This window comes from Streptomyces sp. NPDC001904 (genome assembly GCF_040297005.1).
Lineage (GTDB): Bacteria > Actinomycetota > Actinomycetes > Streptomycetales > Streptomycetaceae > Streptomyces.
In genome coordinates this window covers 171,354-227,715 of record NZ_JBEOYI010000008.1, presented here as the reverse complement: position 1 = coordinate 227,715, position 56,362 = coordinate 171,354, and the positions used below count along the sequence as shown (strand labels likewise).

51 protein-coding genes and 4 tRNA genes (2 of these 55 only partly in view) are annotated in these 56,362 nt (G+C 72.0%); 24 read left to right on the top strand and 31 right to left on the bottom strand.

Annotated elements, in window-relative coordinates; genetic code table 11:
- The 3 genes from ABT127_RS16065 to ABT127_RS16055 form a co-directional block, all read left to right on the top strand.
- Positions 1-974, top strand: the end of a protein-coding gene (locus tag ABT127_RS16065) for an MFS transporter (protein ID WP_502971717.1). 1,501 nt of this gene lie to the left of the window's left edge; the window shows 974 of its 2,475 coding nt (coding positions 1,502-2,475); the start codon falls outside the window, past its left edge; its stop codon occupies positions 972-974.
- Positions 975-1,183: 209 nt separating this feature from the next.
- On the top strand, positions 1,184-2,002 hold the full coding sequence (locus tag ABT127_RS16060) for a YceI family protein (protein ID WP_351449595.1): 819 nt from the start codon (positions 1,184-1,186) through the stop codon (positions 2,000-2,002).
- Between the two features lie 25 nt (positions 2,003-2,027).
- Complete coding sequence (locus tag ABT127_RS16055; RefSeq protein ID WP_351449592.1) at positions 2,028-2,489, top strand: PPOX class F420-dependent oxidoreductase; 462 nt, start codon at positions 2,028-2,030, stop codon at positions 2,487-2,489.
- Here ABT127_RS16055 and ABT127_RS16050 read toward each other — a convergent pair.
- Together ABT127_RS16050 and ABT127_RS16045 are read right to left on the bottom strand one after the other, a co-directional pair.
- Entirely contained in the window at positions 2,486-3,256 is a 771-nt protein-coding gene (locus tag ABT127_RS16050) for a TetR/AcrR family transcriptional regulator (RefSeq protein WP_351449589.1), read from the bottom strand. The genes ABT127_RS16055 and ABT127_RS16050 overlap by 4 nt on opposite strands.
- Before the next feature lie 86 nt (positions 3,257-3,342).
- Entirely contained in the window at positions 3,343-4,896 is a 1,554-nt protein-coding gene (locus tag ABT127_RS16045; RefSeq protein ID WP_351449587.1) for an MFS transporter, read from the bottom strand.
- Between the two features lie 98 nt (positions 4,897-4,994).
- On the opposite strand from ABT127_RS16045, the gene ABT127_RS16040 reads away from it, so the two are divergent.
- Positions 4,995-5,861 carry an endonuclease/exonuclease/phosphatase family protein gene (locus tag ABT127_RS16040; RefSeq protein ID WP_351449585.1) on the top strand — a complete coding sequence of 289 codons (867 nt, stop codon included), beginning with the start codon at positions 4,995-4,997 and terminating at the stop codon, positions 5,859-5,861.
- Between the two features lie 171 nt (positions 5,862-6,032).
- On the opposite strand, the gene ABT127_RS16035 is transcribed toward ABT127_RS16040, so the two are convergent.
- From ABT127_RS16035 to ABT127_RS16005, 7 genes are all read right to left on the bottom strand, one after another.
- Positions 6,033-8,069 carry a mannosyltransferase YkcB-related protein gene (locus ABT127_RS16035; protein ID WP_351449583.1) on the bottom strand — a complete coding sequence of 679 codons (2,037 nt, stop codon included), beginning with the start codon at positions 8,067-8,069 and terminating at the stop codon, positions 6,033-6,035.
- Positions 8,066-9,430, bottom strand: coding sequence for a bifunctional glycosyltransferase family 2/GtrA family protein (locus ABT127_RS16030; protein WP_351449580.1), 1,365 nt, complete (start codon positions 9,428-9,430; stop codon positions 8,066-8,068). Before ABT127_RS16030 ends, ABT127_RS16035 begins: the two co-directional genes overlap by 4 nt.
- 26 nt (positions 9,431-9,456) lie before the next feature.
- Complete coding sequence (locus ABT127_RS16025) at positions 9,457-11,031, bottom strand: sensor histidine kinase (protein ID WP_351449578.1); 1,575 nt, start codon at positions 11,029-11,031, stop codon at positions 9,457-9,459.
- A complete protein-coding gene (locus tag ABT127_RS16020) occupies positions 11,028-11,777 on the bottom strand; it encodes a response regulator transcription factor (RefSeq protein WP_351449576.1) in 750 nt (249 codons plus the stop codon). The genes ABT127_RS16025 and ABT127_RS16020 overlap by 4 nt, the downstream gene beginning before the upstream one ends.
- Before the next feature lie 117 nt (positions 11,778-11,894).
- Positions 11,895-12,809, bottom strand: coding sequence for an amidohydrolase family protein (locus tag ABT127_RS16015; RefSeq protein WP_502971709.1), 915 nt, complete (start codon positions 12,807-12,809; stop codon positions 11,895-11,897).
- Positions 12,766-13,119: an antibiotic biosynthesis monooxygenase family protein gene (locus ABT127_RS16010; RefSeq protein ID WP_351449573.1), complete on the bottom strand. Its 354-nt coding sequence runs from the start codon at positions 13,117-13,119 to the stop codon at positions 12,766-12,768. The genes ABT127_RS16015 and ABT127_RS16010 overlap by 44 nt, the downstream gene beginning before the upstream one ends.
- Before the next feature lie 60 nt (positions 13,120-13,179).
- Positions 13,180-14,028 carry a DUF2797 domain-containing protein gene (locus ABT127_RS16005; RefSeq protein ID WP_351449572.1) on the bottom strand — a complete coding sequence of 283 codons (849 nt, stop codon included), beginning with the start codon at positions 14,026-14,028 and terminating at the stop codon, positions 13,180-13,182.
- 159 nt (positions 14,029-14,187) lie between these two features.
- On the opposite strand from ABT127_RS16005, the gene ABT127_RS16000 reads away from it, so the two are divergent.
- The 3 genes from ABT127_RS16000 (at position 14,188) to ABT127_RS15990 (ending at position 16,038) form a co-directional block, all read left to right on the top strand.
- Positions 14,188-14,574, top strand: a complete 387-nt coding sequence (locus tag ABT127_RS16000) for a hypothetical protein (protein ID WP_351449570.1) — start codon at positions 14,188-14,190, stop codon at positions 14,572-14,574.
- Between the two features lie 99 nt (positions 14,575-14,673).
- The gene (locus ABT127_RS15995) at positions 14,674-15,114 is read left to right on the top strand and encodes a VOC family protein (RefSeq protein ID WP_351449568.1); all 441 of its coding nucleotides are present in this window, start codon (positions 14,674-14,676) and stop codon (positions 15,112-15,114) included.
- A gap of 42 nt (positions 15,115-15,156) precedes the next feature.
- Positions 15,157-16,038, top strand: a complete 882-nt coding sequence (locus tag ABT127_RS15990) for an alpha/beta fold hydrolase (protein ID WP_351449565.1) — start codon at positions 15,157-15,159, stop codon at positions 16,036-16,038.
- A gap of 72 nt (positions 16,039-16,110) precedes the next feature.
- On the opposite strand, the gene ABT127_RS15985 is transcribed toward ABT127_RS15990, so the two are convergent.
- Both ABT127_RS15985 and ABT127_RS15980 read right to left on the bottom strand, forming a co-directional pair.
- A tRNA-Arg gene (locus tag ABT127_RS15985) sits at positions 16,111-16,183 on the bottom strand.
- A 195-nt stretch (positions 16,184-16,378) separates the two neighbouring features.
- Positions 16,379-16,469: transfer RNA gene (locus ABT127_RS15980), tRNA-Ser, on the bottom strand.
- A gap of 168 nt (positions 16,470-16,637) precedes the next feature.
- On the opposite strand from ABT127_RS15980, the gene ABT127_RS15975 reads away from it, so the two are divergent.
- Both ABT127_RS15975 and ABT127_RS15970 read left to right on the top strand, forming a co-directional pair.
- A complete protein-coding gene (locus ABT127_RS15975) occupies positions 16,638-17,123 on the top strand; it encodes an SSI family serine proteinase inhibitor (RefSeq protein ID WP_351449562.1) in 486 nt (161 codons plus the stop codon).
- A 203-nt stretch (positions 17,124-17,326) separates the two neighbouring features.
- Positions 17,327-21,226 carry a PAS domain-containing protein gene (locus ABT127_RS15970; protein WP_351449560.1) on the top strand — a complete coding sequence of 1,300 codons (3,900 nt, stop codon included), beginning with the start codon at positions 17,327-17,329 and terminating at the stop codon, positions 21,224-21,226.
- Positions 21,227-21,276: 50 nt separating this feature from the next.
- On the opposite strand, the gene ABT127_RS15965 is transcribed toward ABT127_RS15970, so the two are convergent.
- From ABT127_RS15965 to ABT127_RS15925, 9 genes are all read right to left on the bottom strand, one after another.
- Positions 21,277-22,917: a long-chain fatty acid--CoA ligase gene (locus tag ABT127_RS15965; protein WP_351449887.1), complete on the bottom strand. Its 1,641-nt coding sequence runs from the start codon at positions 22,915-22,917 to the stop codon at positions 21,277-21,279.
- Positions 22,918-23,026: 109 nt separating this feature from the next.
- Positions 23,027-23,608 (bottom strand): SigE family RNA polymerase sigma factor, encoded by a 582-nt coding sequence (locus ABT127_RS15960; protein ID WP_351449557.1) that lies wholly within the window; start codon positions 23,606-23,608, stop codon positions 23,027-23,029.
- Positions 23,609-23,824: 216 nt separating this feature from the next.
- Positions 23,825-24,685, bottom strand: coding sequence for a DUF1906 domain-containing protein (locus ABT127_RS15955; protein WP_351449554.1), 861 nt, complete (start codon positions 24,683-24,685; stop codon positions 23,825-23,827).
- 52 nt (positions 24,686-24,737) lie between these two features.
- Positions 24,738-25,904 carry a lipid-transfer protein gene (locus tag ABT127_RS15950; protein ID WP_351449551.1) on the bottom strand — a complete coding sequence of 389 codons (1,167 nt, stop codon included), beginning with the start codon at positions 25,902-25,904 and terminating at the stop codon, positions 24,738-24,740.
- Entirely contained in the window at positions 25,901-26,329 is a 429-nt protein-coding gene (locus ABT127_RS15945) for a MaoC family dehydratase (RefSeq protein WP_351449549.1), read from the bottom strand. Before ABT127_RS15945 ends, ABT127_RS15950 begins: the two co-directional genes overlap by 4 nt.
- Positions 26,326-27,396, bottom strand: coding sequence for an acyl-CoA dehydrogenase family protein (locus ABT127_RS15940; RefSeq protein ID WP_351449547.1), 1,071 nt, complete (start codon positions 27,394-27,396; stop codon positions 26,326-26,328). Before ABT127_RS15940 ends, ABT127_RS15945 begins: the two co-directional genes overlap by 4 nt.
- Before the next feature lies 1 nt (position 27,397).
- Complete coding sequence (locus ABT127_RS15935; RefSeq protein WP_351449544.1) at positions 27,398-28,339, bottom strand: bifunctional MaoC family dehydratase N-terminal/OB-fold nucleic acid binding domain-containing protein; 942 nt, start codon at positions 28,337-28,339, stop codon at positions 27,398-27,400.
- Positions 28,340-28,344: 5 nt separating this feature from the next.
- Positions 28,345-29,541 carry an acyl-CoA dehydrogenase family protein gene (locus ABT127_RS15930; RefSeq protein ID WP_351449541.1) on the bottom strand — a complete coding sequence of 399 codons (1,197 nt, stop codon included), beginning with the start codon at positions 29,539-29,541 and terminating at the stop codon, positions 28,345-28,347.
- A 197-nt stretch (positions 29,542-29,738) separates the two neighbouring features.
- Positions 29,739-30,050 carry a hypothetical protein gene (locus ABT127_RS15925; protein WP_111663148.1) on the bottom strand — a complete coding sequence of 104 codons (312 nt, stop codon included), beginning with the start codon at positions 30,048-30,050 and terminating at the stop codon, positions 29,739-29,741.
- A gap of 381 nt (positions 30,051-30,431) precedes the next feature.
- On the opposite strand from ABT127_RS15925, the gene ABT127_RS15920 reads away from it, so the two are divergent.
- The gene (locus tag ABT127_RS15920) at positions 30,432-31,343 is read left to right on the top strand and encodes a bifunctional DNA primase/polymerase (RefSeq protein ID WP_351449537.1); all 912 of its coding nucleotides are present in this window, start codon (positions 30,432-30,434) and stop codon (positions 31,341-31,343) included.
- A gap of 256 nt (positions 31,344-31,599) precedes the next feature.
- On the opposite strand, the gene ABT127_RS15915 is transcribed toward ABT127_RS15920, so the two are convergent.
- The 3 genes from ABT127_RS15915 to ABT127_RS15905 form a co-directional block, all read right to left on the bottom strand.
- On the bottom strand, positions 31,600-32,016 hold the full coding sequence (locus ABT127_RS15915) for an STAS domain-containing protein (RefSeq protein ID WP_351449535.1): 417 nt from the start codon (positions 32,014-32,016) through the stop codon (positions 31,600-31,602).
- Between the two features lie 369 nt (positions 32,017-32,385).
- Positions 32,386-32,470: transfer RNA gene (locus ABT127_RS15910), tRNA-Ser, on the bottom strand.
- 70 nt (positions 32,471-32,540) lie between these two features.
- A complete protein-coding gene (locus ABT127_RS15905; RefSeq protein ID WP_351449532.1) occupies positions 32,541-34,037 on the bottom strand; it encodes a S1C family serine protease in 1,497 nt (498 codons plus the stop codon).
- A 351-nt stretch (positions 34,038-34,388) separates the two neighbouring features.
- On the opposite strand from ABT127_RS15905, the gene ABT127_RS15900 reads away from it, so the two are divergent.
- The 3 genes from ABT127_RS15900 to ABT127_RS15890 all read left to right on the top strand — a co-directional run bounded on the left by ABT127_RS15900 (position 34,389) and on the right by ABT127_RS15890 (position 36,972).
- Positions 34,389-35,192 (top strand): glycerophosphodiester phosphodiesterase, encoded by an 804-nt coding sequence (locus tag ABT127_RS15900; protein ID WP_351449529.1) that lies wholly within the window; start codon positions 34,389-34,391, stop codon positions 35,190-35,192.
- Positions 35,193-35,263: 71 nt separating this feature from the next.
- Positions 35,264-35,902 carry an ATP-binding protein gene (locus tag ABT127_RS15895; RefSeq protein WP_351449527.1) on the top strand — a complete coding sequence of 213 codons (639 nt, stop codon included), beginning with the start codon at positions 35,264-35,266 and terminating at the stop codon, positions 35,900-35,902.
- A gap of 107 nt (positions 35,903-36,009) precedes the next feature.
- Entirely contained in the window at positions 36,010-36,972 is a 963-nt protein-coding gene (locus ABT127_RS15890) for a DUF5926 family protein (RefSeq protein WP_351449524.1), read from the top strand.
- A gap of 249 nt (positions 36,973-37,221) precedes the next feature.
- On the opposite strand, the gene ABT127_RS15885 is transcribed toward ABT127_RS15890, so the two are convergent.
- Positions 37,222-37,908: a hypothetical protein gene (locus ABT127_RS15885; protein ID WP_351449521.1), complete on the bottom strand. Its 687-nt coding sequence runs from the start codon at positions 37,906-37,908 to the stop codon at positions 37,222-37,224.
- 56 nt (positions 37,909-37,964) lie between these two features.
- The gene (locus ABT127_RS15880; RefSeq protein WP_351449518.1) at positions 37,965-38,657 is read right to left on the bottom strand and encodes a bifunctional DNA primase/polymerase; all 693 of its coding nucleotides are present in this window, start codon (positions 38,655-38,657) and stop codon (positions 37,965-37,967) included.
- 668 nt (positions 38,658-39,325) lie between these two features.
- Here ABT127_RS15880 and ABT127_RS15875 point away from each other — a divergent pair.
- Both ABT127_RS15875 and ABT127_RS15870 read left to right on the top strand, forming a co-directional pair.
- Positions 39,326-40,726 carry a PP2C family protein-serine/threonine phosphatase gene (locus ABT127_RS15875; protein ID WP_351449515.1) on the top strand — a complete coding sequence of 467 codons (1,401 nt, stop codon included), beginning with the start codon at positions 39,326-39,328 and terminating at the stop codon, positions 40,724-40,726.
- Between the two features lie 135 nt (positions 40,727-40,861).
- Positions 40,862-42,316 (top strand): aminopeptidase P family protein, encoded by a 1,455-nt coding sequence (locus ABT127_RS15870; RefSeq protein ID WP_351449513.1) that lies wholly within the window; start codon positions 40,862-40,864, stop codon positions 42,314-42,316.
- Positions 42,317-42,394: 78 nt separating this feature from the next.
- On the opposite strand, the gene ABT127_RS15865 is transcribed toward ABT127_RS15870, so the two are convergent.
- Positions 42,395-42,853 carry an ATP-binding protein gene (locus ABT127_RS15865; RefSeq protein ID WP_351449510.1) on the bottom strand — a complete coding sequence of 153 codons (459 nt, stop codon included), beginning with the start codon at positions 42,851-42,853 and terminating at the stop codon, positions 42,395-42,397.
- Positions 42,854-43,056: 203 nt separating this feature from the next.
- On the opposite strand from ABT127_RS15865, the gene ABT127_RS15860 reads away from it, so the two are divergent.
- The 9 genes from ABT127_RS15860 (at position 43,057) to ABT127_RS15820 (ending at position 53,115) form a co-directional block, all read left to right on the top strand.
- Positions 43,057-43,851, top strand: a complete 795-nt coding sequence (locus ABT127_RS15860) for a hypothetical protein (RefSeq protein WP_351449508.1) — start codon at positions 43,057-43,059, stop codon at positions 43,849-43,851.
- Positions 43,852-44,040: 189 nt separating this feature from the next.
- On the top strand, positions 44,041-44,778 hold the full coding sequence (locus tag ABT127_RS15855) for a YcnI family copper-binding membrane protein (RefSeq protein ID WP_351449505.1): 738 nt from the start codon (positions 44,041-44,043) through the stop codon (positions 44,776-44,778).
- Positions 44,779-44,874: 96 nt separating this feature from the next.
- Complete coding sequence (locus ABT127_RS15850) at positions 44,875-45,531, top strand: SCO family protein (protein ID WP_351449884.1); 657 nt, start codon at positions 44,875-44,877, stop codon at positions 45,529-45,531.
- The gene (locus ABT127_RS15845; protein WP_351449503.1) at positions 45,528-46,019 is read left to right on the top strand and encodes a copper chaperone PCu(A)C; all 492 of its coding nucleotides are present in this window, start codon (positions 45,528-45,530) and stop codon (positions 46,017-46,019) included. The genes ABT127_RS15850 and ABT127_RS15845 overlap by 4 nt, the downstream gene beginning before the upstream one ends.
- A 15-nt stretch (positions 46,020-46,034) precedes the next feature.
- The gene (locus ABT127_RS15840; RefSeq protein ID WP_351449500.1) at positions 46,035-47,978 is read left to right on the top strand and encodes a copper resistance protein CopC; all 1,944 of its coding nucleotides are present in this window, start codon (positions 46,035-46,037) and stop codon (positions 47,976-47,978) included.
- A gap of 6 nt (positions 47,979-47,984) precedes the next feature.
- On the top strand, positions 47,985-49,271 hold the full coding sequence (gene efeB, locus ABT127_RS15835; protein ID WP_351449498.1) for an iron uptake transporter deferrochelatase/peroxidase subunit: 1,287 nt from the start codon (positions 47,985-47,987) through the stop codon (positions 49,269-49,271).
- A gap of 103 nt (positions 49,272-49,374) precedes the next feature.
- A complete protein-coding gene (pheA, locus tag ABT127_RS15830) occupies positions 49,375-50,307 on the top strand; it encodes a prephenate dehydratase (protein WP_351449495.1) in 933 nt (310 codons plus the stop codon).
- A 641-nt stretch (positions 50,308-50,948) separates the two neighbouring features.
- Positions 50,949-52,220, top strand: a complete 1,272-nt coding sequence (gene serS, locus ABT127_RS15825) for a serine--tRNA ligase (protein ID WP_351449492.1) — start codon at positions 50,949-50,951, stop codon at positions 52,218-52,220.
- A gap of 67 nt (positions 52,221-52,287) precedes the next feature.
- Entirely contained in the window at positions 52,288-53,115 is an 828-nt protein-coding gene (locus ABT127_RS15820; RefSeq protein ID WP_351449490.1) for an HAD family hydrolase, read from the top strand.
- 49 nt (positions 53,116-53,164) lie between these two features.
- Here the strand turns inward: ABT127_RS15820 and ABT127_RS15815 are convergent.
- From ABT127_RS15815 to ABT127_RS15795, 5 genes are all read right to left on the bottom strand, one after another.
- A tRNA-Ser gene (locus ABT127_RS15815) sits at positions 53,165-53,252 on the bottom strand.
- Between the two features lie 264 nt (positions 53,253-53,516).
- On the bottom strand, positions 53,517-53,726 hold the full coding sequence (locus ABT127_RS15810) for an SGM_3592 family protein (RefSeq protein WP_351449487.1): 210 nt from the start codon (positions 53,724-53,726) through the stop codon (positions 53,517-53,519).
- A 178-nt stretch (positions 53,727-53,904) separates the two neighbouring features.
- On the bottom strand, positions 53,905-54,624 hold the full coding sequence (locus ABT127_RS15805; protein WP_351449484.1) for an ABC transporter permease: 720 nt from the start codon (positions 54,622-54,624) through the stop codon (positions 53,905-53,907).
- A 20-nt stretch (positions 54,625-54,644) separates the two neighbouring features.
- Complete coding sequence (locus ABT127_RS15800) at positions 54,645-55,556, bottom strand: ABC transporter ATP-binding protein (RefSeq protein ID WP_351449481.1); 912 nt, start codon at positions 55,554-55,556, stop codon at positions 54,645-54,647.
- Positions 55,553-56,362, bottom strand: the 3' portion of a protein-coding gene (locus ABT127_RS15795; RefSeq protein ID WP_351449478.1) for an ABC transporter permease. The gene runs 78 nt beyond the window's last position; the window shows 810 of its 888 coding nt (coding positions 79-888); the start codon falls outside the window, past its right edge; its stop codon occupies positions 55,553-55,555. The genes ABT127_RS15800 and ABT127_RS15795 overlap by 4 nt, the downstream gene beginning before the upstream one ends.

Here is a 56,362-nt window from a genome sequence, read left to right as displayed (position 1 = left end):
GTGGCCTGGACCAGGCCAAGGAGACCGAGGCAGCCGCGTCCGGCGCCCCCGCCGGCCTCACCACCGCCTCGGCGGGCGAGCCGGAGAAGGTGCCGAGCCTGGTCGGTGCGGGTGAGCCCGCCGCCGACCCGCAGACCCAGCGCTTGGCGGCCGTCGCGTCGGCCCCGGCCGGCGCCGTCCCGGCGCAGCCCGGCACGGGCGGCGGCACCCCGGTGCACGGCTTCGTGCGCGGCGCCGAGTCCGCCCCGGTCCCGCGGGCCGCGGTCACGCTGATCTCCCTCGGGGGACGGCAGCTGGGCCGCGCGGTCGCCCAGGGCGACGGTTCGTACACCGTCGACGCCCCCGGCGCCGGTTCCTACGTCCTGATCGCCTCGGCCGACGGCTACCAGCCGCAGGCCTCCACGGTGGTCGTCGGCGAGGACACCACCGGGCACGGGACCGCGTACGACATCCTGCTCAGCGGCACCAGCGGGCTGAGCGGTGTGGTCAGGGCCGTGGAGACCAAGGCCGCCGTCGTCGGCGCCATGGTCATCGTGACCGACGTCCGCGGTGACGTGCTGGCCACCGGACTCTCCGGCCAGGACGGCGAGTTCACCTTCGCCGAGCTGGTGCCGGGCGCGGTGACCGTGGCCGTGAACGCGGCCGGACACCGTCCGCTCGCGCTGCCCGTCGAGGTCGGCGGCACGGGTGTCACCCGCGTCGAGATCGAGCTGAACTCCGGCTCCCAGGTCCAGGGCACCGTCCGTGCGGCGGGCCGCTCGCTGAACGACGCGCGGGTCACGCTCGTCGACGCCGCGGGCAACGTGGTCGCGACCTCGACCACCGGTGAGGACGGCGCGTACGCCTTCACCGACCTGGACGGCGGCGAGTACACGGTCATCGCGACCGGTTACCCGCCGGTGGCCACGCACCTGACCGTGAACGGCAGTGGCGTCGACGGTCACGACATCGAGCTCGCCCACCCCGGCGAGTAACTGACTCCGGACGGACCCCCGGTGCGGCTCGCGTTTCGAGCGGAGACGTGAGCCGCACCGTCCTTCCGGATGTGGGAAAAGGGCCCCGGACCCGGTGGCGTCGTTAACGGCAGGGGACGGCCGAGACGCTGCGGGCCGGGGCCGTTTCACGTACGGGACGCACTCGATTCCCTTACGTGTGTGAGAACTTGAGCTAGGAGATGTGGACGATGGGACTCAGCGCGCGGATCCGGACGCGGGACGGGTGGGCTCTGCCGCACGCCGTCGTCACGGTGACCGACATGACGGGCGCGCAGGTGCTGCGTGCCGAGGCGGACGACGAGGGCGCGGTGCACGACGCGGCCGTCCTCACCCCGGGTCCGTACACCGTGATCGTGACCGCCGTCGGGTACGGCCCCGCGGCCTCCACCGCGCTGGTCACGGCCACCGGCCGGGCCGACGTCGGCACCGTCGTGCTGGCCCGGCAGGGCGGGGCCGAGCTGCCGCCGCCCGGACCGTGGACGGTCGACCCGGCGCACTCCGCGGTCGCCGCGACCGCCCAGCACCTGGGCATCACCTCCGTGCACGGGCGGTTCACGGACTTCCGGGCCCGGATCGACATCGCGCAGGACGTGGAGAAGTCCCGCGTCGAGGCGGTGATCCGGTCGGCGTCGATCGACACCGGCAACGGGATGCGCGACGGCCACCTGAAGTCCCCCGACTTCCTGGACGTCGAGTCGCACCCCGAGATCACCTACCGGTCGACGGGCCTGACCCCGGCCGGCACCGACCGCTGGACCGTGCACGGCGAGCTGAACCTGCACGGCGTGGTGCGCGAGGTCGACCTCGACCTCAGCTACCTGGGCACCGGCGCCGACCCGTGGGGCGGCACCCGCGCCGCGTTCAAGGCGACGGCCGAGCTGCGCCGCGAGGACTTCGCCATGAACTACAACCAGGTCGTGCAGGCCGGCATCGCCGCGATCGGCGCGACGCTCAAGGTCGAGCTCGACATCCAGGCGGTCCAGGGCGACGCGCTGCCCAGCATGTAGCACGGCAGTCATTAGGCTGGGCGGCATGGCTCCGAACATCGCGACCAACACCCGTGTGTCCCTGGACGAGTTGCTCGACTTCGTCCGGCCCCGCCACCGCGCCCTGCTCATCACCGCCCGCGCCGACGGCACCCCGCAGGCCTCACCACTGACCTGCGGGGTGGACGACGCCGGGCGGATCGTCGTCTCCACCTATCCCGAGCGCGCCAAGACCCGTAACGCCAAGCGGACCCCGCGGGTGAGCGTCGTCGTGCTGAGCGACGAGTGGAACGGCCCGTGGGTGCAGATCGACGGCACCGCGGAGGTCCTCGACACCCCCGACTCCGTCGAGCCCCTGGTGGAGTACTTCCGCAACATCTCGGGGGAGCACCCGGACTGGGACGAGTACCGGGAGGCGATGGTGAAGCAGGGCAAGTCGATCATCCGGATCACCCCGGAGAAGTGGGGCCCGGTGGCGACCGGCGGCTTCCCGGCGCGGCTCGCCTAGCCCTGGCCCTCCCGCGCCACCAGCGCCGCGATCCCGGCGATCTGGAGATCGAGCGCGACGTGGAAGTCGAGGTCGCGGACCTGCTCGACCGTGCCCCCGGCTTCCACCTGCGCCATCGTCTCCTCGGCGTGCCGCAGCATCTCGGGCTTGTCGGCCGGCGCGGTGAAGGTGGTCATCGTCCGCCGGAAGTACTCGTCCTGCGTCATGCCGACATCGGCGCACCGCTGCCGGAAGTGGCCCTCGACGGTCCCGTACCCGTACACGAACTGCATGACGCTGGCGATCGCCCCGCGCTGCGCGCTCATCGGCAGCCCGGTGCGGGCGAAGACGCGCTGGACGACGGCGGAGAACTCCAGGGAGTTCGGGCCGATGTTGAGGTAGCTGCCGACCAGCGGGGAGATCCACGGGTGGCGCACGAGCAGCGCCCGGTACTCGGTGGCGAGCCGGCGCACCTGCTCGCTCCAGTCGGCGTCGTCGGGGCCCTCGGCACCCGTACCGGCGACCTCCGGTTCGCCGAAGACCCGGTCCAGGGCGAGTTCGAGCAGGTCGTCCTTGGTGTCCACGTACCAGTACACGGACATCGCGGTGACGCCCAGCTCGCCCGCGAGGCGCCGCATGGAGAACTTGGCGAGCCCCTCGGCGTCGAGCAGCTTCACCGTGGCGCCGGTGATGCGCTCGCGGTCCAGGCCGCTGGGCTGCTCGCTGCGCCGACCGCGTCCGGGCCTGCTCTCTTCGAGCCAGACGCTCATCCGCGCTGCCTTCGCCATGGCGCACCTTCCCAGGAGTTGACGTACCGGGCAGGGCGGATCCCGGGCTCGCACCCACGGAATCCGCCCGTCCGCCTGCTTCGATGCTAGGGCTGTTCAGGACCTGTTGGGAAAGCGCCCGGAGCCGTCGCCCCTGCTGACTCTGCCCGCTCGGCGCGCCGCAGCAACGCCGCGGCGAGGAGTCCGCCGACGAGCACCGCGACGGCGCCGACCAGCTGGCTGGTCTCCAGGCCCGAGGAGAAGGCGTCCGCGATCCGGGCCTTCTCGTCGGCGGAGTCGGCGGCGGCGAGCGCCGCCGGGAGGGAGGCGGCGGAGACGGCGACCAGCGCCGCGAACCGGGCGTTGAGGACCGCGCCGAGGACGGCGACGCCGAGGCCGTTGCCGAACTCGGCGAGGGTGCCGTTCACGCCCGCGCCGACGCCCGCCTTCGCGGGCGGGATGGCGCTCATGATGGCGTTGGCCATGGCGGGCATGGCGAAGGCGATGCCGACGCCCATGACGACCAGGCCCACCAGCATGCCGCCGTAGGAGTCCCCGCCGAGCACGGCGATCGCCGCGAGCCCCGCCGCCAGGCAGCTCATGCCGGCCGCGATGGTGACCGGGGTGCCCACCTTGGCGAGGAACCTGGCGCCGACGCCGGTGAGGTTCAGGGCGACGATGGTCAGCGCGAGCGGCGCGGTGCGCAGCCCGGCCTCCAGCGGCCCGTACCCGAGCACGAACTGGAGGTGCTGGGTGAGCAGGAACAGCGAGCCGCCCATGCCGAACGCGACGAGGATCGCCCCGGCGACCGCCCCCGTGAACTTCTGGTTGCGGAAGAAGTGCATGTCCAGCATCGGGTACGGGATGCGCAGCTCCCAGCCCACGAACGCGGCCATGAAGACGATCCCGGTCGTCGCCGAGATCAGGGTGGTGCCGGAGGTCCAGCCCTGGTCGGGGCCGTTGATGATCGCGTAGACGACCCCGGTCATGCCGACCGTGGAGAGCAGCGCGCCGAGCAGGTCGGGCCGGTCGCCCTGCGGGTTCTTCGACTCCGGTACGAGCGTCAGGACGGCGATCAGGCCGATGACCGCGACCGGGATGTTGATGAGGAAGATCGCGCCCCACCAGAAGTGGTCCAGCATCACACCGCCGAGCAGCGGCCCGACGGCGAAGCCCAGCGAGTTGACGGTCGCCCACAGGCCGATCGCCCGCACCCGCTCGGTGTCGTCGAAGATCTGCACGACCACGGCCAGGGTCGTGGTCATCAGCAGCGCCCCGCCGACGCCCATCCCGGCCCGCGCGGCGATCAACTGGCCGGTGGAGTCGGCGAGTCCGGCGACCAGCGAACCGACGCCGAACAGCACGAGCCCGGCCGCGAGCATCTTCTTGCGGCCGTAGCGGTCGGCGGTGGAGCCCGCGGTGAGCAGCAGCCCGGACTGGACGAGCGAGTAGGCGCTGATCACCCACTGGATGTCGGACGTCGACGCGTGCAGCTCCCGGGTCAGGGAGGGGATCGCGACGTTCAGGACGGTGTTGTCGAGCAGCACGGTCAGCTGGGCGAGGCAGATGACGCCGAGGATGATCCAGCGCTGCGGGTGGCCTGCGGCCGGGGCGGGCGGCCGGGGGCCGCCGCCGGTGTTCTCGGCGGTCGTCGCCGTCATACGGGCTCCTGTCGTACGGGCTGGATCCGGGCAGTGATGTACACCGTAAAGGAGAACTCTTACGGCGTACAAGCGCGTTTTCGGCATACGGTTCGGCCATGCCGAGACGAGCCCGTTCCGTATCGCAACTCGCCGTTTCCCTCGCCGTGTTGAGCCTGCTCGGAGCGGCTCCCGCGGCGGCCGCCGGGCAGCACGGACCCCCGCCGGTCCCGCTCCGCATCGCCACGTACAACATCCACGCGGGCGCGGGGGCCGACAACGTCTTCGACCTCGACCGGCAGGCGGCCGCGCTGCGCGCCCTGCACGCCGACGTGATCGGCCTCCAGGAGGTCGATGTGCACTGGGGCGCGCGCAGCCAGGACCGGGACGTGGCGCGGGAGCTCGCGGACCGGCTCGGGATGCGGGTGTCGTTCGCGCCGATCTACAGCCTGGACCCGGTGACCTCGGGGGAGCCGCGGCGGGAGTTCGGGGTCGCCGTGCTGTCCCGGTATCCGATCCGATCCGCCGTCAACCACGAGATCACCCGGCTGTCGACGCAGGACCCGAACCCGGTGCCGGCGCCCGCGCCCGGGTTCGGCGAGGTGACGCTGAAGGTGCGCGGGGTGCCCGTGCAGGTCTTCGTCACGCACCTGGACTACCGCGCGGATCCGTCGGTACGGGTGGCGCAGGTCGCGGACACCCGGCGGATCATGGCCGCCGAGCGCTCGGCGCTGCGCGGGGCGCGGCAGGTTCTGCTCGGCGACTTCAACGCCGCGCCGGACGCGCCCGAACTCGCGCCTTTGTGGACGGAGTTGCGGGATGCCGGGCCGGTGGGCGGGGTCACGTTCCCCGCCGATGTGCCGGTGAAGCGGATCGATTACGTGGCGGTGGGGTCCGGCATCGACGTGCGGGCAGTTTCGGTGCCGGACGAGTCCGTGGCGTCGGATCATCGGCCGGTAGTGGCTGAGGTGGGGGTGCGCAGGTAGGGGCGGGCGGGGGTCGTCGCCGGGTGCGGCCCGGTGGGGCTTCTCGCGCAGTTCCCCGCGCCCCTGAGGCATGCGCTGCGCGCAGCCTTCCCCTGGATGCCGCAGGCATCTCAGGGGCGCGGGGAACTGCGCGACCAGCCCCCACCGGCCGGCACCCGACCAACAAGAAATTCAGCTCGTGGGCCGCGTCAGGTCGTAGAAGGTGGACGATCCCACGGTCACCTTCTTGAAGTGGGACTCCACCCACTTCGTGATCTTCGACGCCGAGCCGGAACCCGACCCGCTCATGCCCCCGATGAAGTAGTGGATCTTCCCTTCGGCGACGTACTGCTTGAACTGGGCCAGAGTCGGAGACGGATCCGTGCCGTTGAACCCGCCGATCGCCATCACCGGGTCACCGGTGGCCAGTTGGTAGCTGGCCTGGTTCTGGGATCCGACCGTGGCCGCGACCCAGGTGAAGTCCCCGGCGTTCCTCTCCAGCAGCGCCTCGGCCTCGGAGCTGACCTCGGCACCGTTGAGCAGCCCGCCCATACCGCCACCCCCGGCCCCGCGCATGCCACCCGGCATCCCGCCGCCGGGGAAGCCGCCCTGCCGATTGCCCGGCCCCGGACCACCGCCAGGCGGCTTCCCCGTCCGGGCGCCCCCGCCGAACCCCATCGCGCTGGCCCCCGAAGGACCGGCCGTGACGATCGACCCGGAGTGCCCGGTGTTCAGCGTGAAGACGGTGTACGCGGTCGGCCCGGCCAGCGACGCGGCCAGACCCAGACCGGCCGCCCCCAGCGCGAGCCGGCGATCGAGCCGCCCGGCGAGAGCGAGACCCAGCCCCGCCGCGAGCCCGGCGATCAGCACCACCCAGCGCAGCCACGGCAGATGGTCGGGCGTCCGGCCGAGCAGCACAAAACCCCAGACGGCCGTGACGGCCACGGCCGCGCCCAGCGTCACGGACCAGCCGATCCGGGACCGCTCCTCCCACAGCACGGTGGCGCCCATGCCGACGACGGCCGCGAGGTAGGGGGCCAGGGCCACCGTGTAGTACTGGTGGAAGATGCCGGCCATGAAGCTGAAGACCAGCGCGGTGGTGACCAGCGACCCGCCCCACGCGAGGAACGCGGCGCGTGCCGTGTCGGTCCGCTTCGCCCTCCGGGTCAGCACGATCCCGGCGACGAGCAGGATCAGCGCGGCGGGCAGCAGCCACGAGACCTGGCCGCCGATCTCGGAGTCGAACATCCGGGTGAGCCCGGTCTCGCCCCACTGCCCGGTGCCGGTACCCCCGCCACCGCCGCCCACGCTGCCGGTCTCGTCGCCGTTGATGCGGCCGAGTCCGTTGTAGCCAAAGGTGAGTTCGAGGAACGAGTTGTTCTGGGAGCCGCCGATGTACGGGCGGGAGGACGCCGGCCACAGTTCGACGACGGCCACCCACCAGCCGCCCGCGACGACCGCCGCGAGCCCGGCGAGGGCCAGCTGGCCGAGCCGCCTGCGCAGCCTGGCCGGGCCGAAGAACCCGTAGAGCAGGGCCAGCGGCGGCAGGACCAGGAAGGCCTGCAGTGTCTTGGCGAGGAAGGCGAGCCCGACGGCGACGCCCGCCCAGACCAGCCACGTGGTGCGGCCCCGCTCCATGGCGCGCAGCACGCAGTAGACCGTGACGGTCATGAGCAGGGCGAGGATCGCGTCCGGGTTGTTGAACCGGAACATCAGCGCCGCGACCGGCACCGTCGCGAACACGGCCATGGTGATCAGGCCCGCGGCGGCGCTGAACCGGCGGCGCACGGCCGCGTACAGCACACCGGCCGTGGCGACGCCCATCAGCACCTCGGGAACGAGGATCGCCCACGAGTTCAGGCCGAAGAGGCGGACCGAGAGGGCCATCGGCCACAGGGCGGCCGGGGGTTTGTCGACGGTGATGGCGTTCGCCGCGTCGGACGAGCCGAAGAAGAACGCCTTCCAGCTCTCGCTGCCCGCCTGGACGGCCGCCGAGTAGAAGGAGTTGGCGTAGCCGGAGGCGGAGAGGTTCCAGAGGTAGGCGAGGCCGATGAGGAGCAGCAGCCCGAGGAAGGCGGGGCGCACCCAGCGCGCGTCGCCCGGCCGCCCGCGCCACACCCGTGTCGGGAACGGGTCGCGGGGCCGGCCGTGGCCGCCTCCTGGCTCCCCCGGCGCGGTGGGCGGCGGGCCCGTACTCGTGGGGACGGTCGTCGTGCCGGTGGTCGTCATCGCTGGTCCCTGGAGTCGAAGGCGGGGTCGTGCGGGCCGACCGCGGTCGTCCGCGCGGTGGCGTCGTCGTACCGGGTCCGCTGGCGCGGGGCCTCGGCGGGGAACACCCAGGCCCGGAAGAGCAGGAAGCGCAGCACGGTCGCCGCGAGGTTGGCGGCGATGAGCACGGCCAGTTCGGTCGCGTGCGCGGGATCGCCGGTCGCGGCGTTCAGGGCGGCCAGCGAGCCGCTGGTCAGCGCGAGCCCGATGCCGAAGACGACGAGCCCCTGGGCCTGGTGGCGGACGGCCTTGTCGCGGCCGCGCACCCCGAAGGTGAGGCGCCGGTTCGCCGCGGTGTTGGCGAAGGCCGACACCAGCAGGGCCAGCGCGTTGGCGGGCTGCGCCCCCGAGAACGTACGGAAGCCGGAGTACAGCAGCAGATAGAACAGCGTCGAGAGGGCGCCGACGACACAGAACCCGACCAGCTGCCGGGCGAGTCCCTTCGGCACCCCCGGGAGCCGGCGGTCGCGCGGATCGTCGCCGAACGGACGGGCGAGCCGGTCCAGGGGCAGGGAGCCGGAGGCGAGCGCCTTGCCGACCCGCCACACGCCCTTCAGGTCGTCGGTCGCCGTCCGCACGATGTGCACGGTCGAGTCCGGGTCGTCGACCCAGTCGACCGGCACCTCGTGGATCCGCAGCCCGGCGCGCTCGGCGAGCACCAGCATCTCGGTGTCGAAGAACCAGCCGGTGTCCTCGACCAGCGGCAGCAGCACCCGCGCGACATCGCGCCGGATCGCCTTGAAGCCGCACTGGGCGTCGGAGAACCGTGCCTGCAGAGAGCCCCGCAGGATCATGTTGTAGGCCCGCGAGATGAACTCCCGTTTCGGGCCGCGCACCACCCGCGAGGAGCGGGCGAGCCGGGAGCCGATCGCCAGGTCGGAGTGGCCGGAGATGAGCGGGGCGACCAGCGGCAGCAGCGCGTTCAGGTCGGTGGACAGGTCCACGTCCATGTAGGCGAGGACCGGCGCGTCGGACGCCGACCACACGGTGCGCAGGGCGCGTCCGCGGCCCTTCTGTTCGAGCCGGACGTGGCGGACGCCCCGCAGCTCGGCGGTGAGCCGGCGCGCCACCTGCGGGGTGGTGTCGGTGGAGGCGTTGTCCGCGATCGTGACGCGGAAGCGGTAGGGGAAGGTGCGGACGAGGTGGGCGTGGAGCCTGTGCACGCACTCACCCAGGTCCGCCTCCTCGTTGTAGACCGGGATGACGACGTCCAGCACGGGCGCGTCGCCGAGGCCGCTGCCCACGGGCAGGTGCTCCCGCGCAGGCAGCGCGCCGAGGTTCGCGGCGGTGGGGCCGATGCCCGGAGAAGAGTCGGTTCGCATGCCATGGACACTCGCCAACTCCTCTGTCAGCGCTGTGTGGTGGACCTTTGGGCTGCCTGTGAGTCCGGCTGTGCGGGGGCGGGCACCGTCGCGTCGGCGCGCACGGGCAGGGCGCCGGCCGGCTCGTCGTGGGCCGGCAGGTGCACGGTGAACACGGTCCTTCCCGGCCCGCTGTCCACGGTCACGGCTCCGCCGTGGGCGGCCGTGACCGCCTGCACGATGGCGAGCCCGAGCCCGGTGGACCCGGCCTTGCGGGACCGGGAGGAGTCCCCGCGGGCGAACCGTTCGAACACGTGCGGCAGCAGCTCCGCGGGGATCCCCGGCCCGTCGTCCCGCACGTCGAGACAGACCCAGGGTCCGTGCCGGTGCACGCGCGCGGTGACGGTGGTGCCGGGCGGGGTGTGGGTCCGCGCGTTGGCGAGCAGATTGACCAGGACCTGGTGCAGACGGGCGGAGTCGGCGAGCACCAGGGCGGGCTCGTCGGGCAGCTCCAGGCGCCACTTGTGGTCCTGCCCGGCCGCGCGGGCGTCGCTCAGCACGTCGATGACCAGCGGCGACACATCGGTCGGCTCGTACGACAGCGGCCGCCCGGCGTCGAGCCGCGCGAGCAGCAGCAGGTCCTCGACCAGGCCGGACATGCGGTGCGCCTCCGACTCGATCCGGCTGAGCGCGTGCCGGGTGTCGGGGCCGACCTCCTCGCGGCCGCGCCGGGTCAGTTCCGCGTACCCGCGGATGGAGGCCAGTGGCGTGCGCAGTTCGTGGCTGGCGTCCGCGACGAACTGCCGGACCCGCGTCTCGCTCTGCTGGCGTGCGTGCAGCGCGCCGTGGATGTGGTCGAGCATGCGGTTGAGTGCGGCGCCGACCTGGCCGACCTCGGTCCTCGGGTCGGCCTCGGCGTCGGGCACCCGCTCGTAGAGGGTCACCTCACCGGTGTGCAGGGGGAGTTCGGAGACGCGGGTGGCCGTGGCGGCGACCCGGCGCAGGGGGCGGAGGTTGACGCCGACCATGACGGCGCCCGCGATTCCGGCGGCGACGAGCCCGGCGAACGTGACCGACAGCTCGACGACGATCAGGGTCCGGACGGTGTCCTGGACCTGGGAGGCCGGGATGCCGACGACGATGGTGTCGCCGTCGGCGCTGTGCACCGCCTTCACCCGATAGGTGCCGAGGTCCGTCAGATCGACGCTGTGTATGCCGCCGTCGTCGGGCACGGACGCCAGCTCGCTCCTCTGCCCGGAGGTGAGGGATGCGGTGTCCCAGCCGCCCTTGCCACGTGCGGCGTTGGTGACCTGGCCGTCGGCGACGACGGCACCGACCGTGTCCTTCGGTGAGCCGCCGCCGAGCACGAAGCCCAGCTTCTGGTCGACGCTCCGGCTGCCGGGCGGCTGGATCTGCGGCTTCGCCCGGTCGAGGTCGCCGGGCTGCCCCTCGGCCCGCTTGGCGATCGAGCGGAGGTCGGTGTTCAGCCTCTCGTAGAGCGAACTGCTGACCGCCACCGTGGTGACGGTCCCGATGACGGCGGCGACGACCGCGATCAGCGCGATCGCCGACACCACCAGCCGGGTCCGCAGCGTCTGCGGCCGCGTCCGCCGACGCTTCACGACACCGTCGTGGCAGCGGGCTTGATCAGATAGCCGGCACCCCGCCGCGTGTGGATCATCGGCTCGCGCCCGGCATCGATCTTCCGCCGGAGGTAGGAGATGTACAGCTCGACGACATTGGCCTGGCCGCCGAAGTCGTAGGACCACACCCGGTCCAGTATCTGGGCCTTGCTGAGCACGCGCCGCGGGTTGCGCATGAGGAAGCGCAGCAGCTCGAACTCGGTGGCGGTCAGATGGATGTTGGCCCCGCCCCGCGACACCTCGTGGCTGTCCTCGTCGAGCATCAGGTCGCCGACCACCAGCACCGACTCGCTGCGCCGGTCGGCGGCGCCGGTGCGCCGGATCAGTCCGCGCAGCCGCGCGACGACCTCCTCCAGGCTGAACGGCTTCGTGACGTAGTCGTCGCCGCCCGCCGTCAGCCCGGCGATCCGGTCCTCGACGGCGTCCTTGGCGGTCAGGAAGAGCACGGGGACGTCCGACAGCTCACGGCGGAGCCGCCCGAGCACGCTCAGTCCGTCCATGTCCGGCAGCATCATGTCGAGCACGACGGCGTCGGGCCGGAACTCCCGTGCGGTCTGCACGGCTCCGACGCCGTCGCCGGCGGTCCTGATCTGCCAGCCTTCGTAGCGCAGGGCCATGGACAACAGCTCGGTGATCGACTGCTCGTCGTCCACGACAAGCACCCGGACGGGGCTCCCGTCCGGCCTCAGCAGTTCGGTACGCCCCTGGGGCGAGGTCGCGGTCATGGTGCAACCATGCGGCGATCCTCTGAGAACACCCTTTCGCCTACCTGTGAATAGCCTGAGAAACGCACAGCAGCCTCTCAGGAACCGGACCGCCGCCGGGGCGCCCTGAGCCGCGGGCTACCGCAGGAACAGTTCCGCGCCGTTGCCGTGGCAGACGGCCCGCACCCACTCCGACCCCAGCCCGAGCCGCTCGATCGCCTCCAGCTGATGCACGTACGGATACGGGATGTTGGGGAAGTCGCTGCCGAGCAGCACCCGGTCCCCGAGCTCGACGAGCCGCCCCAACTCCCGCTCGGGGAACGGCGCCTGCCGCTCGACGAAGTCCGTGAACGCCATCGTCGTGTCGAGCCGCACCTCCGGGTACCGCTCGGCCAGATCCAGGAACTCCGTGTACTCGGGCATCCCCATGTGCGCCACGACGAGCGGCAGACGGGGGTGGCGGGCGAGCACCCGGGCCATCGGCTCCGGCCCGGTGTGCTTGCCGGGCGCGGGCCCCGACCCGCAGTGCGTCACGACGGGCACCCCGGCCTCGGCCAGCAGGCCCCACACCGGGTCGAGCAGCGGGTCGGCCGGGTCGTACGCCCCGACCTGGACGTGCGCCTTGAAGATCCGCGTCCCCTCCTCGACCGCCCGCCGCACGTACGCCTCCACTCCCGGCTCGGGATAGAAGGTCGCGGTCCGCAGACAGCCCTCGGTGCGCCGCGCGAAACCGGCCGCCCACTCGTTCAGCCACTCGGCCATCCCCGCCTTGTGCGGATACAGCATCGACGTGAAGGCGACGACCCCGAACTCCCGCATCCGCGCGACGCGCCGGTCCTCCTCCTCCCGGTACGTGATCGGCCACTCGCCCCCGACCAGCGGCCCGGCCGCGTCGAAGTACGCCCACACCTTGCGCAGCACGCGCTCGGGCATGAAGTGCGTGTGCACGTCGACGAGCCCGGGCAGTCCGTGCCGCGCGCGGAACCCGGCGACCAGCTCCGCCTCGGGGCTACTCACGGACGAACCCGTGGCTGCGCTCGACCCTGGCCACATGCACCGTGTAGCTCTCGTACCACTCGGCCCGCCCCTGCCGCTGGGCGTCCCGGTGCGCGGCCACGGACCGCCACTCCTCGACGGCCGCACCGTCCCGGAAGTACCCGACGGTGATCCCGAGCCCGCCCGGCGTCCGCGCGGACTCGTGCCCGAGATACCCCGGCACCTCCCGCACCAGCGCGTCCAGCCGGTCGGAGGTCTCGCCGTACCCCTGGTCCTCCGCGGTCCGCACGGAGCTGAACACCACCACGTGGTACGGCGGTTCGAAGGCCGGCAACGGCGCCCCGGGCGCCTGGGCGTGATCACTCATCCCCCCACAGTCGACCCGCTCCCGCCTCCCTGTCCACACCTGCTCCGGATCCGCGCCCCCTCAGAACAGCCCGCCCTGCACGGCGGGCACCTCCCGCACCTCGACCGCGGCCCCCGCCCCGGCCGCCCCGTCACCCGCGCCCGCCAAGGGCCACCCGGCCAGCACCCGCGTGTCCACCACCAGCCGCCGCCCGCCGGCCTCCACGAGATGCAGATCGGGCCCGGCGGCGGCCACCACGCGCCCCGCCACCACGGCCCCTTCGCCCAGACCGCTCACCACGGCGTCGACCCCGTCCACCGCGCCGAGCCCGAAGGCCTCCCCGTGCCCGACGACCGCGCACGGCAGCCGCGCCAGCGACTCGGGCCATCCGTCGAGCCCCACCGCGACCCCGTGCGCCCGCTCCAGCTCGGCCCGCGCCCGCCCCGAGTCCAGGCCGGCCGCCGCCGCGGCCCGGACGATCCGCTTCGTCTCGTACGGAATCCGGTCCGGCACCCCGAGAGCCACCCGCAGCAGCTCCTCGGCCCGCCGCGCCGCCATGAGCGGTCCCTGCCCCAGCCACGTGAACGCGACGGCCCCCTGTTCGAGCAGCCGGGCGCCGCCCCTGCGCACCCCCGTGATCCCGACCTTCACCCATCCGTCCCCGAACCACGCCAGATACACGTGGTACGGCCGCGGGTCGTCCGCGATCGTGTCGGCGGCCACGGACTGCGCCCGGTCGATCCCCGCGCACTGCGCGCACTGCGCCCGCGTCCCCCGCACCGGCACGTCGGCCCACCCCGGGCACCCGCTGCGCCGCCCGCCGCGCCACACGCCCAGACACCGCCGCGGCCCCGCGACCCGGAACGCCACGGGCTCCCCGAACCGCACGGCGCTCTCCCGCTCACCACCCCCGTCCCCCGTCCACCCCATGCCCGGCCCGCCCCCGCCCCATCGCATCCCGGTGCACCACCACGTCATACGGCCAGGATGGCGCACCGCACTGACAACGCCCGGGGCCGCCCGTTCTGAGTACGCACCTGAGTACGTGCGCCCTGCCCGCCCGGCCCCGTCGGCGCGAGACTCGTCGACATGAACACCCACACGAACAGAGAACGCGTGCTCACCACCCTCGTCCCGGCCGTGACGGCCCTCGCCGCGTGGGCCGCCTGGCTCGGCTGGGACCAGCACCGCGACGTCCACCCCGACGGCTCGACGACCGGCCCGTACGCCGCCTGGCAGGTGATCGGCCTGGTCCTGACCCTGCTGGCCCCGGTCTACTGGTCGGCCTCCCGCCACCACATCGCGGCCGCGACCCTCGGCACCACGGCCGGCCTGACGGTGGCCGCCGCCTACGACTGGTCGGACGACTCCAGCGGCCTGTTCATGGTCGGCGTCGTCCTGATCGCCCTCGGCTCCCTGGCCGCGACGGCAGCGGTCTCGGCCACCATCAGCACCGTCCGGCGCGGCACGGCCTGACCCGCTCCGAAGCCACTACGGTCGACAGTCCGGGGAATGTCGAGAACGTGCCACCGGCTCCGTCCCAGCCGTGACCGGACCCGGATGAAGGAGACCAGCATGGCCATTCAGCGGATGGACAACGTCGGCATCGTCGTCGAGGACATGGACGCCGCCATCGCCTACTTCGTGGAACTCGGCATGGAACTGGAGGGCAGGGCGGAGGTGAAGGGCCCCGTCGCCGACCGGTGCACCGGACTCGACGGCGTCCACTGCGACATCGCGATGCTCCGCACCCCCGACGGGCACAGCCGCCTCGAACTCTCGAAGTACCGCACCCCCCGGGCGACCGCCCCCGAGCCGCGCGACCGCCCCCACAACATCCTCGGCACCCACCGCGTCATGTTCGCCGTCGACGACCTGGAGGCCACCGTCGGCCGCCTGCGCCCGCACGGCGCCGAAGTCCTCGGCGACATCGCCCGCTTCGAGGACAGCTACCTGCTCGCCTACGTCCGCGGCCCCGAGGGCATCATCGTCGGCCTGGCCGAGCAACTGCGCTGAATCCTGAGTGCGCACCACGGCCGACCGTGCCACGCTCCTCCCATGTCGATCATCGCCGTGTCCCCCGAAGTGTCCCTCGCGTACGAGACCTTCGGTGATCCCGCCGACCCTCCGGTCCTGCTCGTGATGGGCTTCGGGGCACAGATGATCGCCTGGCACGAGGACTTCTGCCGGATGCTGGCGGACCGCGGCCGTTACGTGATCCGGTACGACAACCGCGACTGCGGCCTGTCCACCAGGTTCACCGACCACCCCGTCGACATGGGCGCGTTCATCGCCGCCGTGAGCGCGGGCGACATCCCCGCCGCCCTCGCGATGGTCCCCTACCGGCTCACCGACATGGCCGACGACGGCCTGGGCCTGCTCACCGCCCTCGGCATCGAACGCGCCCACGTGGTCGGCGCCTCGATGGGCGGAATGATCGCCCAGACGATGGCCCTGTCCGCCCCGGAGCGGGTGCTGACCCTGACGTCGATGATGTCCTCGACCGGCGAGAGCGAGTACGGCCGCCCCAGCCCGGAGGCCCAGGCCGTGCTGTTCGCCCCGAAGCCCACCGACCGCGAGGCCTACATCGCGGCGGCGGAGAGGGAACTGGTGTGGGCCTCCCGGCGGTACGGCGACGCCACGGCCCTGCGCGAACTGGCCGCCGCCGGCTACGACCGCGCCTACTACCCGGCGGGCATCGGCCGTCAGCTCGGCGCGATGATCCTCAGCGGCTCCCGCGCGGACGCACTGCGCGAGCTCCGCGTCCCGACACTGGTGATCCACGGCCTGGACGACACCCTGATCGACCCCAGCGGCGGCCGCCGCACCGCGTCCCTGATCCCCGACGCCGACCTCCTCCTGCTCCCCGACATGGGCCACGACCGCCCCCGCGAACTCTGGCCCGCCCTCATCGACGCCGTGGTGACCCACACCGGCTGACTCACGCCGAGAGGCGGCGATGCCGCCAACGCAAGAGGCCCCCGGATCATCTCCGGGGGCCTCTTGGCTGTGTGCACTCGGCAGGATTCGAACCTGCAACCTTCTGATCCGTAGTCAGATGCTCTATCCGTTAAGCTACGAGTGCTTGTTTTTTCTTTTGTTGTTGTCTTCGTTCCCGGCCTTTCGGCCCGTCCCGGCGACAAGAAGAACATTACATGACTGCCGCCGTCATGTGAAATCCGTTAGCCACACCCGTTGTGACCTGCGAAAACGCGCCTCGGGTGCATCCCGCAAGCAGCGAAGCCCCGGTCCTGGTGGACCGGGGCTTCGGATCTTGCTGCGGAGGCGGAGGGATTTGAACCCTCGATGGGCTTTAAGGCCCAAACCGCATTAGCAGTGCGGCGCCATAGACCGGACTAGGCGACGCCTCCAGCACATCCCGCCTGCGCGAACGCGAGCGGCTGCGTGCAGATGATGACACAGCTGAGCGCCGTGTCACCAATCGGCTCCTACGGTACTAGGAGGCCGGGGCGCAGAGCAAAGGTGTTGAGGCCCGTGTGGGGGCGCAACGTCGGGGCCGCGGCCGCGTTAGGCAGGGCATGTTGCTGCGCCGTCTCTCCCGTTGCGTCCTGGTCACCTCCGCCGCCACCGTCGCCGCCCTCACGGCCCTGCCCGCGGCCGCGCACGCCGACACCGGGCCGGGACACATCGCACCGCCGCCCTTCAGCGCCCTCGACGGGGTCGGCCACGCCTTCGGCCACGACGAGCTGACCATCACCGTCGCCGACTCGGGCAACGGCCACGACGGCACGTCCGACCTGCGGTGCGGTCCGGCCGGCGGCACCCACCGCGACCCGGGCGCGGCCTGCGCGACGCTCGACCGGATCGCGGCGGACGGCACCGATCCGTTCGCGCCGGTACCGGCCGGGGCGCAGTGCACGATGCTGTACGGCGGGCCCGCGACGGCGCACATCACCGGCACCTGGCACGGGCGGCCCGTCGACGCCTCGTACAAGCTGAGCAACGGCTGCGAGACCGCGCGGTGGCGGCAGCTGGTCCCCGTGCTGCCTGCTACCGCTCCGTGACCCTGGGTCCATCGGGCACATCGCCTTCGTGCGATCCCCACATCCTCTTCGTCGCCTCTACGTGGGCTCCCTCTCATCCGGGGTCGCGCAGAGAAGCCGTGCCCGTAGACTCCCTCCCGTGACACGTTGTGCTTCGCGCGGCAAGATGGCTGGCGCGGTCGGCACGTCGCGGTAAAGCGGTACATCAGGGAGGAAGCGTCGTCGTGAGCAGCAGGCCATCCCGAGGCGCTGCTCGCCTCGCAGCCATACTCGATGCGCTCCCGGACGCATTGGTGCTGGTCAACACCAACGGGACCGTCGTCAATGCCAATTCGATCGCCCTGGAGGCCTTCGAGGCCCCGGGGACGGCGCTGGTCGGGCGCGGACTGCTCGATCTGCTGCCGGAGTTCGACTCCCGGCTGATCCCCGGCTCGATGCGGCGGCCCGACACGGTCACCGACGAGCGCGGGCGGACCAAGCCGACGCGGATGATCGCCCGGCGCACCGACGGCAGTGAGTTCCCGGTCGAGGTCACCTCGGCGAACCTCGCCGACAGCGCCCGGGACGCCGTGGACCCGTACGACTCCTCGTACGGCGCTGGCGGCGGCTCCTTCAGCGGCACCGAGTTGCTGATGCTCGTCGTGCGCGACCTGTCGGGCACGGTCGACACCGAGGCCGAGCTGGCCCGTTCGCAGCGGCAGACCGAGATGATCCTGCGGGCCGCGGCCGAGGGCGTCGTCGGCACCGACACCGACGGGCGGATCGTGCTCGTCAATCCCGCCGCCGCGCAGATCCTGGGCTTCCGGGCGAGCGACCTCGGCGGGCAGGAACTGCACCAGCTCGTCCTGCACTCGCGGCCCGACGGCGACGCGTTCCCCTACGAGGAGTCGCCGCTCGCCGACACCCTGCGCTCCGGGCGCAAGCACCGGGTGCGCGGGCAGGTGCTGTGGGCCAAGAACGGCGAGCGGGTGCCCGTCGACATGACGACGGCCCCGGTGCGCGACGGCGACCAACTGGTCGGCGCCGTCATGACCTTCACCGACCGCCGCCCCTACGACAAGCTGGTCGAGGAGCACGCGGAGGAGATCGCCCGGCGCGACGAGATCGCCGAGCAGGAGCGCGCGGAGCGCGACGCCGACCTCGCGCGGGTCCGCGACGAGCTGGCCGCCGAACTGGCCGAGCTGCGCGAGCAGCACGCCGAGGAGGTGTCCGCCGAGCGGGAGCGCGGTGCCGCCTTCGCCGAGCGGGAGAAGGACCGTTACGAGGCCCTGGCCGCCCGGCACACGCAGCTGCTGGCGGTGCTCGGGCAGTCGCTGCGCGGGCCGCTGGAGAACCTGCGGCAGGAGCTGTCGCAGCTCGCCGCCGACGACGCGGGCCAGCTGTGGCCGGAGGCGAACCAGGTCCTGCACCACCTGGCCGCCGGCTACTCACGGATGACGACGCTCGTCGACAACGTCCTCGCCTATCAGTCGCTCGACGAGGGCGGTGGCGCGCTCTCCCGTACGAAGGTGATGCTCGACGCCGTCGTGGCGGCGGGTGTCGACGGAGCCGTCGAGCTGATCGGGCCCGGCCGGGTGCAGTTCGCCGTGCACGCGCCGCCGATAGAGGCCGAGGTGGACGCCGGACGGCTCGCCACCGCCCTCGCGCACCTGGTGGCCGACGTCGCCGGGATCGACGCGACGGGGAACGCGCGGGCGGCCACCGGTCCCGGATACGTCGACAACACCGTGGTGGTGGCCGCGGCGCAGCGCGGCGAGAGCGTGCGCATCGAGGTGCGCGGCCCCTATGCCGGCGGCGATCCGGTGCACGAGCCGATCGTCCGAGGCATCGTGCGGGCGCACGGCGGTGTGCTGCAGACGCACGAGATGCCGGGCATGGGCGGCAGCGCGTACGTGCTCGAGGTGCCGATCGGCAGCGGTGCCGGGGTGGTTCCGGCCGCGCCCGCCCCCGTACCCGAGCCCGAACCCGAGCCGGTGGCCGAGGAGGACAGGCCGAGCGTGCCCGAGCAGGCCGGTTCGGCCGCGGGCGGCGGGCGGCGCCGTGCGCGCCGGGCCGCCGGGCCCTCGGTCGACTCCTTCCTGGAGAGCGGACTGCCGGGCGAGGGCGCGGCCGCTGCCGCGTCCGGCGGGACCGGGCGGCGGCGCGGACGGCGTGCCGCCGAGGAGGGTTCGCCCGCCCCGGCGGAGCTGTCCGCTCCTCCCGCTCCCGTGGACGGTGACGGGACGCAGGCCGGGGCAGAGCCCCCGGCGCAGGCCTCCGGTGGTACCGGGCGGCGCCGGGCGCGGTCCGCGGACGGCGCGGCGACCGAGGGTTCCGTGATGACCGCGGCCGAGCACGCGGCGGGCTCGCCCGCGCTGGGCGACACGGTGCCGCCGCAGGGCGTGCCCGCGCCGACCGGCCGCAGGGCCCGGCGCGCGGAGGGCCAGGAGCAGCCCGCGCTGCCGTCGGCCCCCACCGGCCAGGGCCAGGGCAGCGAGCTGGAGCTCGCGGGTTCCCCGGCGCAGCCCTCGGGGCGGCGCGCGCGGCGTGCTCTCGGTGCCGCGCAGCCCCAGGGCGCCACGGCGCCGGAAGAGGCGGCCCCGCGCGAGAGGTTCGCGCTGCCGCCCGCGCAGGCCGACCGGGCACCCGAGCCGGCCCAGCAGGCGACACAGCATCCTCAGCATCCTCAGCATCCTCAGCATCCTCAGCAGCAGGACGAGACCGAGGCACCGCAGAACGCGGGCGCCCAGCCCCTGCCGCTCCCGCTGCCCGACGAGCAGCAGCACGCCGCCGCGCAGCACCCGGCGCAGGACGACCACACGCCGCCGCAGCCGCACCCGACGCAGAGCACGCCCGCACAGGGCACGCCGAAGCCCGCGGAGTCCGTGGCCCAGCCGCTGCCCGCCGCCCAGCCGCTCCCCGCGGAGGCCCCGCAGGACCCGGCCGCACCGACCGGAGACACCAACTCGACACAGGGCCGCGCCTTCAGCGTGCGCACCCTGGGCCAGGGCGTGCCGTTCGGGCGGCAGATCGCCCAGCAGCAACAGCGCGGTCAGCAGCCCGCCCCCGTACGGCCCGGGGCGACGCCCCCGCAGGGAGTGCCGCAGCAGGAGGGTCAGACGCTCGGCGGCGGTTCCGCGTCGGGACGGCGGCGCAAGCTGTCCAACCGGCAGGACCAGCCGGAGACCGCCGAGACCCCGGCACAGGGGACTACGGCGCGCCCGCACCCCCAGCCGCAGTCCGCGCAGCAGCCGCCGCAGCCCCCGTTGTTGTCGTCGATGAACCCGTCCGAGGGCGCCGGCCGCTCCTACGCCATAGGAGCACCGGATCAGGACGCCGACGAGGGCCCCGAGCCGCTGGACGGTCCCGGCGGCGCGGTCGAGGTCGCCAACCGGCCGCAGCCGCAGCCGATGGACGACGAACTGCCGCCGGAGCCGCTGGACAACCCGCGCCGCCTCCTGGTGTGGCCGGCGCCGGACGTCACGACGCAGCAGGCGCTGAGCGAGCGCGGCTACCGCCCGGTGACCGTGCACTCCCGCGAGGAGGTCGACGCGCAGATCGCGGCGTTCCCGGCCGCACTCTTCGTCGACCCGCTGACCGGGCCGATCACCCGTACCGCGCTGCAGTCGCTGCGCCAGGCCGCCGTCGCGGCCGAGGTCCCGGTCCTGGTGACCGCGGGGCTCGGGCAGGCGACGCGCGAAGCCGCGTACGGAGCCGATCCGGCGATCCTGCTGAAGGCGCTCGCGCCGCGCGACAGCGAGCAGCACCCGCCGCGGGTCCTGCTGATCGAGGAGCACGAGGAGATCGCGCTCGCCCTGACCGCGACCCTGGAGCGGCGCGGTATGCAGGTGGCGCGGGCCGCGAGCGACGCGGACGCGGTGACGCTCGCCGCGCAGATGCGGCCGAACCTGGTGGTCATGGATCTGCTCCAGGTACGCCGTCGGCGCGCGGGCATCATCGACTGGCTGCGGGCGAACGGGCAGCTGAACCGCACCCCGCTCGTCGTCTACACGGCCGCCGTCGACCACGACGACCTGCCGCGGCTCGCGGCGGGGGAGACGGTGCTGTTCCTGGCCGAGCGGTCGACGAGCACCGAGGTGCAGGGCCGGATCGTGGACCTGCTGGCGAAGATAGGGACCAACTGACGCGACAGGGCGGCCCGTTCGGGCCGCCCTGTTTCACGTGAAACAGACCGTCACAGCCGGGTGACGTCCAGTTCCCCCTCCGCGTACTGCTTGCGCAGCACCTTCTTGTCGAACTTGCCGACGCTGGTCTTGGGGACCGCGGAGATGATCGTCCAGCGCTCGGGCAGCTGCCACTTGGCGACCTTCTCGGCGAGGAACGTCCGCAGCGTCTCGAAGTCCGCGCTCGCGCCCTCCTTCAGCACGACGGTCGCGAGCGGCCGCTCGCCCCACTTCTCGTCCGGCACGGCCACGACGGCGGCCTCGGCGACGTCCGGGTGGGACATCAGCGCGTTCTCCAGGTCGACGCTGGAGATCCATTCGCCGCCGGACTTGATGACGTCCTTGGCGCGGTCGGTGAGGGTGAGGAAGCCGTCGGGGCTGATCGTGCCGACGTCGCCGGTCTTGAGCCAGCCGTCCTCGCTGAACTTGTCGTCGGGCCGCAGCGGTTCACTGTCCTGGCCGCCGTAGTAGGCGCCCGCGATCCAGTTGCCGCGCACCTCCAGCTCGCCCGCGGACTCACCGTCCCAGGGCAGGATCTCGCCGCCGGGGCCGCTGAGGCGCGCCTCGACGCCCGCCGGGAAGCGGCCCTGGGTGAGGCGGTAGGCGAACTCCTCGTCGCTGCCCGGCTCGACGCCCGCCGGGGGACGGGCGATGGTCCCCAGCGGCGAGGTCTCGGTCATGCCCCAGGCGTGACAGACCCGCATGCCGAGGTCGTCGAACGCCTTCATGAGGGAGGGCGGACAGGCCGAGCCGCCGATGGTGACCTGGGTGAGCGAGGAGACGTCGCGCGGCTTGGCCGTCAGCTCGGCGAGCAGGCCCTGCCAGATGGTGGGGACGGCGGCGGCGTGCGTGGGCCGCTCGGACTCGATCATCTCGGCGAGCGGCGCGGGCTGCAGGAACCGGTCCGGCATCAGCATGTTCACGCCGGTCATGAAGGTGGCGTGCGGCAGCCCCCAGGCGTTGACGTGGAACTGGGGCACGACGACCAGCGAGGTGTCGGCGTCGGTGAGCCCCATCGACTGCGTCATGTTGACCTGCATGGAGTGCAGGTAGATGGAGCGGTGCGAGTAGACGACGCCCTTGGGGTCGCCGGTGGTGCCGGAGGTGTAGCACATGGCCGCGGCCCGGCGTTCGTCCAGCTCCGGCCAGTCGTACGTGGTCGGCTTCCCGGCGATGAGGTCCTCGTAGTCGTGGACCTGGGGCCGGGCGCCGTCGAGCACGGAGCGGTCGCCGGGGCCGGAGACGACGAGGTGCTCGACCCCCGGCAGCTTCGGCAGCAGCGGGGCGAGCAGCGGCAGCAGCGAACCGTTGACGATGATCACCCGGTCGGCGGCGTGGTTCACGATCCAGACCAGCTGCTCCGCGGGGAGGCGGAGGTTGAGCGTGTGCAGCACGGCGCCCATCGCGGGGGCCGCGAAGTATGTCTCGACATGCTCCGAGTTGTTCCACATGAGGGTGGCGACCCGGTCGTCGTCCTGGATGCCCAGATCGTCGTGGAGGGCGTGGGCCAACTGGGCCGCGCGGGCTCCCACCTCGGCGAACGTGCGGCGGTGCGGCTCACCCTCGCCCGTCCATGTGGTGATCCGCGAGGTGCCGTGAACACGCACTCCGTGATTCAGGATGCGGGTCACAGTCAGCGGTACGTCCTGCATCGTGCTCAGCACGGCGTCCTCCCGGTGGGCGCTACGGAGCAGTAGGGTTCCGCCGATTCTCACCGCATACCACTCGGTATGTCACTAGTCCCGGGAATGATCGATCACCTCAGACGTGCGCGGGACGCAGCTCCGGGTCCTCGCGCAGCTTCCCGAGCGCCCGCGACACCGCGCTCTTCACCGTGCCGATGGAGACCCCGAGCACGGCGGCCGTCTGGGCCTCGCTCAGATCCTCGTAGTACCGCAGCACGACCATCGCCCGCTGCCGTGCGGGCAGCTTCATGATGGCGCGCCACATGGCGTCGCGCAGCGCCTGCTGCTCGGCCGGGTCCCCGGCGGGCACCACCGGCGGCTCGGGCAGCTCGTCGCAGACGAACTCGTCGACCTTGCGCTTGCGCCACTGCGACGTCCGCGTGTTCAGCAGGGCGCGGCGCACATAGCCGTCGAGCGCCCGGTGGTCCTCGATCCGGTCCCACGCGACGTACGTCTTCGTGAGCGCGGTCTGCAACAGGTCCTCGGCGTCGCACGGGTTCGCGGTCAGCGAGCGGGCGGTGCGCAGGAGAGCGGTCTGGCGTGCGCGGACGTACGACGCGAACGACGGGTACGCCGTGTGCGCCGGGTGGGTCCCGGTGTGGGTACGCGTCGCCGGCTCCGATGCGCTGGGGCAGACAGACGCCAGGGTTGGGGTCATGACTCCACGCTAAGAGCGACCCCTACCGTCGCGGATCGGCCGGAGGTCCCGAAGCGGCGTCCGCCTCAGGTTGTACGAGGGGTGGTAGCCCCACCTCCTGAAGGTGGAGGAGGGGATGAGGGCCCCTGAGGGTTCGGCCCCGAGAACCCTGTCCCCCTAAGAGCCCGCCGGACGTTCCGCTCCGGGAAGCCTGCCACAGACGCGCGGTGCGGGGATTCAGTCGACGCGTGCCACCGGCGCGTTCACCAGGTTCCGGTCGATCACCAGCGTGCGGCCGCCGTGCCGCTCCTTCACATTGCCCGCGTACTGGTGGATCCGGCGCTCGGGGCGCCAGGCGTTCCGGCTGAGCGAGGGTTCGCCGTACAGGCTGGGCCTGGTGTGCCAGCGCGCGAACCACACCACCGAGGGCAGGTCCGGCACGCCCGCCCGCCGGGCCGACTGCAGGTGCCGCACGCCCGAATCGGCGCTGCTGTAGAAGCCGGGAACGTAACCGCGCCCGCGCACCTCCTTGCTCCACGCGCGCACGAACGCCAGCGTCCGGTCCGCGCAGGCCCGCTTGCGGTAGTTGTACGCCTCCATGTCGAGATAGAGCGGGCTGCTCCGCCCGATGCCCACCTCCCCGGCCCGGCGCACCGCGTCCCTGGCCTCCCGGACGCCCTCGGTCCACGGCCGGTCGCCGATGCCGAGACCCTTCTTGTGGCCCGCGCTGACACAGGGCGACTGCGAGCCCACGTACACGGGCAGCACGCTCCACCCCATCGAGTCGACCGCGCGCATCCAGTCGCGGTTCAGATGCGGCTGGTCCTGGCAGAACCGGCCGCGGCCGCCGAAGTAGACGCCCACCGCCCGGTAGTCGGACGACCGCCAGCGCCGCATCGTGTCCTGCGACGGGGCCCGGCAGATGTCGAAGGCCCGGCCGTGGAAGGTGCGCACCGGGGCCGACCACGGCGCGGACGACGCCGCGTCGGTCTCGGCCACGTCCTTGCCCGAGGCGGCGGCCTCCGGCAGGGCGGCGGTGCCGCCGAGCAGGAGTGCCAGGAACACCCCGAATCCCATGATCATTTTTTGTCGGTACATGGGGCGAGTGAAGGGCCCGCCGGTGCGCGCGGGCCGGAAACACGCGCCCCGTTCAGCCGTCCGCCCCCAGAATCAGACCCGAAGTGGGGACCCCGGTGCCCGCGGTCACCAGTGCCGTCGCCGCGCCGGATCTCTGGTTCACCGCCGTGCCCCGCAGCTGGCGCACGGCCTCCGCTATCCCGTTCATCCCGTGCAGATACGCCTCGCCGAGCTGCCCGCCGTGCGTGTTGATCGGCAGTAGCTCCTCGGCGACGAAACCGGCCGCCTCCCCGGGCCCGCAGAACCCGAACTCCTCCAGCTGCATCAGCACGAACGGCGTGAAGTGGTCGTAGAGGATTCCCACGTCGATGTCGTCCGGGCCCAGCCCCGCCGTGCGCCACAACTGCCGTGCCACGACGCTCATTTCGGGCAGCCCGGTCAGATCGTCCCGGTAGAAGCTGGTCATCTGCTCCTGGGCCCGGCCCGCGCCCTGCGCCGCCGCCCGGATCACGACCGGCGGGTTCGGCAGATCGCGGGCCCGCTCGACACTGGTGACGACGATCGCCTGGCCTCCGTCGGTCTCCTGGCAGCAGTCGAGCAGCCGCAGCGGCTCGACGATCCAGCGGGAGGCGGCGTGGTCGGCGAGGGTGATCGGTCTGCCGTAGAAGTACGCGGCCGGGTTCGTCGCCGCGTACGCGCGGTCGACGACGGCGACCTGGCCGAACACCTCGGGGCCGAGCCCGTACGTGTGCAGATAGCGCTGCGCCGCCATCGCCACCCAGGACGCCGGGGTGAGCAACCCGAACGGCAGGTTCCAGCCGAGGGCCGCGCCCTCCGCCGACGGCTCGCGGTGCTGCACGCCGGAGCCGAAGCGGCGGCCCGACCGCTCGTTGAACGCCCGGTAGCAGACGACGACGTCGGCCACGCCGCTCGCCACCGCGAGGGCCGCCTGCTGCACGGTGCCGCAGGCCGCGCCGCCGCCGTAGTGCACCCGTGAGAAGAAGGAGAGCTCCCCCATGCCCGCGGCCTGCGCCACGGTGATCTCCGGGCTGGTGTCCATGGTGAAGGTGACCAGGCCGTCGACGTCGGCAGGGGTGAGCCCGGCGTCGTCGAGCGCCGCGTGCACCGCCTCGACGGCCAGCTTCAGCTCGCTGCGGCCCGAATCCTTGGAGAACTCGGTGGCGCCGATACCGGCGATCGCCGCCCGTCCGCCGAGCCGGTCCCTGGTCCGCACACTCATGCCGGACCCCCGTCGTCCGAAGTCGCCTCGGCGGTGGGCACGGTGACCGTGACCGTGCCGGTGACATGGCTTCCGATGCCGTTCTTCCCGACGACCCGGACCCGCGCGGTCGCGCCGTCGGGTCCGGTCTCGACCTCCGTCACCTCGCCGGTCAGCACCATGGTGTCGCCGGGGTGGTTGGGCGCGCCGAGCCGGATCGCGACCTTGCGCAGCACCGCCGTGGCCCCGAAGTGGTCGGTGATGTACCGCCCCACCAGGCCGTTCGTCGTCAGGATGTTCATGAAGATGTCGGGGGAGCCCTTCGCCCGTGCCAGCTCCGCGTCGTGGTGCACGTCCTGGTAGTCACGGGACGCGATGGCCCCGGCGACGATCAGGGTTCTGGTGACGGGTATCTCCAACGGGGGCAGCACTTCGCCTGCCTTCATGCCGACTCGCCTCCCTCATGAGTGCCGGCGGCGATCAACTCGCCCAGCTCCTCCAGTACTTCACTGCCGCATCCGAGATAGCCGTCGAGCTGACGCCCCCACAGGAAGTGCCGGTGCACCGGGTGGTCCAGGTCGGCGCCCAGACCGCCGTGCAGATGCTGGCCCGTGTGCACCACGCGCTTTCCCGCCTCCGACGCCCACCAGGCGGCGGTCAGCGCATGGCCGCGGTACCCGAGCCCGGCGTCCCGCCGCCAGGCGGCCTCGTACGCGGTGACCCGGATCGCCTCGACGTCCATGTGGGCTTCCGCCGCCCGGAGCTGGACGCCCTGCTTGGCCGCGAGGGGGCGCCCGAACTGCTCCCGCTCGTTGGTGTACTCCACGGCTCTGGCCAGCGATCCCGCGCAGACACCGGCCTGCAGCCCGGCGAACGCGGTGCGCGCCGCCGCCAGCACGTCCTCGTACGCGCCGGGGCCGCCGATCCGCTCGGCCGGGGTGCCGTCGAGCACGAGCCGCCCCGCCGACCAGGGCGCGGTCAGCTCGACGGGCTCGCACCGGGCGTCGGCCGCCCGCACCATCCACAGGCTGTGGGCAACTTTTTCGCGGACCGCCACGAGGACGTGGGTGGCGTCCCGCAGCCAGGGCACCCAGGGCACGACCCCGGTCAGCTCCGCCGCCCCTGCGCCACCGTCCGGCGCGGACACCATGATCCCCGTACGCCCCGGAAACGCCCCCGCCGCCACGGCGGAGCCGTCCCGCAGTCCCGGGAGCAGCCGCTCCCGCTGCCCGGCCGTGCCGTGCGCCGCGACCGCGAGCAGCCCGTACACACAGCTCGCCGCGAACGGCACCTGCGCCGTCGTCCTGCCCTGCTCCTCCAGCATCAGCACCAGGCCGAGCAGCCCGGTCTCCTCCACCGCGGCGGCCAGGCCGGCGTCCCCCAGCGCCTTCCACAGCCCGGCGTCCGTGCCGCCGTCGAGACCCGTGAGCCGCTCCGGTGTGGACAGGTCGCCGAAGATCCGCGCGGCCAGCTCGCGCGCCGCCTCCTGCTCGGACGTGGGAGTGAAGTCCATGTCACGCCTCCCCGTCCTCGGCCGCCCGGAAGACGGGCAGCTCCCACTCCTCGTCGGCCCGCAGGAACTCCAGCCGCACCGGCAGCCCGATCCGCACCTTGTCGTAGGGCACCCCGATCACATTGCTGACGATGCGCACCCCTTCGGCGAGCTCGATCAGCCCCACCGCGTAGGGCGGGTCGAACGCCGGGAAGGGCGGGTGGTGCATGACGACGTAGGAGAAGACCGTGCCCTCGCCGCTCGCCTCGACCGTGTCCCACTCCTGGCCGCCGCACGCATTGCACCCCGGCAGCCACGGGAAGCGCAGCGTGGCGCAGCCCGTGCAGCGCTGGATCAGCAGCTTGTGCCGGGCGACGCCGTCCCAGAACCCGGCGTTGTCCCGGTTCACGACCGGCCGCGGCCGTGACTTCCTGCTCTGCGCCGCAGGGGAACTCCGCCGGGCGGGCGCGTACTTGAGGATCCTGAACCGGTGCGTCCCGGCCAGCTCGCCACCGGCCCGCACGTCCATCCGGGTCGTGACGAAGTGGCCCGTGCCGAGCTTCGTCGTCTTCAGCGGCGACACCGACTCGATCACCGAGTCGTAGGTGATCACGTCACCGGGGCGCAGCGGCCGCAGGTACTCCTGCTCGCAGTCGGTGGCGACGACCGAGGTGTACCCGGCGCCGTCGAGCAGGGCGAACAGCTCGTCGTGGGCGGGCGAGCGCCCCTCGTACCCGGACAGGCCGCCCATCGTCCAGGCCTGGAGCATCGTCGCCGGCGCGACCGCGTCCGGGCCCTCGTACGCCGGGTTGGTGTCGCCCATGGCCTCGCACCAGTGGCGGATCATCGGCACGTTCACCGGGTCCTTGCCCTCCAGGCCGCTCGCCGCGGTCCGCCCCTCGAACGTCAGCAGCTCCTCGTACACCCCGCCGTCCCGCACCCCGCCGTCCCGCTCCTCGGACATGCCCCTCACCGCCTCCCCCGCTTCATCCCGAGCCGCATCGTGGCCACGATCTCCCGCTGCACCTCGCTGACCCCGCCGCCGAACGTGTTGATCTGCGCCGCCCGGTTCATCCGCTCCAACTCCCCGTCCCCCAGGGCGGAATCACCGCCCGCCACCCCGAACACCCCCGGCGATCCGGACCTCACCCACCCGGCGTCGCCCGCGATCTGCTGACACAGGCGATACGTCTCGACCGCGGATTCCGTTCCCGCGAACTTCACCCCGCTGGCGTCCCCGGGGGCCAGCCGGTCCGCCCCGACGTCCCCCACCAAACGCCAGTTGAGCAGGCGCGTTGCCGCCAGCCGGGCATGCGCCTCGGCCAGCGCGGAACGGATCCAGGGCGAGTCAACCCGGCGTTCGCCCGTCACCGGATCGGGGGTACGGGCGGCGGCGAGGACATCGGCGTAGAAGTCCTCGGCCTGCATGCCGATCGCGGCGAGGGCCACCCGCTCGTGATTGAGCTGGTTGGTGATGAGGCCCCAGCCGCCGTTCACCTCCCCGACGACGTTCGTGCCGGGGACCCGGATCCCGTCGTAGTACGTGGCCGTCGTTCTCAGCCCGCCGACGGTGTCGATCGGGGTCCAGGAGAAGCCGGGGGCGTCCGTCGGCACGAGGATGATCGAGATGCCCTGGTGCTTGGGCGCCTCGGGGTCGGTGCGGCAGGCGAGCCAGATCCAGTCGGCGTTCTGCGCGTTCGACGTGAAGACCTTCTGGCCGTCGATCAGCCAGTCGCCGCTCGCCTCGTCCCGCACCGCGCGCGTGCGCAGCGCGGCGAGGTCGGTGCCCGCCGACGGCTCGCTGTAGCCGATCGCGAAGACGAGGTCGCCACTGAGGATGCGCGGCAGGAAGTAGGCCTTCTGCTCCGCGGTGCCGTACTTCATGAGGGTCGGTCCGACGGTGTTGAGCGTGACCATGGAGACCGGCGCGCCGGCCCGGTACGCCTCGTCGAAGAACACGAACTGCTCGTCGGGGCCGCGACCCTGGCCGCCGTACTCCTCGGGCCAGCCGAGGCCGAGCAACCCCTCGGCGCCGATCCGGCGCAGCACCCTGCGCTGCCCGGCCGGGTCGTCGGCGGCGGGCGGGCCGTCCGGCATCAACGTACGGAATCGTGCGCGCAGTTCACCGCGCAGCTCGCGCTGGCGGTCGGTGGGGGCGAGGTGCACGGCGGCGGCCCTCCCGGACCTAGGCAGAACCAAGGGTTTCTGACTGTCCGTCAGATACCGTGCACTGTCAAGAGATCCACCACCGGATCGGCCGCCCGCGCGTGCGGCCCCGCACACGCCTGCGCGGCGGTGCCGGAGCACCGCCGCGCGGACTGTCACACACCCCGTGCGACCCCTGACGGGCAGGGGCCGAAGGCTCACCAGAGCTCGGTGAAGTTCACCGCGATGTTGTGGTTGGACTGGTCGATCGCCGTCCAGGCCGAGCCGTTCACCTGAGCCGTGTTGCTCTGGTTCGAGGCACCGCTGCCGACTGCCTGCTGCTGCGTGGTGGACGAGTTGCCGTTGTTGTCGTGGCCGACACCACTGCCACTCACCGTCGCCACCCCCGCGTTCGATCCGTTGTCCGCGAACGAGCCGTTGTCGGCGATCGCCACCCCGGAGAACAGGGCCGCGGCGAGCGGCAGGGCGGCGACGGCGGCGATGGCACGGGCGGTACGGATGGAAGCCATGTCTTTCCTCCAGAACAGGGAGTACGCACCGGGGGCTCGGACGGGGGTCCGGCACCCGGGAAGTACGGGTTGCTCCAAGGCAGTTGGCCGACCGCCTTGGTGATGTTCACGACGTCGCGAGACCAGAGTTGCCCACCGAATCCCTGGCGAACCACCCCAGAAGCCTCTCTTCACACGCAAGCGTGAGGACATGTCGATAAACCCTCTTCACAACCACAAAACCCCAGCTCAGCCGCGAATGCGCTATCTCCGGACGATCACACCCCAGACCCCCCATACGGTGAAGCGTTTCAGCACATTTTTGGTCAATCGGCTCCCGGCCCCTCCCCCGAATGCCCCACCCCTCTTCCCTCTTTCGAACGCCTGTACGAAAATGAAGGCATGGCCGCCATCGATCCGCACCCCGCCCACCGCCCGCCCGCCGCACCCGGCTCGCCGAATGCGCCCCTCGCGACCCTCGCTCTCGCGCACGCCCTGTCCGCGGCCGAGCGCGGGTACGCCGTGATCCCGCTGTCGCGCACCAAGCTCCCCGCGCTGCCCTCCCCGCACCGCGACGACCCTCCGTCCGTGCCGCGCTGCCACGGCGAATGCGGGCTTCCGGGGCACGGGGTGTACGACGCGTCGACCGACCCGCGCCGCATCCGCGCGCTGTTCGCCGCCGCTCCCCGGGCGACCGGGTACGGCATCGCGTGCGGTCTGCCCCCGCACCACCTCATCGGCGTCGACCTGGACACCAAGGCCGGCACGAACTCCACGGCCTCACTGCGCGAGCTGGCTTTACGGCATCTCTTCACGATCCCGGACACGGTGGTCGTGAGCACGCCGAGCGGCGGCCGGCACCTGTGGCTCTCCGGGCCGCCGGACGTCGTGGTGCCCAACTCGGCGGGCCGGCTGGCCCCCGGCATCGACATCCGCGGCGCGGGCGGCTATCTGGTGGGCCCCGGCTCCCGCACCGAGCACGGCGTCTACAGCACGGTCCCCGGCACCGCCCGCCTCTCGCCGGCCCCCTGCCCGCCGGCCCTGCTGCGCCTGCTCACGCCCCCGCCGCGCCCGCACCACTCCGCGCCGGGCCCCGGCGGCCGGCACGGCACGGGCCTGGTCCAGTTCGTGCTGGGCGCCCACGAGGGCCAGCGCAACACCCGCCTCTTCTGGGCGGCGTGCCGCGCCTACGAGAACGGCATCGGCGACACCCTCGCCGACGCCCTCGTCACCGCCGCGGTCCAGACCGGCCTGACGGAACGGGAGGCCCGCTCGACGATCGCCTCGGCGGCCCGGCTCACGGCCGGTTCCTGAGGCTCGCGCGCCGCCACCGTCCGTCCTCCAGTACGGAGTCCGGACGGTGGCGGCGCGGGCAGGGCGGTGACGGACACGGAGTGTGGCTACCCGCGTGTCCTACGGGCTCCCGACGGCACTCGGCGCATCGGCCCAGGACAGCCGCTCCGGTCGCGCCCGACCGGGCGAGAGCGGTGATCGCCGGCCGGTGCGCACCCGGGCCAGTGCAGGATGACCACGGACAGCACGAGGGGCACCACGGTCAGAATCGTGAACGTCACCGGCACACCCCCTCGGTGGCGGTCCGGCCCACGCGGCGAGCGGCCTCCATGAGCCGTCGGACGGCGGGCGAGCAGGTGCCGATGTGGAGGGTCCGCCCGTGACGGCTCCAGCCGTCGATGACCCTGAGCAGGGCGGAATCGGCGAAGGTGACGCGCCGTACGTCGAGGCTGAGGTGCCGGTAGCCGCAGAGGGCCCCGACGGTCAGAACGGTTCGGAGCGGTCGCGCGCTGTGGTGGTCGATGTCGCCCTGGAGCTCGATCCGCAGAGCGGACCCGGCTGCCGCGCAGGAGCGGACGATTATGTCGCCGGGCGTACTGGTGCCCGCCTCCATCACGCTCTCGGCGTCGCAGCCGACGACGGGGGAGGCGGCCAGCGGAACGGACAGTATCGGGGAGGTGCTTTCGGAACTCACGCCGTGTTCAACCCACGCTCCCGGCCGCGGGATGCGAACGATCACCCTGGCGCGTGGACCGGACCCCTCCACGGAGGGAAAGCGTTCATTCCGGCGGGTGGAGTCCGGCCGACGACGCGTCACAACGGACGCCCCGGGAACACGAAGCGGCCGACGGTGCCCGTCATGAGACGTACCCCGCTCCGAGCAGGAGCTAGGCGGGCGCAACCGTCGGCCGGCCACCCGAACTTGCCAACGCCCGGGGCCTGCGCTCATCCAACTGCCCCCCGCCCACCGAGGTCAACGGGATTTCCCGGCGACCACGAGCGTTCTCCAAGGAGCACGCGGAAGGGGTGCTCCGGCTAGCGGAGCACCCCTTCTGACCTGCTGCGGTGGGTGTGGGATTTGAACCCACGGTGACTCTCGCCACGACGGTTTTCAAGACCGTTCCCTTAGGCCGCTCGGGCAACCCACCCCGCGCTCGTGAACGGCTCGGAGCCGTCGTGGCGCGGGGACCAGGGTAGCGGGTCCCCGCGGCGGGGCCGTCAGCTGCTGTCGCCCTTGCGTTCGCCGAGCGTCACGTCCACCGTGCGCTCCTTGCCGTCACGCGTGAACGTGAGCTTCACGGTGTCGCCGGGCTTGTGCGTCCAGATCTGGCCGATGAGGGTCGGGCCCGAGTCGACCACCGTGTCGTCCAGCTTGGTGATCGTGTCGCCGGACTTGAGGCCCGCCTTGGCCGCCGGGCCGTTCGGCGTGACGGCCGCGGAGCCGCCCGCGCCCTGCTCGGTGATGGTCGCCCCGCTGGTGTTGTCGTCCATGGAGACGGTGGCGCCGATGACGGGGTAGACCGGCTCGCCGGTCTTGATCAGCTGCTGGGCGACCATGTCGGCCTGGTTGATCGGGATGGCGAAGCCGAGGCCGATCGAACCGGACTGGCCCGAACCGCCGAGTCCGCCGCTGGAGGCGGACTGGATGGCGGAGTTGATGCCGATCACGTTCCCGCTGCCGTCCAGGAGCGGGCCGCCGGAGTTGCCCGGGTTGATCGACGCGTCGGTCTGCAGGGCGCTCATGTACGAGGCCTTGCTGCCGCTGGAACCGTCGCTGGAGGCCACCGGGCGGTCCTTGGCGGAGATGATGCCCGTCGTCACCGTGTTCGACAGGCCGAAGGGCGCGCCGATCGCGATGGTCGAGTCGCCGACCGCGACCTTGTCGGAGTTGCCCAGGTGGAGGGGCTGGAGGTTGCTCGGCGCGTTCTTGAGCTTGATGACCGCGACGTCGTAGCCCTGTGCGTGGCCGATCACCTCGGCGTCGTACTTCTTGCCGTTCGAGAACGTCGCCGAGAGCTTGCCGCCGTCCACGGCCTCCGCCACCACGTGGTTGTTGGTGAGGATGTGGCCTTCCTTGTCGTACACGAAGCCGGTGCCCGTGCCGCCCTCGCCGTTGTTGCCCTCGGCCTCGATGGTGACCGTACTGGGCAGCGCCTTGGCGGCGACGCCCGCGACGGTGCCCGGGTCGCGCTTGACGTCGGCGGGGCTGGAGGCGGAGACGGTCGTGGAACCGCTGCCGCCGTCGTCGTTGCGCTCCGCCGCCCAGTAGCCGACGCCGCCGCCGACGACGCCCGCGACCAGCGCGGCCGCGATGATCCCGGCGACGAGACCGCCGCGCTTGCCGCCCGGCTTGGGCTGCGGCTGCTGATAGGAGGCGCCCCACGCCGTCCCGTCGGCGCCACCCGCGCCACCGCCCGACGCGTAGGCCGGCACGGCCGGCGGCGGGGGCGGCCAGTCGCCCACCGGGGAGCCGCCCGCGGCAGGCGCACCCTGCTCGCCGTGCGCCCCGGGCGCGCTCTGTGCTTCGTGCTGCTCACCCGGCGCCCCGTGGCCGCCGTGCACCGCTCCCTGGCTCACCGTGTCGTACCCGGCCCCCTGAGGGGCCGACGGGGCGGACCCCGGCGCGGGCGGTGCGGGAGCAGCGGGAGCGTCCACCGGCACGGGAGGTGCGGACGGGGCAGGGGGAACCGAAGTGCCCTCGTTCTCGGTGCTCACAGCTTTCTCTCCTCGATCCACGGCTGTCGTGTCGCCAGTCAGGTTGTGCGGGTACCCGATCTTCTCCGGGCTGAAGCGATCGAGTGCCATCACGATGCGATCGCTCTCGATTGTCACAGCCCGCTTCGATCCGGACAGCGGTCTCGGTGCGCCCGCCGTCACGCACCATGTCGGCATGGTCCTGTCACGGTCCAGTTGTGCTGTTGTACGCCGTCAGCCTTTCCCATGGGACGTCAGGGCACCATAAGGCGATCCTGTGCGCCCGATGACATCCTTTATGTCGGACGAAACGGGCGCATCCGCACGGCCGAACTTTCCCGTCGGCGCGCCGCGCGGTGGCACCATGACGCGGTGACCCACGCACCACAGCAACGCATCCAGGTCGTCGCCCACCGCGGAGCCTCGGAGGACGCCCCCGAGCACACCCTGGCCGCGTACAGAAGGGCGATCGAGGACGGTGCGGACGCCCTCGAATGCGATGTGCGGCTGACCGCGGACGGCCATCTCGTCTGCGTCCACGACCGTCGCGTCAACCGCACGTCGAACGGCCGCGGCGCCGTCTCCGCACTGGAACTCGCCGACCTCGCCACCCTCGACTTCGGCTCCTGGAAGGACCGCGAGGAGGGGCCCGACTGGGCGGGCAGCGCGGCCGACACCTCCGTACTGACCCTGGAACGGCTCCTGGAGCTGGTCGCCGACGCGGGCCGCCGGGTGGAACTGGCCATCGAGACCAAGCACCCCACCCGCTGGGCGGGCCAGGTCGAGGAGCGGCTGCTGCTCCTGCTCAAGCGGTTCGGCCTGGACGCGCCGCCGCCGGACGAGCCCTCCCCGGTGCGCGTGATGAGCTTCTCCTCGCGCTCCCTGCTGCGCGTCCAGGAGGCGTCGCCGACGCTGCCGACGGTCTACCTGATGCAGTTCGTCTCGCCGCGCCACCGCGAAGGACGCCTGCCCAAGGGCGTACGGATCGCCGGACCCGGCATCAGGATCCTGCGCAACCACCCCGGTTACGTGGAGAAGCTCGCGCGCGCGGGTCATCAGGTCCACGTCTGGACGGTGAACGAGCCCGAGGACATCGACCTCTGCGTCCGTCTCGGCGTCGACGCGATCATCACCAACCGCCCCGCGGCGGTGCTGCAACAGCTCGGCAGAAGCTGATTCCGGCCACCTTCACCCCGAACGTCACAGGGTGTGCCCCGGCGCGTTCGTTCCGTATTCGATCGTTACGAGTGCGTCACCGCACAGGGATTGGCCGGTTTCCGGTCCAGTCCATTGGGGCATCCACACCGTGGCGTGGGGCAAAGGAGGTCTCGGGGGTGGCGTTGGTGGTGGCACAGGAGGTGCCCGCTTCGTCGAGCATGGCCGTACCCCATGGCCCTGCGGGCGTGGGCGAGGCACGACACCGGATGCGTGATCAGCTCCGTATCAGCGGTGTGCCGGAATCGGTCGTCGACGATGCAGTTCTGATCCTTTCCGAACTGCTCAGCAATGCCTGCCGGCACGGCAGGCCACTGGGCGACGAGCTGGCCGGGGACGGCGACGTACGGGCCGCGTGGCAGGTGGACGGCCGCGGCTGCCTGACGGTCGAGGTGACGGACGGCGGCGGCCCGACCCGCCCGGTGCCGGCCACCCCGTCGGTCACGGCGCGCGGCGGCCGCGGGCTCAACATCATCACGGCGCTCGCCGACGACTGGGGCGTACGGGACGACCGGCGGGGCGAGGTCACCGTCTGGGTGGTCGTACACAAAGACGTGCACGCCCGGGCCTCGGCGCACCGCCGTGACGACTTCGCCACGCGCATCGCCTCGCCGCCCGTCACGGACCTGGCGGGTCTGGACTTCGCGGACGCCTTCGACGATCTGGGCTGATCGCGGTTCGGCGGTGACCGGTGGGCGGGCGGAGTCCCACCGGTGTCGGTACGAGGGGCTAGGCTCGCGCCCGTACGCAAGCGAGCCGTATCCGGGAGACACCCAAGATGGCCAAGAAGCGCCCCCAGACCAAGGGCAAGCCGCACGTCACCGACGGGACGATCCCGGTCGTCGGCGCCCGCGAACCCTGCCCCTGCGGCAGCGGCCGCCGCTACAAGGCCTGTCACGGCCGGGCCGCCGCGCACGCGGTGACCGAGCTGGTGCAGCGCCCCTTCGAGGACCTCGCGGGCGAGGGCGACTGGGTGGCCCTGCGCGAGCTGGTGCCCGCGGCGACCGTGGAGCTGACGCTGAAGGACAGCCTGCCCGACGGCGTGCCCTCGGTCGCCCTCGCGACCGTGCTGCCCATGGCGTGGCCCGCGCTGCGCCGCGACGACGGCTCGGTCCTGCTGGGCCTGCAGAACGACACGTCGTCCGGCGACCTCAGCCGCGACCTCGCCGACACCCTGCTGCGCGCCCTGGAGGCCGAGCCGGGCAACCCGGTGCAGGCCCGGCGCGCGCCGGCGGACGGACCGCGTCTTCAGGACGTCCTCGACCCCGAGGGCGCTTTCGAGCCGGTGGTGCACACGGGCTTCGAATTCTGGGTCCCGGACTCGGAGAACGCGTCGGGCGAGGTGGCGGCCTCCCTGGAGCGGGCCAACGCCGCGGCCATCCCGACCGTGAAGCTGGCCGGTGTGGACAGCGCCTACTGGTGCGAGACGCCGGAGAAGAACCACCTGCGGTGGGTCATGCCGCACCCCGAGGAGAAGCTCCTCGACGCGCTCGCGCGGCTGCACGCGGCCGGCACGTCCTCGCTCGGCGAGGGCACCCGGCTGGTCGGCTCCTTCCGGGCGCACGGTCTGACGGTGCCGGTGTGGGACCTGCCGAGTTCGGTCAAGGCGGACGACATCGAGAAGCCCGCCGCCGAGTTCGCCGAGCGGCTCGCCGCCGCGCTCGCCACGGACGCACCGCTGACCGCGGACGAACGTCGCGCGCGCGGGGGACTCACCAACCGCCAGGTGACCCTCAGCTGATCCACAGCCTCCGTGGGGACCGGGCCGGGCTGACCGACCGGTCAGCAGCCCGGAGCCCCCGAACACGCTGTTCGGGCTGGGTGACTCCTGTCACAACTCCCAGTAGTTGCAGGTAAATCCATGTCCGAATAGAAGAGATCGAATTTGCTAACTGCCGATCTCTTGTTACCGTTCAAGTAGCCCGGTTGCTGGTGCATCCCCCGTCGCCAGCAACCGGGCGCTTTCATGCCCGCTCGCCGACGGGACGGCTCAACGCCCCCGTGCGGGCGCCGAATTGCTGCCCGAGCGCAGCAGCAGCGGCCCGTCGCCCGTCGCCGCGTACTCCGCCACCGCCGCGTACTCCGCGGCCTGTCCGCGGGTCGGCTCCCGGGGCGTCTCGCACAGCCCGGGCTCGTCCTCCGCACCCACCGCGCAGTGGATCTGCACCGTGCGTCCGCCGGGCGCCATCAGGGTCAGGACCGCGCCGAGTTCCGCGCCGGTCGCGTTGCGGTAGTAGGTCCGCCCCCAGGTGTCCCGGCCCTGGGTGAGGACACACGTCTGCGCCTCGACGCCGTCCGGGGAGGCGAGTTGCGGGCCGCAGTGGGTGGCCGTGGCGAGGCCCAGGCCGAGGCTCTTGAGGAGCGGGGCGCCCTGGGGCGGCCGCGCCGCGTCCGGGTGTGCGCCGGCGCCGTCCGGGGCGTGGGCGTCCCGGGCGGGGGAGTCGTCGACCTTGTCCGCCGTGCCCGACCGGGGCGATCCGGCCTGCTCCGCGACCGGCCGCGCGGGCCCGTCGTCCACCGGCCCCGCGGTCGCTCCCGCGAGCGGCAGCGCGGCGGTGAGCACCACCACGGCGAGCAAACCGAAAAGCCGCAGACGCGCGTGGGGACGCTCGTGCGCGGGCCGGTTCGGAACGTCGGGCCGGTTCGGAGCGTCGGGGTGGGGTGGCGCGGCGGGCATGCGCCGAAGATATCGGCGCACACCCCGCACGACGGCTCGCCGCGCGCCCGATCCCGCTACATCTCGGGCGCGCTCACACCCGTACGAGTGAGGGCGTCCACGACCGCGTCGACCACGGCCTCCACATCGGGCACCCAGGGCGCCGCCGAACCCGGCAGCGGCGCGCGCTCCCAGCGGACCTGTCCGGCGCCCGTACAGGACGGCGGCAGGGCCACGTAGCCGCCCTCGCCGTGGAAGCGCAGGGAGCCGGGGACGAAGTCCTGCGCGTACAGCAGCTCGCCGAGCTGCTCCATGGAGTACGGCGCCACGAGGACGAACAGCCGCTCCGGGGTCGCGATCACCGGGCCGAGCCGGATCTCCTTGCGGTCGAGCGCGGCGAGCGCGCGGGCGCCCGCGACGGCCGGCAGGCTCACGGCGCAGGGCGCGCGCCCCTCCGCTCCGCCCGATGCGCCCGTCGCGAGCACGATCGGCGCCTTGGGGCGGTTGGTCCACCACCAGCGGACCATGCGCTCATCGGTCGTCGCGGCGAGCAACCCCGGGTCGAAGGGGTGCGCGCCGGGCACCGTGCACTCCGGGTCCGGGCACGCGCAGCGGACGCCGTCACGACGTCCCGCCGCCTCGAGCCCGATGCCGGGCAGAACCGGCCACCGCCACGCTGTCGCGAACGTGAGGGCCGCGCTGATCAGGTCAGACTTCCCGCTGTCACGCCTGGACAGGAGCCTGCGTCGCCTTCCGAGGATCTCGCGCATGAGCGCTCGTTCCTTTCCGTAGCCGAAGAGAACGCTATGGGCCACATCACACCATGTGTCGATCAGTCACTGCGCGTACGTGCTGGAGCGCCCGACCCCAGCCGGAACCGTCGGCCTGAGGCAGGGGTAACCCCTATAGTCCGAGCGCCTGCTGTGTCCTTTAAAAGCCTGGCGTGGGGTGGCGACGCCTGGCGTTTGCCGTCCCGCGTATTTCTCGCCGTCTCCCCCACGGGAGGATGGGGCACGGCCGTCGATGGTTATGACGCCCGGGTCCGCCACCAGGTTCCGGGTGGATCGTGCTGGATCCCAACTGCCCCTGGTCTTCTCCGATTACGTACCCACCGCGGCCGCTATGACGCTCTGGTGACCACAGCTGAACAATGCCAGTCGACCGCAATACACCGATCGATGAGTCGTTTTTTGGCCAAGTTAGAACGATCTGGATCGGTGCGAGATCGCGAGTTGATCTACGAGGGGGACAAGATCTCTTTACCTCAGAAGTCACTTCCGCACCATGGACACCGGGAAACCCGGCAGGACAATGCTGGACATCCCCTCTCCAGTGCGTGTAGATGTGGAGACATTGCTAGCGGCGCAGAGCTAATAAGGCTGACATGGGGGTTTGCGATGCTATCCAGCAATATGCACCGGTCGGAAAGCCGGAAGTCATGACGGCCCCCCGTCTGCCGAAAGTGGCCGGAATCGATTCCCCTCCTGGACAGGTTCCCTCTCCCGCACACACGGTCCCGTCCGCACCGGCCGTGTCCCCGGTGACCCCGGTGACCTCGGTCCCGCCCGCCCCCGGCGCCGTCATCCAGGACCGTCTCGCCGGCTGGGTGTCGGATCTGACGACCCTGCACGAACTCACGGAACGGCTGGCCCGCACCGCGGCACTGGAGGAGGCGCTGCACGAGCTGCTGCGCGCCGGAGCCGCCCTCGTGGGGGCCCGGCGCGGACTCGTCGTCCTGGAGCCGAGCGACGGACGCGGCCCCGACACCACCGTCGGCCTCGGCCTCTCCCGGCCCGATCTCGGCCACATCGAGACGGTGCCGCGCGGCGCCACCTCGTACGGGCGGATTCTGGACGGACTCACCACCGACCCGGAGGCGCGCGCCGATCTGCTCGCCGAGGACGGACTCGACCCGCGCCACCGCGAGGTCGCCGCCCGCCTCGGCTACGCGGCGAGCTACGCCCTCCCGCTCGCCACCGACGCGGCAGGACGGCTGGGCGCCGCGGTCTGGCTCTACGACGAGCCGGCCGAGCCCGGTGAGCGTGCGCGCCACCTCATCGGCCTGTACGCCGCGTACGCCACCGAGCACCTGGCCCGCCTGCTCGAACGGGAGCGCACGCGCGCGTGGTCGGACACGATCGCCGAGGAGCTGCTGCCCGCGCGGCTGCCCCGGGTCCCCGGCGTGCAGCTCGCCGTGCGCCACCGCACCGGGCCGCGCGGCGGCGGCGACTGGTACGACGCGCTGCCGCTGCCCGAGGGCGCGCTCGGCCTCGCCGTCGGGTCGGTCACCGGCTCGGGCGCGAGCGCGGTCGCCGCGATGGGCCGCCTGCGTGCGTCCTTGCGCGCGTACGCCGTCATGGAGGGCGAGGACCCGGTCGCGGTCCTGTCCGACCTGGAGCTGCTGATGCGGCTGACCGAGCCCGCGCGCAGCGCCACCGCCCTGTTCGCGTACTGCGAGCCGGCCCAGCGCAAGATCGTCCTCGCGGGCGCCGGGCACACCCCGCCCCTGGTGATCGGCGAGCGGCGCACGGAGTTCACCGAGACGACGGTGTCCGCGCCGCTCGGGATGCTCGCCTGCTGGGAGGCGCCGAGCGCGGAGATCACACCGGAGCCGGGCGAGACGGTGCTGCTGTACACGGACGGCCTGCTGCGCCGCACCGGCGACGCCATGGACCGCGCCTTCACCCGGCTGCACGCGGCCGCGTCGAGCGTCCCCCGGGCGGTCCGCGAGGACCCCGACGCCCTCGTCGACCACATCCTGCGCACGATGCTCCCCGACGGCCTGGACTCGGCCGACAGCGCCGAGGACGTCGTACTGCTCGCGGCGCGCTTCGAGTAGGCGCCCGCGCACTGCCTGTGAGCGGCCTCGGTAAGAGGTCCTCCGGCCCTGGACCCCCTTCCGTACGCTCGTACGATGGAGGGGGTCCATTGCCGTAACCAGGCCATTCCAGCGGACCCGCGTCGAGGAGGAACCGTGTCGGAGGAGCTCACCACCCCGGAGAACCCGGAAGAAGAGCCCATCAAGCAGCGCAAGAACGGCCTCTACCCGGGCGTCTCGGACGAGCTCGCCGAGAACATGAAGTCCGGCTGGGCCGACACCGAGCTGCACGACCTGCAGCCGATCGCGCAGGCCGCCGAGACCGCCGCCCGCCGTGCCGCCCTGTCCGCCCGGTTCCCGGGCGAGCGCGTGGTCGTGCCCGCGGGCAACCTGAAGACCCGGTCGAACGACACGGAGTACGCCTTCCGCGCCTCCGTCGAGTACGCGTACCTCACGGGCAACCAGACGGAGGACGGCGTCCTCGTCCTGGAGCCCACGGCGGACGGCCACCGGTCGACGATCTACCTCCTGCCGCGCTCGGACCGTGAGAACGGCGAGTTCTGGCTCGACGGCCAGGGCGAGCTGTGGGTCGGCCGCCGCCACTCGCTGACCGAGGCCGCGACGCTCTACGGCATCCCCGCCTCCGACGTGCGCGAGCTGCCGGACGCGCTGCGCGAGGCCACCGGTCCGGTGCGCGTCGTGCGCGGCTACGACGCCGGCATCGAGGCCGCCCTGACCGACAAGGTCACCGCGGAGCGCGACGAGGAACTGCGCGTCTTCCTCTCCGAGGCCCGCGTCGTGAAGGACTCCTTCGAGATCGGCGAGCTGCAGAAGGCCGTCGACTCGACCGTGCGCGGCTTCGAGGACGTCGTGAAGGTCCTCGACAAGGCCGAGGCGACGAGCGAGCGCTACATCGAGGGCACGTTCTTCCTCCGCGCGCGCGTGGAGGGCAACGACATCGGCTACGGCTCCATCTGCGCCGCCGGCCCGCACGCCTGCACCCTGCACTGGGTGCGCAACGACGGCCCGGTCCGCTCCGGCGACCTGCTGCTGCTCGACGCGGGCGTCGAGACGCACACGTACTACACCGCCGACGTCACCCGCACGCTACCCATCAACGGCACGTACAGCGACATCCAGCGGAAGATCTACGACGCGGTGTACGAGGCCCAGGAGGCCGGTATCGCGGCCGTCAAGCCGGGCGCCAAGTACCGCGACTTCCACGACGCCTCGCAGCGCGTGCTCGCCGAGAAGCTCGTCGAGTGGGGCCTGGTCGAGGGGCCGGTCGAGCGCGTCCTGGAGCTGGGGCTGCAGCGCCGCTGGACCCTGCACGGCACCGGCCACATGCTCGGCATGGACGTCCACGACTGCGCGGCCGCGCGCACCGAGGCGTACGTGGACGGCACGCTGGAGCCCGGCGTGTGCCTGACCGTCGAGCCCGGTCTGTACTTCCAGGCCGACGACCTGACGGTCCCGGCGGAGTACCGCGGCATCGGCGTCCGCATCGAGGACGACATCCTCGTCACCGAGGACGGCAACAAGAACCTGTCGGACGGGCTGCCGCGCCGCTCCGACGAGGTCGAGGCGTGGATGGCCGGCCTGAAGGGCTGAGCCGCCGGCACCCCGTACCCGAGGGCCGTGACCTGCTGGTCACGGCCCTCGGGCGCGTCCGGACGTCGGGCGGCGTGCTCAGACCGCCGCCATCAGCGGCGCGTCCTTCCGCCACTTGAGGATCTTGTCGAAGCTGACCACGGCGCCGCCCCGCCCCGGCTTGTTCACGAAGTGCGCGTGGTCGGCCAGTTCCCGGATGAGACACAGACCGCGCCCGTTCTCCGCCTGCACGGACACCGGACGGCTGAGCGTCCGGGTCTTCGTCGGCGGGAACCCCGGGCCCGAGTCGGCCACCTCGATGCGGCAGGTCTCACCGTCCAGGTAGGCGGTCACGCGGTACGCGCCCGCGGTGCCGCCGATGGCCGTGGATCCCCCGTGCTCGACGGCGTTCGCGCATGCCTCGCTGAGCGCGACCGACAGGTCGTACGAGATGTCGGGGTCGACACCCGCGGTCTCCATGGTGCCCATGAACAGGCGCCTGGCCAGCGGCACGCTCGCAGCATCGCGTCGCAGATGGAGGGACCACCAGATGCTCATGCTGCAGCCTCCAGGTCACGGCTCGACATACCGATACGTATTGCCTCCACCGGCCTTGCGCAATCACGGAGTTGACGTGATTGCGCCCATATAGCCGACGCGCGGACCCGTGTGGACGGTATACGGACGGCACAGGGGAAGATTCCGGACCTTGCGGACCTGCCGTATGGCGGGGGTGGGCCCAGTGCGATGATGAGCCCGCCATGACTGCCCCCCACCGGCGCCGCACGTACGGCGCGGCCGACCTCCGGCTGCTGAGGGCCGCGGTGTTCGCCGCGGTCTGCGTCGTGCTGTCCGCGGCGGGGCACGTCCTCGGGTCGACCGCCACCGTGCCGCTGTGGACGCTGGGGCTCGGCTCCCTCCTCGTCTTCTGCGCGGCGCTGCCGATGGCCGGGCGCGAGCGCTCGCTGCCCGGCATCGCCGCCACCCTGGGAGTCGGGCAGATCGCCCTGCACAGCCTCTTCGGTCTGGGCCAGAGCCACGGCTCCATGGTCATGGGCGCCGACCGGACCTCCGTCGTGGAGCGCGCCGCGCGGCTCATGTGCGGGGCGGGCGCCTCGGCGCTCAGCCCGGCACAGGCCCGGCGGATCCTCGACGACGCGGGGGTGCCGGCCGGCGGCGGGCACCAGGACATGGTGATGGGCGGCGGCTCCACGATGGCGCTGCTGCCGTCGCTGCCGATGGTCGTCGGCCACCTGCTGGCCGCGGCCGGCGCCGGCTGGCTGCTGCGCCACGGCGATCGCGCCCTGGGCCGCATCGTGGCGCTCTCGCGGCATTCGGCGCAGGGGGTCGTGGAGGCAGCGCGCGCCCGTGCCCTGCGCGGGGCGCTCGCGCTCGTCCGCGCCCTGCGGGCCGGGCTCCCCGGAGCGCCCGAGGCGCTTCCGCGGGCCGCGCGGCCCGGGTTCGTCGCACCGCCCGCCCCACGGGCCGCGGCGCTCGCGCACTCGGTGATCCGGCGCGGGCCGCCCGCCGCCGACGCGATCCTTCTCGCCGCCTGACACGGCCTCCGACACCTTCCGCGCAGAGCGTGGGGTGAGGTGTGCCGTGCGGCACGCGCGCGTACCCGCTTTTTTGTCGCCTTGATGCGGCCTGTCCGCCTGATGCGGGCTGCCCACTCGAGGCGGGCTGTTCCGGTGCGCGCCCCTCACCTTTCGCCGGATCCCACTGAACGTGGAGTTCTCTCTGTCATGAAGAAGATGTCCCGCGCCGCTCTCGTCGGTGCCGCCGCCGTCTCCTCCGTCGTCCTCGTCTCCGCCCCCGCCTTCGCGCACGTGAGCGTGCAGCCGGAGGGGGCCGCCGCCAAGGGCGGCTACGCCGTGATCGACTTCAAGGTCCCCAACGAGCGCGACGACGCCGCCACCACCAAGCTCGAGGTCAACTTCCCGACCGACCACCCGCTCGCCTCCGTGATGCCGGAGCCGGTGCCGGGCTGGAAGGCGGAGGTCACCAAGTCCAAGCTGGACAAGCCGCTGGAGATGCACGGCGAGAAGCTCACCGAGGCCGTCTCCAAGGTCACCTGGACCGCGACCGGCTCCGGCGCCGACAAGGGCGTGCAGCCCGGCTACTTCCAGAAGTTCCCGGTGTCCGTCGGGCAGCTGCCGACCGACGCCGACCAGCTCGTGTTCAAGGCGATCCAGACGTACGACAACAAGGAGGTCGTGCGCTGGATCGAGCCGCAGCAGAAGGGCCAGGAGGAGCCGGAGAACCCGGCGCCCACCCTGACGCTGTCGGCCGCGGCCGACGACGAGCACGGCGCGTCCGGCGCCTCGGCGTCCGACGACCACAAGGAGGCGGCGGCGGCCTCCTCCGACACGTCCTCCGACAGCGACACCACCGCCCGCGTCCTCGGCATCGTCGGCATCCTCGTCGGCGCCGCCGGTGTGGCGTTCGGCGTGCTGGCGGGCCGTCGGCGTACCAACGGCTGAGCCACCCAGGGCGGGTGCCGGGGTCGCGGTGGGCGACCCCGGCATCCGCCGGCCCCCTCACAACCGGGAAACACTTGTATGCGCACGACCATGAAGATGAGCAAGAAGACCCTGTTCGCCGTCGCCGGGCTCGTCTCGGCGGCCGCCCTCACGCTGACCGCCTGCGGCAGCGGCGACGGCGGCGACAAGCCGGTGACCGAGGTGTCCACGGAGGCCGGTGCGGACAAGGCCGCGACCGTCCTCGACAAGCCCTTCGAGAAGCCGGACCTCGTCCTCACCGACACCCACGGCAAGAAGTTCGACCTGCGGGAGCGGACCAAGGGCAAGCCGACGCTGATCTACTTCGGCTACACGCACTGCCCCGACGTCTGCCCGCTGACGATGAGCAACCTCGCCGTCGCCAAGAAGTCCCTGTCGGCCGCCGAGCAGAAGAAGCTCCAGGTCGTCTTCGTCACGACCGACCCGGACCGGGACACCCCGGCCGTCCTCGGCAAGTGGCTGAAGGCGCAGGACTCCGACTTCATCGGCCTGACCGGCGACTTCGCCACCATCCAGGGCGGCGCCCGCACGCTCGGCATCTCCATCGAGCCGACGCAGAAGGACAAGAACGGCAAGCTGGTGTCGATGCACGGCACCCAGGTCATCGCGTTCTCGCCGAAGACCGACGCCGGATACGTCCTGTACGGCGAGGACGCCACGGTCGACGACTACACCAAGGATCTGCCCAAGCTGGTCCAGGGGGCGAAGCCGTGAGGCGCGCCCCGCTGGCCCTCGGCGCCGTGGTGCTGGCGTCCGGACTCGCGCTCGCCGGGTGCGGCAGCTCGTCCTCCGGGACGCCGGACGTGAAGGTCGCGGACGCGTTCATCCCCGAGCCCGCGTCCGGCGACATGGCGGCCGGGTTCTTCGTCGTCCACAACAGCGGCGCCGCCGACACCCTCACCTCGGTGAGCAGCAGCGTCGCCGGCGACGTGACCATGCACAGCACCGAGGACGGTGTCATGCGCGAGCAGAAGTCCTTCGCCGTGCCCGCCGACGGCGAGCTGGACTTCGAACGGGGTGGCAACCACCTCATGTTCGAGAACCTCAAGCGAAAGCCGAAGGAAGGCGACAAGGTGACGGTGAAGCTCCACTTCGCCGAGTCCGGGACCGTCGAGGTCGCGTTCCCGGTGAAGGCCGCCACCTACAACCCGACCGCCGGTTCGTCCACCTCGTCGTCGCACGCGTCTCATTCGTCTCAGTGAGGGGCTGACCCGTACGTGAAGACCATCGCTCCCCGCTTCCGGCACCTGGTACTGCTGTTCCTCGCCGTCACCGGCGCGCTCCTGGCCGGTGCCGCTCCCGCGTCCGCGCACGCCGCGCTGACCGGGAGCGACCCCGGGCAGGGAGCGGTGGTCCAGCAGGCGCCGAAGCAGGTCTCTCTGACCTTCTCCGAAGAAGTCGCCATGTCGAGCGGCGCGGTGCGCGTCCTCGACCCGTCGGGCAAGCGCGTCGACAACGGCAAGGTCGGCCGCCTGAAGGGCACCACCTACACGGTGGGGCTGCACGCGGGCCTGCCCGACGGCACGTTCACCGTCGCCTACCAGGTCGTCTCGGCGGACAGCCATCCCGTCTCCGGCGCCTATACGTTCTCCATCGGCGCCCCCTCCAAGACCTCCGCCGTGATCGCCGACCAGAACGCGGGCGGGGGCGTCGTCGGCACGCTCTACGGCGCCGGGCGCTACGTCTCGTACGCGGGCTTCGTGCTGCTCGTCGGCGGCGCCGCCTTCCTGCTGGCCTGCTGGCCGCGCGGTGCCGGGATCAAGCCGGTGCAGCGGGTCGTGGTCGGCGGCTGGACCGCGCTCACCGCGGCCACCCTCGCGCTGCTCCTGATGCGCGGCTCCTACACCGGCTCGGGCAAGGTCGCCGACATCTTCGACATGGCGCTGCTCGGCCAGGTCCTGCAGACCAAGACGGGCGCCGCGCTCACCTCCCGGCTGCTGCTGCTCGCTGCGGCCGCGCTCTTCATCGCCGTGCTGTTCGGCGCCTATCTGAAGCGGGCCGAGGACGGCGACGAGAAGGAGCTCAAGGACCTCACCTTCGGGCTGGCGGTCGGCGGCACGGTCGTCGCCGCCGGACTCGGCGCCACCTGGGCGATGGCGGAGCACGCCTCCACCGGTATCCAGGCGGGGCTCGCGATGCCCGTCGACGTGGCTCATCTGCTGGCCGTGGCCGCCTGGCTGGGCGGTCTGACGACCCTGCTCGTCGCGCTCTACCGGGCGCCCTCCATCGAGGCGTCGGCGGTGCGCCGGTTCTCGCGCGTGGCCTTCTGCAGCGTCGTCGTGCTCGCCGCCACCGGCCTGTATCAGTCGTGGCGGCAGGTCGGCTCGTGGTCGGCACTGACCGGGACCACGTACGGACAGCTGCTCCTGGTCAAGGTCGGGCTCGTGGCCGTGCTCGTCGGCATAGCCGGGATCTCCCGGCGGTGGACGGGCCGGATCACCGCCTCGGCGGCCGCGCCGGAGACCGTGGTCGAGCAGCGCACGGCCTCCTCGGACACGGTCTCCTCCGAGGTGTCCGAGGGCTCCGAAGTATCCGAGGGCTCCGAGGAGAAGGAGCCGGTCGCCGTCGCCGCGGGGGGCAAGAACGACGACCCCCGACGGGCCGCCCAGCTCGCCCGGCAGCGCGCCGCGATGACCACCGCCCGCGAGAAGCGGGCCCGCGACGCCGACCCGCACCGCTTCGGACTGCGCCGCTCGGTGCTCGCCGAGGCGGGCGTCGCGGTCGTGCTGCTCGCCGTCACCACGGTGCTCACCTCCACCGAGCCGGGCCGCACCGAGGAGGAGGCCACGTCCGCCACCTCGGCCGCGCAGACCCAGGCCGGGCCGCTCTCTCTGAAGGTGCCGTTCGACACGGGTGGCCAGGACGGCAAGGGCACGGTGCTGCTGGACATCGACCCGGCCCGCACCGGCGACAACACCATGCACCTCTACGTGCAGCGGCCGAACGGCAAGGGCTTCGACGTCCCCGAGGTCAAGGTCGCCCTCACCCTGAAGGCGAAGAACATCGGGCCGCTCGCGGTCACGCCCGACCACATCGCCACCGGACACTGGAGCGCGAGCGGCGTGCAGATCCCGGTGGCCGGCGACTGGAAGATCGAGGTGACCGTGCGCACCTCGGACATCGATCAGATCACTGTCTCCAAGAACGCGAAGATCGGCTGAACCACCATGGCTGACACCCAGGCTGACTCTGAAAGCCGCGCCGGAACCGCCGCTGCGGCCCCCGGCATCACCCGACGCCGGCTGATCGGCACGGCGGGCGCGACCGGCGTCGCCCTGGGCGCCGTCGGTGCGGGCGCGGGATACGCGGTGGCGTCCGCGAACTCCCCCGAACAGCCGCAGGCGTTGACGACGCTCGGCACCGACGCGGTGATGTTTCACGGGAAACATCAGCCCGGCATCACCACGCCGATGCAGGCCCGCGGCCATCTCGTCGCCTTCGACCTGGCGGCGGGCGCGGGCCGCAAAGAGGCCGCCGCGCTGCTGCGCCGCTGGTCGGCGACGGCCGAGCGGCTGATGGCGGGCGAGCCGATGACGTCCGGGGACACCGATGTCGCCCGCGACGCGGGTCCGTCGTCCCTCAGTGTCACCTTCGGTTTCGGCCACAGCTTCTTCTCCCGTACGGGGCTGGAGAAGCAGCGCCCGGGCGCCCTGGACCCGCTGCCCGACTTCTTCTCCGACCACCTCGACAAGGCGCGCAGCAACGGCGATCTGTGGGTGCAGATCGGCGCCGACGACGGGCTCGTCGCCTTCCACGCCCTGCGCGCGATCCAGAAGGACGCGGGCGGCGCGGCCAAGGTCCGCTGGCAGATGAACGGCTTCAACCGCTCGCCCGGCGCCACCGCCCGGCCCATGACGACCCGCAACTTGATGGGCCAGATCGACGGCACCGACAACCCGAAGACGTCCGACGCCGACTTCGACCGGCGGATCTTCGTCCCGGCGTCGGGCTCGGCGCAGTCACCCGCGTGGATGGCGAACGGTTCGTACGCGGTCGTCCGCCGGATCCGGATGCTGCTCGACGACTGGGAGAAGCTGTCGGTCCCGGCGCAGGAGTCGGTCATCGGGCGCAAGAAGTCGACAGGCGCGCCGCTGACCGGCGGTACCGAGAGCACGGAGATGAAGCTCGACAAGACGGACGGCAACGGCGATCTGGTCGTCCCGCTCAACGCCCATGCCCGCATCAGCCGCCCGGACCAGAACGGCGGGGCGGCGATGCTGCGCCGCCCGTTCTCCTTCCACGACGGCATCGGCACGGACGGCGCCCCCGACGCGGGCCTGCTCTTCGTCTGCTGGCAGGCGGATCCGCTGCGCGGCTTCGTCCCCGTGCAGCGCAAGCTGGACCGCGGCGACGCGCTGTCGCGGTTCATCCGGCACGAGGCGAGCGGGCTGTTCGCGGTGCCGGGCGGCGCGGACAAGGGCGGGTACGTGGGACAGGCCCTGCTGGAAGGCTGACGCGCTGCGTGGCGGCGCTGGGCCGGGTGGCCGGTGGCGCTGGGCCGGGTGACCGGTGACGCGTGCGGGAGCCGTGCGCTGCCAGGCCCATTAGGGTGACTGCATGCCAGCCAGCTATGCGTACCTCGGTCCCGAAGGCACCTTCACCGAAGTCGCCCTGCGCACACTTCCGGAGGCGGCCACCCGGGAGCTGCTGCCCGTGGTGTCGGTCCCGGCCGCGCTGGACGCGGTGCGCAGCGGCGAGGCCGAGGCCGCGTTCGTGCCGATCGAGAACTCGGTCGAGGGCGGCATCACCACCACCCTCGACGAGCTGGTCGCGGGCGCGCCCCTGATGATCTACCGCGAGGTGCTGCTCGACATCACCTTCGCGCTGCTGGTGCGGCCCGGCACCAAGCTCGGCGACATCAAGACGGTCACCGCACATCCGGCCGCGCAGCCGCAGGTCCGCAACTGGATGCAGGCCCACCTGCCGGACGTGACCTGGGAGTCCTCGGCGTCGAACGCGGACGGGGCGCGGCTCGTGCAGGAGGGCCGGTTCGACGCCGCGTTCGCCGGTGCCTTCGCGGCGTCCACGTACGGGCTCGAACCGCTGGTCACCGAGATCCACGACGCGGAGAACGCGCAGACCCGGTTCGTGCTGGTGGGCCGGCCGGCCCGGCCCGCGGCGCCGACCGGCGCGGACAAGACCTCGGTCGTCATCTGGCAGCGCGAGGACCATCCCGGTGCACTGATGGAACTGCTCCAGGAGTTCGCCATCCGCGGGGTCAACCTGATGCTGCTGCAGTCCCGGCCGACGGGGAAGGGCATCGGCGACTACTGCTTCGCGATCGACGCCGAGGGGCACATCTCCGACCGCAGGGTCGCCGAGGCACTGATGGGACTGAAGCGGGCGTGCCCGCAGGTCCGTTTCCTCGGCTCGTACCCGCGGGCGGGCGTCGCCGTCGCCGATGTGCGGGAGCCGCGGACCGGGACGTCGGACGGCGAGTTCGTGGCGGCGTCGGACTGGCTGGCGCGCTGCCAGGACGGACGGTTCTGACCGGCTGATCCGGCTGATATGGCTGGTCGGCTGACCGGCCGGCTGGCGAGTCTCAGGCCGGGTTCTCCACCGTCGTACGGGGCTCTCCGCCGCCTCTGCACCCGGTCCTACCAGCGGATTTTCTTCGTCCACAAGAGTTATCCACAGGTCAGCATCTCGACCTGGGGACAAGTCGACAGCAAGGCATGACATGGTCGACAAATCGCCCTACAGGCCACAAGTGCATCCACAGGCACGCACGTCACCCCTCGTCCACCCTTTTCCCTTGATCAACTCTTTGGAGTGAAGCATTTCCACCCGAAAGTGAGCATGAAGAGGGTTTGGAACGGGAATCCTTCGCGATACATGTGGCTTTCGGAATGATCTCTTCCGGCATCCACAGCCCTTTCTCACAGCCTGTGGATAACCCGCTGAATCCATGCGCTCCTGTGGACAACAGAGCCCAAGTGCCCGTCCGCGCAAGGGAGTCGGGTCAAGGCGGCGCGTCCGATCTGCCTCTTTCCAGGGAAAGGGTGCGTTTCCCTTGACCCGGCCTTCACTCCGGCCTTCCCTGCGCAATTCACATTCCGGCAAATAGGGCATAAAGCAGCGCACCGGATATCGGGTCGTGGGCCGGATCCGCGCACCGGTAGCCTGGAGGGGTGATTGACCTTCGCCTGCTCCGTGAGGACCCCGACCGTGTTCGCGCCTCCCAGCGCGCCCGTGGAGAGGACGTCGCGCTCGTCGACTCCGTCCTGTCCGCCGACGAGCGGCGCAGGTCGTCCGGGCTCCGCTTCGACGAACTGCGCAACGAGCAGAAGACGCTCGGCAAGCTGATCCCCAAGGCCTCCCCCGAGGAGCGCCAGGAGCTGCTGAAGAAGACGGGCGAGCTCTCCGCCGCCGTGAAGGCCGCCGAGGCCGAGCAGCGCGAAGCGGAGGAGGAGTCGCAGCGCCTCGCCCTCCAGCTGGGCAACATCGTGCACCCCGACGTCCCGCGCGGCGGCGAGGAGGACTTCGTCGTCCTGGAGACGCACGGCACGATCCGCGACTTCGGCGCCGAGGGCTTCGAGCCCAAGGACCACCTGGAGCTCGGCGAGGCGCTCGGCGCCATCGACGTCGAGCGCGGCGCGAAGGTCTCCGGCTCGCGCTTCTACTACCTCACCGGTGTCGGCGCCCTGCTGGAGCTGGCCCTGGTCAACGCGGCGATCGCCCAGGCCACCGAGGCCGGCTTCACGCCGATGCTGACCCCCGCTCTGGTGCGCCCGCGCGCCATGGAGGGCACCGGCTTCCTCGGCCAGGCCGCGGAGAACGTGTACCACCTGGAGAAGGACGACTACTACCTGGTCGGCACCTCCGAGGTCCCGCTCGCCGCGTACCACATGGACGAGATCGTCGAGGCCAGCCAGCTGCCGCTGCGCTACGCCGGCTTCTCGCCCTGCTTCCGCCGCGAGGCGGGCACGTACGGCAAGGACACCCGCGGCATCTTCCGCGTGCACCAGTTCGACAAGGTCGAGATGTTCTCGTACGTCCACCCGGACGACGCGCAGAACGAGCACCAGCGGCTCCTGGAGTGGGAGAAGCAGTGGCTGACCGCTCTGGAGCTGCCGTTCCAGGTGATCGACGTCGCCACCGGTGACCTCGGCTCCTCCGCCTCGCGCAAGTTCGACTGCGAGGCGTGGATCCCGACCCAGGGCAAGTACCGCGAGCTGACCTCGGCCTCGAACTGCGACGGCTTCCAGGCGCGCCGCCTGTCCATCCGGATGCGCGACGGCAAGAAGACGCAGCCGCTGTCGACGCTGAACGGCACGCTGTGCGCCGTGCCGCGCACCATCGTGGCGATCCTCGAGAACCACCAGCAGGCGGACGGCTCGGTGCACGTCCCGGAGATGCTCCGGCCGTACCTTGGGGGACGTACCACCCTGGACCCCAAGTAAGCGCAGTTCTCGGCAGTCCGCAGCGGACTGCACCTGCACACCTGTACAGCCTGGAGCCGAACGTCACGTGAGCCAGCCCGCTCCCTCCGCACCCGCCTTTCCGTACCAGCTCGTCGCGACGGACCTCGACGGAACGCTCCTGCGGCCCGACGAGACCGTCTCCGAGCGCACGCGTGAGGCACTCGTCGCCGCTACCGCGGCGGGTGCCGCGCACATCGTCGTGACCGGCAGGGCAGTGCCCTGGACCCGCCACATCCTCGACGACCTCGGCTACGAGGGGCTCGCGGTGTGCGGCCAGGGCGCGCAGGTGTACCACGCGGGGGAGCACCGGCTGCTCACGTCCGTGACGCTCGACCGGCAGCTGGCGGGCCTCGCGCTCTCCAAGATCGAGGCGGAGCTCGGCCCGCTGGCGCTCGCCGCCAGCCGGGACGGGCTCGAGGGCGAGGTCATCGTCGGCCCCGGCTACGAGGTGGGCGAGGGACACCTCCCGGCCGTCCCGTTCACGGACGTCTCGGAGCTGTGGGCGGCGCCGCTGAACAAGGTGTACGTGCAGCACCCGGGCCTCACCGACGACGAGCTCGCGGAGGTCGCGCGGGCGACGGCCGGCGATCTGGTGGGCGTCACGATGGCGGGCGAGGGCATCGTGGAGTTGCTTCCGCTGGGCCTGTCCAAGGCCACGGGCCTGTCGCTCGCGGCCCGCCGGCTGGGCGTGAAGGCAGCGGGCACCATCGCCTTCGGCGACATGCCCAACGACATCCCGATGTTCGGCTGGGCCGCCCACGGCGTCGCGATGGCCAACGCCCACAGCCAGCTCAAGGCCGTCGCCGACGAGGTGACGACGTCGAACGCGGACGACGGCATCGCGGTGGTGCTGGAGCGGTTGCTGGAGGGCTGAATCCCTCACGGTGGGCGGGGTGCCGGGCCAGCCCGGCACAGCGTTCTCGAGGAGGATGCGCGGATCGAACGCGCGCGGGGCTACCGACCCCGACGACGGCTTAGCAAGCCGCTGCCTTACCACTCGGCCAATCCTCCGGGTGGGCGGCCCACGTGCCGCGGAAGGCACGTGCTCGAAGCGGCCGCCCCGGGCAGCGCCCCCAGGGCGGGGCTCCACGGAGTGCAGTGACTACTCCGGAGCTCGCCTCGGGCTGCCCTGTCGGGAGCTCGACGGACTACTGATCATCATCGTCGCGCTCCTCTCCCGGTGGATGGACACCGGTGTCCCAGAGGAACCGGCGTGGTGACACAACTACTGTGCCCCCGCGCCGAGTTCAGCGCCACCGAATTAATCGCCGACGATCACCGACGGCGCCACTTCCTGCGCCGCGCCTTGCTGAAGAACCAGCCCGCCGGCGGCTTGTCGGACCGCCAGGGCTGCGGCTCGGGGGCCTCCCTGCTCCACCGGGCCGAGAGCATGCGGGCCCGCGCGGACGGTTCGGTCTCCTCCGCGTCGCGTATGAAGTCGGCGTCCAGGACCACGTCGTCCCAGGCGTCGCGCTCCGTGGCCATGGCGGGTCCTCCTCGGGCGTCGTATCGGCGTGATGGGTGCGGGCGGGTACATATCGGTCGCCGCACCCTCCCACCAGTGTGCGGGTGGGAGGGTGAAATCGGCATCAAGTCCGACATCGGGGCCGACGCCGACGCCGAGACCGGGCACGGACCTGGCCGGGGCTGGGCCGGGGCTGGGCTACTCCTCCCCCGCCAGCTTCAGCGACCGCAGCTTCTGTCCGGCGTACCAGGTCGCCAGGACGGTCACGGCCACCAGCAGCACGGTCGCGAGCGGCAGCCCGACGTCCGAGGTGACGAGGTCGCCGCCGGTCACCTTGTGGGCCACGGCGAGGGACCACTGCTGGACGCTGAGGGTGCGCGCCCCGGCGACCAGCGAGCCGAACAGGGCCTCCCAGACGAGGGCGTAGACGAGGCCGAAGACGACCGCGTGCCGGGTGATCGTGCCGAGGAGCAGGAAGATCGCGGCGTACGCGATCGAGGCCACGAGGGCGGCGACCGTGTAGGCGACGGCGATCTGCTGCCCGTTCCCGTTCAGGATCAGGCCCGCGATCAGTGTCGGGACGGCCGAGAACACCATGGTCACGGCGATGGCGACGATGAGCTTGGTGAAGATGATCGTGGGCCGCTTGACCGGCTTGGACAGCAGATAGACGACCGATCCGTCGTCGATCTCGGGGCCGATCGCGCCGGTGCCCGCGATGACACCGATCAGCGGCACCATCGTGGCGAGCGCGAACCCGCCGAGCACGTCGGCGGCGGTCTGGTCGTCGGCTCCGGTGAGCCCGCGGACCAGGCCGGAGATCACGATGAGCAGCAGCGGCAGCGCGAAGAGGATGAGGGCCCGGCGGCGGCCGAGCAGAGCCCGGTAGGTGAGCCGGGCGACAGTGGGGTCGTACATCAGGGCCTCCTGTGCCGTGACTAGGCCGCGACCAGATAAGAGAAGACGGACTCGAGGGACTCGTCGGACGGCGAGACGGTGAGCAGACGGATGCCGTGCTCACGCGCGAGCTTCGGCAGCAGTGTCGTGAACCGGCCGAAGTCGACGGCCTGGATCCGCAACGCGCCTTCCTTCAGGTCGACTTCGATGCCGGCCGTCGACGGGTCCGCGATCAGCGCGGCGGCGAGGGCCCGGTCGTCGCTGGAGCGGATCAGATAGCGGTGCGGCCGGTCGGTCATCAGCCGCCGGATCTTTCGGAAGTCACCGCTGGCCGCGTGCCGTCCGGCGACGATCACCTCGATGTGGGAGGCCAACTGCTCGACCTCTTCGAGGATGTGCGAGGAGAACAGCACCGTGCGGCCCTCGTCGCCCATGCGCCGCAGCAGGTCCATCAGCTGCATGCGCTGGCGCGGGTCCATGCCGTTGAACGGCTCGTCCAGGAGCAGCACCGATGGGTTGTGGACGAGCGCGGAGGCCATCTTCACGCGCTGCCGCATGCCCTTGGAGTACGTCGAGATCTTGCGGTCCTGCGCGTACTCCATCTCGACCGTGGCGAGCGCCGCTTGCGCCTCCTTCTTGCCGAGGCCGTGCAACTCGGCGTTGGCCACGACGAATTCGGCGCCCGTGAGGAAGTCGTACATTCCCTCGCGCTCGGGGACGATGCCGATGTGGCGGTAGATCTGTTCGTTGCGCCAGATCGGCTGTCCGTCAAGCGTGACCGTGCCGTTCGACGGGGCGAGGAAGCCGCCCATCATGTTGATCAGCGTGGACTTTCCCGCGCCGTTCGGACCGAGGAGGCCGGTGACGCCGGGGCCGATGGTCATCGTCACGTCGTTGACGGCGACGACGTTCCCGAACCACCGGGAGACGTGCTCGATTTCGATGGCGGTCACAGTCCGACCTTCCGGTAGCGGCGCATCAGCAGGCCGTAGGAGCCGGCGATGAGTCCGAGGACGACGAGCAGATAGACCACGCCCTGACCGGCGGAGGGGCCGTGCACTCCCGGGAAGGCGGACGTGGCGCCCAGGAAGGCGGTCTGCACGCCGTCGATGAGGGTGATCGGGGAGAAGAGGCCGAGCCAGGACACCGCGCCGGCGTTGTCCTGCGCGTCGGCGATGGCCTGGACGGTGGAGACCGCTCCGTAGGAGATGGTCAGCACGGCGATGACGGCGGCGATGCCGAAGCCGCGGCGCGGGGTGACGGCGGAGACGACCAGGCCGATCCCGGCGAAGAGCAGCGACAGCAGCAGCACCGACACCAGTCCCTGGCCGAATCCCTTGGTCTGCTCGGTGAAGTCGAGCTTGGCGAGCAGAGAGCCTACGTAGAGGACGATCAGCGGCGCCGCCGTGAGGATGAACAGGGCCGACGCCATGGCCGCGTACTTCGCGACCACGTAGTCGACGCGCTCGATGGGGCGCGAGAAGTAGAGCGGGACCGTCTTGAAGCGCAGGTCGCGGGAGACGGCCTGGGGCGCCTGCGAGGCGACGTAGAGACCGATGACCGCCTGGAGGACGATCGCGTAGCGCGTGTAGTCGAGCGGGAGGTCCTTCGCCTTGGTGGCGACGGCGACCGCGACCATGATCAGCGCGGGTACGCACATCACGACGAAGAGCAGCATCGGCAGCACCTTCGACTTGGCCGAGCGGCCCAGGCCGTACGCGCCACGCAGACTCTGTGAGAAGAGCGAGCGGCGGGCGTA

Excerpts from the sequence above, each read along its gene's own strand:
- ABT127_RS16060 (WP_351449595.1), top strand. The coding sequence starts at position 1,184 with ATGGGACTCAGCGCGCGGATCCGGACGCGGGACGGGTGGGCTCTGCCG.
- ABT127_RS16055 (WP_351449592.1), top strand. The coding sequence starts at position 2,028 with ATGGCTCCGAACATCGCGACCAACACCCGTGTGTCCCTGGACGAGTTG.
- ABT127_RS16050 (WP_351449589.1), bottom strand. The coding sequence starts at position 3,256 with ATGGCGAAGGCAGCGCGGATGAGCGTCTGGCTCGAAGAGAGCAGGCCC.
- ABT127_RS16045 (WP_351449587.1), bottom strand. The coding sequence starts at position 4,896 with ATGACGGCGACGACCGCCGAGAACACCGGCGGCGGCCCCCGGCCGCCC.
- ABT127_RS16040 (WP_351449585.1), top strand. The coding sequence starts at position 4,995 with ATGCCGAGACGAGCCCGTTCCGTATCGCAACTCGCCGTTTCCCTCGCC.
- ABT127_RS16035 (WP_351449583.1), bottom strand. The coding sequence starts at position 8,069 with ATGACGACCACCGGCACGACGACCGTCCCCACGAGTACGGGCCCGCCG.
- ABT127_RS16030 (WP_351449580.1), bottom strand. The coding sequence starts at position 9,430 with ATGCGAACCGACTCTTCTCCGGGCATCGGCCCCACCGCCGCGAACCTC.
- ABT127_RS16020 (WP_351449576.1), bottom strand. The coding sequence starts at position 11,777 with ATGACCGCGACCTCGCCCCAGGGGCGTACCGAACTGCTGAGGCCGGAC.
- ABT127_RS16015 (WP_502971709.1), bottom strand. The coding sequence starts at position 12,809 with ATGTGGCCAGGGTCGAGCGCAGCCACGGGTTCGTCCGTGAGTAGCCCC.
- ABT127_RS16010 (WP_351449573.1), bottom strand. The coding sequence starts at position 13,119 with ATGAGTGATCACGCCCAGGCGCCCGGGGCGCCGTTGCCGGCCTTCGAA.
- ABT127_RS16005 (WP_351449572.1), bottom strand. The coding sequence starts at position 14,028 with ATGGGGTGGACGGGGGACGGGGGTGGTGAGCGGGAGAGCGCCGTGCGG.
- ABT127_RS16000 (WP_351449570.1), top strand. The coding sequence starts at position 14,188 with ATGAACACCCACACGAACAGAGAACGCGTGCTCACCACCCTCGTCCCG.
- ABT127_RS15995 (WP_351449568.1), top strand. The coding sequence starts at position 14,674 with ATGGCCATTCAGCGGATGGACAACGTCGGCATCGTCGTCGAGGACATG.
- ABT127_RS15990 (WP_351449565.1), top strand. The coding sequence starts at position 15,157 with ATGTCGATCATCGCCGTGTCCCCCGAAGTGTCCCTCGCGTACGAGACC.
- ABT127_RS15975 (WP_351449562.1), top strand. The coding sequence starts at position 16,638 with ATGTTGCTGCGCCGTCTCTCCCGTTGCGTCCTGGTCACCTCCGCCGCC.
- ABT127_RS15965 (WP_351449887.1), bottom strand. The coding sequence starts at position 22,917 with ATGCAGGACGTACCGCTGACTGTGACCCGCATCCTGAATCACGGAGTG.
- ABT127_RS15960 (WP_351449557.1), bottom strand. The coding sequence starts at position 23,608 with ATGACCCCAACCCTGGCGTCTGTCTGCCCCAGCGCATCGGAGCCGGCG.
- ABT127_RS15955 (WP_351449554.1), bottom strand. The coding sequence starts at position 24,685 with ATGTACCGACAAAAAATGATCATGGGATTCGGGGTGTTCCTGGCACTC.
- ABT127_RS15950 (WP_351449551.1), bottom strand. The coding sequence starts at position 25,904 with ATGAGTGTGCGGACCAGGGACCGGCTCGGCGGACGGGCGGCGATCGCC.
- ABT127_RS15945 (WP_351449549.1), bottom strand. The coding sequence starts at position 26,329 with ATGAAGGCAGGCGAAGTGCTGCCCCCGTTGGAGATACCCGTCACCAGA.
- ABT127_RS15940 (WP_351449547.1), bottom strand. The coding sequence starts at position 27,396 with ATGGACTTCACTCCCACGTCCGAGCAGGAGGCGGCGCGCGAGCTGGCC.
- ABT127_RS15935 (WP_351449544.1), bottom strand. The coding sequence starts at position 28,339 with ATGTCCGAGGAGCGGGACGGCGGGGTGCGGGACGGCGGGGTGTACGAG.
- ABT127_RS15925 (WP_111663148.1), bottom strand. The coding sequence starts at position 30,050 with ATGGCTTCCATCCGTACCGCCCGTGCCATCGCCGCCGTCGCCGCCCTG.
- ABT127_RS15920 (WP_351449537.1), top strand. The coding sequence starts at position 30,432 with ATGGCCGCCATCGATCCGCACCCCGCCCACCGCCCGCCCGCCGCACCC.
- ABT127_RS15890 (WP_351449524.1), top strand. The coding sequence starts at position 36,010 with ATGGCCAAGAAGCGCCCCCAGACCAAGGGCAAGCCGCACGTCACCGAC.
- ABT127_RS15885 (WP_351449521.1), bottom strand. The coding sequence starts at position 37,908 with ATGCCCGCCGCGCCACCCCACCCCGACGCTCCGAACCGGCCCGACGTT.
- ABT127_RS15880 (WP_351449518.1), bottom strand. The coding sequence starts at position 38,657 with ATGCGCGAGATCCTCGGAAGGCGACGCAGGCTCCTGTCCAGGCGTGAC.
- ABT127_RS15875 (WP_351449515.1), top strand. The coding sequence starts at position 39,326 with ATGACGGCCCCCCGTCTGCCGAAAGTGGCCGGAATCGATTCCCCTCCT.
- ABT127_RS15865 (WP_351449510.1), bottom strand. The coding sequence starts at position 42,853 with ATGAGCATCTGGTGGTCCCTCCATCTGCGACGCGATGCTGCGAGCGTG.
- ABT127_RS15860 (WP_351449508.1), top strand. The coding sequence starts at position 43,057 with ATGACTGCCCCCCACCGGCGCCGCACGTACGGCGCGGCCGACCTCCGG.
- ABT127_RS15855 (WP_351449505.1), top strand. The coding sequence starts at position 44,041 with ATGAAGAAGATGTCCCGCGCCGCTCTCGTCGGTGCCGCCGCCGTCTCC.
- ABT127_RS15850 (WP_351449884.1), top strand. The coding sequence starts at position 44,875 with ATGAGCAAGAAGACCCTGTTCGCCGTCGCCGGGCTCGTCTCGGCGGCC.
- efeB (WP_351449498.1), top strand. The coding sequence starts at position 47,985 with ATGGCTGACACCCAGGCTGACTCTGAAAGCCGCGCCGGAACCGCCGCT.
- pheA (WP_351449495.1), top strand. The coding sequence starts at position 49,375 with ATGCCAGCCAGCTATGCGTACCTCGGTCCCGAAGGCACCTTCACCGAA.
- ABT127_RS15810 (WP_351449487.1), bottom strand. The coding sequence starts at position 53,726 with ATGGCCACGGAGCGCGACGCCTGGGACGACGTGGTCCTGGACGCCGAC.
- ABT127_RS15805 (WP_351449484.1), bottom strand. The coding sequence starts at position 54,624 with ATGTACGACCCCACTGTCGCCCGGCTCACCTACCGGGCTCTGCTCGGC.